Origin of the sequence: Salmonella sp. NW645, from assembly GCF_051703725.1 — a bacterium.
In the GTDB taxonomy this organism is placed as follows: Bacteria; Pseudomonadota; Gammaproteobacteria; order Enterobacterales; family Enterobacteriaceae; genus Salmonella; species Salmonella enterica.
Window position 1 is genome coordinate 205,240 of sequence record NZ_JAMMKR010000006.1, and the last position, 57,671, is coordinate 262,910.

Sequence of the window (57,671 nt, forward strand, 5' to 3'; positions counted from 1 at the left end):
CGAACCTCTTGCCCCCGGAGGTTCTCATCCTCGTCAGGCTTCAGATACAAAAAAACCCTGCTCATTGAGCAGGGTTTCTGAATTTGGTCGGTGATAGAGGATTCGAACCTCCGACCCCTTCGTCCCGAACGAAGTGCGCTACCAGGCTGCGCCAATCACCGAATGCGGGCGCATCTTACTGCTCAGGCGCACGCCCGTCAATCCCTTAGTCGCAAAATACAATTCAATCGGCGAGAAAGTCGGCAGACAACCTACTTCGCGGCGACTTTCTGCGCATCGGGAATATGGCACCAGTTGTTGTTCTGGTTAATGCCGCCATCCGGCGATGTATACCCCAGGCAGCCCATTATCGTATCGTACAGCTCCACATGACGACGCGGCACTTTGATCTCCGCCTGCTGTTTCAGGTGAGCGAACATCTGCGCATGTTGCGGACTGGCAAGATATTTATCCGACATCCATACCAGCATCGGAACACGGAATTGCTCCGGCGGCGCCATATTGCGCGGCGTACCGTGCAAATGTTCACGTTCGTTAATCGACTCGCCGTGGTCAGCCGCGTAGAACACAATCGCTTTTTTATCACGTAGCTGATCGAACACACTGGTAATAAAGTGATCCACATAGGTCACGGAGTTATCGTAAGAGTTGATCATCTGCGCTTTCGTGCAGCCGCTATCGACCCCAATACATTCGGGCTTCCACTGAGCGTAGCTGCGCGGATAACGTTGCGTATAGTTAAAATGCGACCCCTTAGTATGCAGGATAATCAGATGCTTACCCTCCGGGTTCTGGGCAAGCGAGTTCTGCATCTCATCAATCAACAGCATATCATCAACCGTTTTACCACGGTTACGCGGCTCGGCGCCGATCTGCTCGCGGTAGGAGATATTATCCGCCATGGTATTGCTATAGAACCACATCTCGCTCTGCATGGCGTACAGATCGGAACTGAATCCGAGCTGTTTGAGAACGGCAAACACATTCTGCTCTTTTAAGGTACGCTGCGGGTTATTATCCGCCCCGCCTTCCCGTACAAACATACAGCGTAAAGAAAGCTTCGTCGCGGTATCGCAAGAATAGCCGCGGAACGCCGCCAGATTTTTTTCCTGCGCCAGCTTCGGCGTGGTATTACGCTCGTAGCCGAAAATCCCCATGTGATCCCAACGGGTCGTCTCACCGATAATGAAAACGACGTAGGTGTCATCCCCATCCTTCGGCGCAACATAGGTAAATTTCCTGGCCGGGTTTATTAACGAATTATTGTCCGACGACTCATCTACCTGCGCCCAGGCATACAGCCCTAACGCAGATAACCAGTTTGAAGGCAGATAGGAGTTCGCCACCACGCCGCCATAGCTGGGTAAGTCGATACCTGTCGCCCGTTCAACCTTTTTTTGCTGTATATCCAGCAGGCGGATAGGCGCCCACACCATTACGCCTGCGAGTACCACTACAGCGGCGCTGCGAAAACGCTGCCCCGGCGTACGTAGCTGGCGCAACAACGTGTAGCGACAGTGGTTACTCCAGATAAAGATGAGCGGAAGCAGGCTCACGGCAATCAGCCACAATACGAAGTGCAGCCCCACCACCTCTTTCGAGAGATCGATATCGGTGGTCATAACAGACGCAATAATGCCGTAGCCAATCACCACGTTCAGGAAGGTCATGTAATAACTGGCGCCAGCGGAAAACAGCACCACCAGCGTGGCCAGCACACGCCAGACGCGTCGGCCAAACAGTGAAAGAAGACGAAGTAAGAAGAAAGTGACCAGCACCGTGGCGCCAAGTTCGACAACTGCGGAGAGGCCTTTCCAAATGGTAAATTCTTGCGCATAACTGCCGAAACGGCGGTAAAACACGGCGCAATTCATAAACAGACCGATATAGAGCGCAAGCAAGAAACTAAGTTTCTGCTGCGTCATCGATTTAATGTATCTCATGCAAACAAACCCTGGGAATCGGGATAAAAACGACCTGTACAACGATTCTTTAATCAAACAGGTAAATATGCGGCTAACGCAGATGTGAGAAAGTCTACAAGCGCGGCTAAGTAGACCACAGGAAGCGCAAAAAGTGTCTATAGAGAATGTGATTGACCTATATATTTTTGTAAATATATAGACAGGGTATTAGATGAACTTCTAATAAATCCAGGCGGCGGTTTATCTCGTTAAAAGCGAGCGCTCACCCCCAGGGTATACAAATAATCGCTATCCGTAGCGCTATTTTCCGCCTGGGAAAACGCCGCATACGCCGCCATGTGCGGGTTAAGTAACACGTCCGCGCCTACGGTGACATCCAGCCAATTTCCCGCCTGATTTCCTGCGGTCATACGACTCAACCCGGACTGCGCTTTCCAGATATTTTCCCCAAATTGTTGGTTATAGCTAATTTGCGCCCAGGGACGGACATCGCCGAACTGCGAGTTTACCCGCCAGCCTAACGTACTGACGCTGGCGTGCCATAACGGATCGGTAAGCGCTAATGTCGTCGCGCTATCGCCATATTCGTTATACATTGATGACGTCGAACCATCGTAATGCAGCGCCGCGACCGGCCCAGTGGTCACGCGTCGGGAAAGCGGAAAATTCCAGCCCATACTGATACCGCTGGTCGCATCAAGCGGGGTTTCATCCGCCAGGCTAAGCACCGGACCCACCGTATTTTGCGTAGACTGAATACGTTCGGCCAGTATGTCGTTGTAATTCGGTTGGTGATCGCTGTCCCAGGTATAGCGTTCCGTCGTATGCCCCGGAGCCGCTTCAGCGATATATTCTTGTTGCCAGGCATACGTGGTATTGATAAAAAACGAGCAGGCCATAAGGCCCGCCAGACAACGCAATGTCCGGCGACCACGGCGTTTTCTTACAATCATCAACGCGACTCCAGAGTAGAGCCGAATTCGGCGATATTATTGTCATTGAATGAAGGATGTCGGGCATCAGCCCTGTATTAACTATTGTCCTTTTAGCGGGCCCGTCAAGGCGGGTTGAAGGAAATTTTCGCGGTAACCACAATAACGAGGAAGTCTATGCAGCGTTGCGACTGGGTCAGCCAGGACCCCCTTTATATTGCCTATCATGATAACGAGTGGGGCGTACCGGAAACCGATAGCAGAAAGCTGTTTGAAATGATCTGTCTTGAAGGTCAACAGGCCGGTTTATCCTGGATCACCGTGCTTAAAAAGAGGGAGAGCTACCGCGCCTGTTTTCATCAATTTGACCCGATACACATCGCAGCTATGCAGGAGGAAGATGTTGAACGCCTGCTGCAGAACACGGGCATCATACGACATCGCGGTAAAATTCAGGCCATTATCAGTAACGCCCGCGCCTGGCTTGCGATGGAGCAAAACGGCGAGTCTTTCGCCGATTTTGTCTGGTCATTCGTTGATGGCCAGCCGCAGATCACCCAGGCGGCCAGCCTGGATGAGATCCCTACCTCAACACCTGCGTCCGATGCGCTTGCTAAGGCATTGAAAAAACGCGGCTTCAAGTTTGTCGGTACGACTATCTGTTACTCCTTTATGCAGGCGTGCGGACTGGTCAACGACCATATTACCGGCTGTTTTTGCCATCCGGGAGAAAAACATGATTCGCAAATCCCAGAGTGAAGACATGGCGTCTATTCTGGCGCTGTGGATGAAAAGTACCATTTATGCCCATCCCTTTATCGAAGAACGTTACTGGCACGAGAGCGAAGCAATTGTACGCGACGTCTATTTACCCGCCGCGCAAACCTGGGTATGGGAGGAAAATGGACAACTGAAAGGCTTCGTCAGCGTACTGGAAGCCCGTTTTGTCGGGGCGCTGTTTGTCGCCCCCGACGCGTTAAGACACGGCATTGGCAAAGCGCTTCTGGAATATGTCCAGCAACGTTTTCCTCTGCTGAGCCTTGAGGTTTACCAGAAAAATCAATCCGCCGTAAACTTCTACCATGCGCTTGGTTTTCGTATTGAAGATAGCGCCTGGCAGGAGGATACCGCCCACCCCACCTGGATTATGAGTTGGCAGGCGGATCAAACGCCGTAAGCGGTAGCGCCGGGCCGGTATATTTCTCAAACCAGACCAGCGCGGTGTTGCCCGCACAACCGTTCCCCAGCCGGGAACTGGGAAGATCTTTTGTCAGGACGTTTACCGCGCCGTTTTTGCATATGCCGCCTGCGGTAGGTTCAGGGTCCGGCCATGCGCCTTCGTGAATACAGATCACGCCAGGCCGAATTCCGTCGGTAACGACCGCGCCCGCCAGAACCTGCCCGCGATGATTCCAGACGCGTACCGTATCGCCATCGACGATTCCGCGCGTTGTCGCATCCTGCGGATGAATCGTCACCGGTTCGCGTCCGGCTACCGCATACCGCTCCCGTAACGAACTGTAGTTAAGCTGGCTATGCAGACGGTGCGCCGGATGCGCGGAAAGTAGCTGAACCTGCCCCGCATCAGCGTTCCCGTGCCACTCATCCGGCACCAGCCACATCGGATGGCCGGGACAATCCGCGTAACCATAGCTGGCAATGCGCGCAGAATAGATTTCGATTTTGCCGCTGGCCGTTTTTAGCGGATGGTTATCAGGATCGCGGCGAAAATCCGCGAAGCGCACAAACTGCGCGTTGGCGGGATTTTCCGGCATCTCCAGTAAACGGTTAGCCTGCCAGAATGCGGCAAACGGCGGCAGCGTCACCCCCTGGCTGGCGCCACGCTGGGCGGCAATATTGTAGAAAGTCTCCAGCCACGCCAGCTCGCTTTTTCCTTCGGTGAACCGAGCGTAACCGCCGACTTCCCACCGTTCGCTCAGTTCAGCAAAAACGTCAAAATCATTCCGCGCCTCCCACCGGGGCGACACGACCTGCTTCATCGGCGCCAAATGCTGATTGCTATAGTCGCCGGTCATGGTTAAATCGTTACGCTCATAGCTGGTGGTCGCAGGCAGAACAATATCCGCGTGTTTCGCGGCGGCCGTCCAGAAACATTCTGAGATAACGACCAGTTCCGGTTTTTGCCACGCGCGAATCAGACGGTTGGTATCCTGATGATGGGTAAAGTTCGCGCCGCCCGCCCACCAGATAAAACGAATATCCGGGAAGCGGCGATCCATCCCATTGTGTTGGTAAAACCCACCGGGGTTTTCCAGCGCCTCGACAATACGCGCCACCGGTATTTTATCTACCGCATCGACCCCGCCAGGGATGCTTCCCTGCATCGAGGCTAACACGGCGGCGCGGCGCGTCGGGTTTCCGCCGTTAGCAAAATGATAAGAAAAACCAAACCCGCCGCCAGGCGTACCAATTTGCCCCAGCATTGCGGCCAGCGTGACGATCATCCAGTGCTTTTGCTCGCCGAACTGCTGACGCTGCATTCCCCAACCGGCCATCAACATGGTGGTGTTATGATGAAATATTTCCGCCAGTTCGCGGATTTTCACCGCAGAAACGCCGCAAATTTCCGCCGCCCATTCCGCTGTTTTGGCCGTACCGTCGGTCGTGCCCAAAAGATAGTCGGCGAAGCGGTCATAACCCGTTGTGCAGCGGGCAAGGAACGCTTCATCCTGCCAACCGTTTTCCACCAGCGTATGGGCGATTCCCAACATTAACGCCACATCGGTGCCCATATGTGGGGCGATCCACTCCATCTTATCGCCAAAAAAGTCGACGCTTTCCGATCGCATCGGATCGATGCAGATCAGGCGTTTGCCGCTTTGTCGCAACGCCGCAAAATAGTCGAGCCCCTGTTCATCCGAGGCGTTCCAGGCAATTTTCAGAGTATTCAGCGGGTTCGCGCTCCAGAGCACCACCACCTCGCTGTGTTCCAGCACCACCGGCCAGCTAGTCTGCTGCTGGTAAACCTCGTTGCCACCCACTACATAAGGCATGATAGCCTGCGCCGCGCCGGTGGAATAATCGCCAAGATGGCCGGTATACCCTCCCGCCAGCGCCATGTAACGCTGCAATAGCGTAGCCGCTTTATGCAATACGCCGTTCGAACGCCAACCGTAGGAGCCAGCGAAGATGGACGATGGTCCATAATTTTCGCGAATACGTTTGTGCTGAGCGTGGATCAGATCCAGCGCGTCATCCCAACTTATGCGAACAAACTCATCCTGCCCGCGTATGCCTTGCGGCTTATCGGGAGAAGCCAGGAACCCTTTACGCACCATCGGGAAGCGAACCCGCGTTTTACTGTGAACCTGGTCATGCACAACGGTTTGCAGGGAGTTTTGGTGTGCCGTCGGGAGTTCGCCATACGAGGCAAAAATGCGTTCTCCGTCGGTTTCAACGCGGACTGGCCCCCAGTGTGCGGCGGTCAATACCGAATGACGCGATGGTGCGTGGGTCAAGGTTCGCTCCTGAATTATTGGGATTATTTATTTTGCCGATCAATGTTACTTACAAATTTCAGAGTTTTCCCTGGAATTTTCTTCATGTGCAGACGTCATAATCAACCGCCACGGTCGCTGTGGTAAAAATAAAAAAGTGATAAGGATTTAAGATGAAAAAACGTGTATTTGTGATTGCTGCCATCGTGAGCGGCACCCTGGCAGTATCTGGCTGCACAACAAACCCTTACACCGGCGAACGCGAAGCAGGTAAATCCGGCATTGGCGCGGGTATTGGATCGCTGGTCGGCGCAGGCATCGGCGCGCTCTCCTCCTCCAAAAAAGATCGCGGTAAAGGCGCGCTGATTGGCGCGGCGGCTGGCGCGGCGCTGGGCGGCGGCGTGGGTTACTACATGGACGTACAGGAAGCGAAACTGCGTGACAAAATGCGGGGCACAGGCGTTAGCGTGACACGAAGCGGTGATAATATCATTCTGAATATGCCGAATAATGTCACCTTCGACAGCAGCAGCGCGACGCTGAAACCGGCAGGCGCTAACACGCTGACCGGCGTGGCGATGGTGCTGAAAGAGTATCCCAAGACCGCCGTCAATGTGGTGGGCTACACCGACAGTACCGGTAGCCACGATCTGAATATGCGTCTGTCGCAGCAGCGTGCTGACTCCGTCGCCAGTTCGCTGATCACCCAGGGCGTCGACGCCAGCCGTATCCGTACCAGCGGAATGGGTCCGGCGAACCCGATCGCCAGCAACAGTACGGCAGAAGGTAAGGCGCAAAACCGCCGCGTCGAAATTACCTTGAGTCCATTGCAGTAAACTACCGTACCGGGTAAAGCGGTATGCTTTACCCGGCCTGCATTACTCCCTCGCCATTCCCTCGCCAAACCGGACACATCGCGCATTACTCGGTATTCATTCATTATTTACCACGACACGGCTGCCGACAGCGGGGAAATTGGCTGGTCGATGATGGCTAAACGGGTTAATAATAAGCCTGTTCCGGTTGGCGCATGCCGCGCTTACCTTTTGATTTACGGAGAGTCGCATGAAGCCGTCCATCATTCTCTACAAAACCCTGCCTGATGATTTGCTGCATCGCCTGGAGGCGCATTTTACCGTCACCCAGGTACCGAACCTGCATCCGGAAACGGTAGCGCGACACGCGCAGGCATTTGCCAGCGCGCAAGGCCTTCTGGGCGCCAGCGAAACCGTTAACCGCGCGCTGCTGGAAAAAATGCCGGCGCTACGCGCGGCGTCGACCATCTCGGTGGGATACGATAATGTCGAGGTGGACGCCCTTACTGCCCGCAAAATAGTCCTGATGCACACGCCTGCCGTTTTGACGGAAACCGTTGCCGATACGGTGATGGCGTTGATGCTGGCCACTGCCCGCCGCGTGGTGGACGTCGCAGAACGGGTTAAAGCGGGTGAATGGACAGAAAGCATTGGCCCGGCGTGGTTTGGCGTCGATGTCCATCACAAAACACTCGGTATCGTTGGGATGGGGCGTATCGGGATGGCGCTGGCGCAGCGAGCGCACTTTGGGTTTACCATGCCGGTTCTCTATCACGCCCGTCGGCGGCATCAGGAGGCGGAAGACCGGTTTAACGCCCGCTACTGCGATCTGGATACGTTGTTGCAGGAGGCTGATTTTGTCTGCGTGATCCTGCCGCTAACGGCAGAAACGCGACATCTGTTTGGCGCAACACAGTTTGCCAGAATGAAATCGTCCGCCATTTTTATTAATGCCGGACGCGGCCCGGTGGTCGATGAAAACGCGCTGATTGCCGCGCTGCAAAACGGTGAAATATATGCGGCAGGTCTGGATGTTTTTGAACAGGAACCGCTATCCGTGGATTCGCCCTTGCTGAACATGTCTAATGTCGTCGCGGTACCGCATATTGGCTCGGCAACGCATGAGACGCGCTATAACATGATGGCCTGTGCGGTGGATAATTTGATTGATGCGCTGCAGGGAAAAATAGAGAAGAACTGCGTCAATCCGCAGGCGGCGGGATAACGCTACAGGCCCGATAAGCGCTGGCTTGCGCTTATCGGGCAGACTGTCATTACTGGGTCGCGTTTACCGCCGCCGTCCAGGCCTGATTAAACGCCTGATGCTGCGAGGCCAACGGCCCAATCAGCGCATTATATTGGCTGGCCTGCTGTGAGGTCGGGAACTGAATGCCGTTCGCGACAAAGCTCACCTGCTCGCCCTGTTGCGCAATATAATCGCCCACTTGTACCAACTGCTGCGTAAAGATCTGCGCCGCCGGGATCAGCGGCTGCAAAGCATCTGCCGGCACGGTGACTACTTTTTTGTAGACCTGATCAAACACAGGTTTCAGGTCATCGGCCTGCTTTAACGCGCCATGCGCGGCATCAGCCTGCAGTTTTGCATTCTGCAACTGTTGCGCCAGCACGCCTAACGAACCATTTGCCTGCCGCAGCGGCTCACGTTGCGTCATATAATCCTGCGGAACGCGGATGGCGTTAACGCTATCGACCACCGGGCGCAGACCGGAATCCATCGCCTGGTTTACCTGCTGCGAGTAGCCATACAGTATCGCGTAATCAGACACGAACGGACCAAACTGTTTTTTCTGATCGGCCGTCAGCGTTGGTAAACGCTCTCCGCTACGCATTGCTGTATTCTGCAGGAAATCGACAAACGCTTTGCGCTGATCGCCTTCTTTATCAAAACACCCGCTCAGGCTAAACACCATTAATAACGCCACAACAGGCGCAAACCAGCGAGAGCAGGACTTACCTGTCGCCATTGTTAATACTCCTTTCACCCAAAAATGCGCACAACGACACCTGCGTGCCTGACGGCTTACAAGGATAGTCCAGGTCAGGCTTGCAGGATACCCTTTCCACGCGATCTTGTAGCGGAAAATTATGTTTATCTGCATCAATGCTTAATTTGTTATTTTATTGTTAATTTTTGACCTGACACTGCGATAAAAAACGCGGCAAGAAAGCTTTCCAGCGGGGGATGTAATATTTTTTTAATCTTTACAATTATTTTCTGAAAGACGGATATACCTTCCTGGATCAAATTGTTAGCGTCCTAAAAGTCGCGTAGCGTAAGGCATCGAAACGAATCGATAGCGCTTCCTGGCGGCGCGTCACCCCCCACCCGCAAGTTTCCCGACTATTCTTAAGAGGCTTCGATGCACTTCACGATCCCGCTGTGTGATTTACAGGAGTTCTCAATGGAATATAAAGATCCGATGTTTGAGCTGCTGAGCAGCCTGGAACAAATTGTTTTTAAAGATGAAACGCGAAAGATCACCCTGACGCAAAAACCCAATCCTTTTACCGAATTTGAACAGTTACGGAGAGGGACGGGACTAAAAACAGATGAATTCGCCAGAGCGCTGGGCGTAACGGTTGCCATGGTTCAGGAATGGGAATCGAAACGCGAAAAACCCACGCCAGCAGAGCTCAAATTGATGCGCCTGATACAGGCAAACCCACGCTTAAGTAAGCAATTGATGGAGTAATTTTTACCCCTTTCTGTTTTAACGGTCCTGCGCAAGGACCGTTTTCCCCGCTCGATTCCTGACCTGGAGAAATAAAGTAAAATAAAAGTTGCATCGCCCGGCATTACATGAGTTAATGTGCTCAACGGTTTGACGTACAGACCATTAAAGCAGTTTAGTAAGGCAAGTCCCTTCAAGAGTTATCCATTAGATACCCCTCGTAGTGCGCATTTCCTTAACGCTTAAAAAATCTGTAAAGCACGCCATAACGCCGAAAGGCACACTTATTTTTTAAAAGGTAATACACTATGTCCGGTAAAATGACTGGTATCGTAAAATGGTTCAACGCTGATAAAGGCTTCGGCTTTATTACTCCTGATGACGGTTCTAAAGACGTGTTCGTACACTTCTCCGCTATTCAGAACGATGGTTACAAATCTCTGGACGAAGGTCAGAAAGTTTCCTTCACCATCGAAAGCGGCGCTAAAGGCCCGGCAGCTGGTAACGTAACCAGCCTGTAAGCTTAAAAAGCTCAGAATTTTGAATCCCTGCCTGATGGCGGGGATTTTTTTTATTCCAATTCCCCCTCTCCCCCAGCATAACTTTGCATTACTTTACCCTGCGTTCCTTTGACCTTTCCCTTAGGGGAACCCCTATAGTAGGCAGGGAGATTGTTCACAAGGAATTGAAGTTATGTCGAAATCATCATGGTTATTACTTTTGGGTTTATGCGCCAGCGGCTCCGCGCTTGCGGCATCCGCAGAATCCGCTTTTCTGGCGCAACATGGGCTGGCGGGAAAAACGGTTGAGCAGATCGTGGATACGATTGATCAGACGCCGCAGAGCCGTCCTTTGCCTTACTCCGCGTCGATTACCAGTACCGAACTCAAATTATCTGACGGAGAGCAGATTTATACGCTGCCGTTAGGCGACAAATTCTATCTCTCTTTTGCGCCCTATGAATGGCGGACACACCCCTGTTTTAACCACAGCCTTTCCGGCTGTCAGGGAGAAATGCCGAATAAACCGTTCACTGTAAAAGTGACAGACAGTAAAGGCGCTGTCATCGTACAAAAAGAGATGCAAAGCTATCGAAACGGATTTATCGGTGTTTGGCTACCGCGCAATATGGAAGGGACGCTGGAAGTAAGCTACAACGGTAAAACGGCGTCACATGCCATTGCCACCAGAGATGACAGCCAGACCTGTCTGACGGAATTACCATTACGTTAAAAATAAAAAAACCTGCCCGAAAGCAGGTTTTTGTTTAATTAACTGAACGCTTATTGCAGTAACGAAATATCCGCAACCTGCAGGAACAGTTCGCGTAGTTTCGACAACAGCGTCAGGCGGTTGATACGGATATCTTTCTCTTCCGCGTTAACCATGACATTTTCGAAGAATTCATCCACCGGCGCGCGCAGAGCAGCCAGCTCAATCAACGCTTCCTGATAACGACCATCGGCAAAGTACGGCTGAAGCTTATCACGCAGCACAACCAGATGTCTGGCCAACTCAATTTCCGCCGCTTCTTTCAGTACGGAGGCGTGGACGATATCGTTCAGCGGCTCAGTGGCTTTCGCCAGGATGTTGGAGACGCGCTTGTTCGCCGCCGCCAGCGCAGAGGCTTCTTCCAGGGTGCGGAAGTGCGATACCGCTTTCATACGAGCATCGAAATCTGCCGGACGGGTCGGACGACGCGCCAGTACCGCCTGGATGGTGTCGACGGTGTAACCTTCGTCCTGATACCAGGCGCGGAAGCGACCCAGCATAAAATCGATCACATCATCGACTACGTTAGCATTGGTCAGCTTGTCGCCATACAGACGCGCCGCTTCTTCGGTCAGCGTTTGCAGATCAAGAGCGAGGTTCTTCTCAACGATGATGCGCAGCACGCCCAGCGCGGCACGACGCAGCGCAAACGGGTCTTTGTCGCCTTTCGGATGCTGACCGATACCGAAGATACCCGCCAGAGTATCCATCTTGTCAGCGATCGCCAACGCGCAGGCCACCGGGTTAGACGGCAGGTCATCACCGGCAAAGCGTGGCTGATACTGCTCGTTCAGCGCCACGGCCACATCTTCCGCTTCACCATCATGGCGCGCGTAGTGCATCCCCATCACGCCCTGGGTGTCGGTGAACTCGAAGACCATGTTGGTCATCAGGTCGCACTTGGAGAGCAGGCCCGCACGAGTGGCGTGGTTAACGTCAGCGCCAATCTGACCGGCAATCCAGCCTGCCAGTGCCTGAATACGGTCGGTCTTGTCGCGCAGCGTGCCCAGCTGTTGCTGGAACAGCACGGTTTGCAGACGCGGCAGATGATCTTCCAGACGTTTTTTACGGTCGGTATTGAAGAAGAATTCAGCATCCGCCAGACGCGGACGCACCACTTTCTCGTTACCGGAGATAATCTGGGTCGGATCTTTCGATTCGATATTCGCGACGAAGATAAAGTTCGGCAGCAGCTTGCCCGCGTTGTCATAAACCGGGAAATACTTCTGGTCGCCCTTCATGGTGTACACCAGCGCTTCGGCAGGCACGGCGAGGAATTTCTCTTCGAATTTCGCCGTCAATACCACCGGCCATTCCACCAGCGAGGCGACTTCTTCCAGCAGGCTTTCGCTCAGGTCGGCATTACCGCCAATCTTGCGTGCTGCTTCTTCAGCGTCCGCTTTGATTTTGGCTTTACGCGCTTCGTAGTCCGCAATGACTTTACCGCGCTCCAGCAGAATTTGCGGGTACTGGTCAGCATTGTCGATAGTGAACTCAGGCTGACCCATAAAGCGATGGCCGCGAATGACGCGGTCAGACTGAATACCCAGAATAGTCGCCGGAATCACTTTATCGCCCAGCAGCAGAGTCACAGTGTGTACCGGACGCACGAAGTGGACGTCAGACGCGCCCCAGCGCATCAGTTTCGGGATCGGTAGTTTCGCCAGCGAGGTGGCTACCATGTTCGGCACCAGCGCTTCGGTACTTTCTCCCTTCACGTGGGCGCGATACAGCAGCCATTCGCCTTTGTCGGTCTTCAGACGCTCGGCCTGATCAACGGTGATCCCGCAGCCGCGCGCCCAGCCTTCTGCCGCTTTGCTCGGTTTGCCTTCGGCGTCGAACGCCTGGGCAATCGCCGGACCACGTTTTTCGACTTCGCGATCGGGCTGCGATTCAGCAAGATTCGCCACTTTCAGCGCCAGACGGCGCGGGGCGGCAAACCATTCAACGTTACCGTGCGCGAGGCCGGCGTTATCCAGCTCCGCAGTGAAGTTCGCAGCAAAGGACTCAGCCAAACTGCGCAGTGCTTTTGGTGGCAGCTCTTCAGTGCCGATTTCCACCAGAAAAGTTTTCTCAGACATGGCCGCCTCTTACTTGTCTTTGTTGCACATCGGGAAGCCGAGGGCTTCACGGGAAGCATAATAAGCCTCTGCCACTGCTTTGGTCAGGGTGCGAATACGCAAAATGTAGCGCTGACGTTCGGTGACGGAGATAGCTTTACGCGCATCCAGCAGGTTGAAGCTATGGGCGGCTTTCAGAATACGCTCGTAGGCCGGCAGCGGCAGCGGGTTTTCCAGTGCCAGCAGCTGCTGGGCTTCTTTTTCATACTGCTCGAAGCAGGTGAATAAGAAATCCACATCGGCGTATTCAAAGTTATAGGTGGACTGCTCCACTTCGTTCTGATGGAACACGTCGCCGTAGGTGGTTTTACCCAGCGGGCCATCGCTCCAGACCAGGTCGTAAACGCTGTCCACGCCCTGGATATACATCGCCAGACGTTCCAGACCGTAGGTGATTTCACCGGTCACCGGCTTGCACTCCAGGCCGCCGACCTGCTGGAAGTAGGTGAACTGCGTCACTTCCATGCCATTCAGCCACACTTCCCAGCCGAGTCCCCAGGCGCCCAGCGTCGGGTTCTCCCAGTTATCTTCCACGAAACGAATATCGTGAATGGTCGGGTCCATACCCAGCTCTTTCAGAGAACCGAGATACAGCTCCTGAATATTCTCCGGAGATGGCTTAATCACCACCTGAAACTGATAGTAGTGCTGTAAGCGGTTCGGGTTTTCGCCGTAGCGGCCATCGGTCGGACGACGAGAAGGCTGCACATAGGCAGTCGCCATCGGCTCTGGCCCCAGCGCGCGCAGGCAGGTCATTGGATGAGAAGTTCCCGCGCCAACTTCCATGTCCAATGGTTGAACAATGGTGCAGCCCTGGCGAGCCCAGTAATCCTGTAAGGTCAGGATCAAGCCCTGGAAGGTCCTGGTATCAAACTTTTGCATATTATTTCGTGCTGGATACGTGTGGATTTAAAGGAAGGAGCCAGTATACCCGCTGGATGCGAGATATACAGTATGAAACCGGTTTGTTTAGCGAAAATTGCCGGATTTCGCGGCATCACACCTCACCAGGCGCGGCTTTTACCGCATAGAAAGATGTAAAAACTGCCCATCTGCATCAAAAGAGCAGACAAAACTCTCTTTACGGAAGGTATTACCACGCATCTCATAGCTCCCCTGAAACTGTTCGAAGCCGGTAACAGCAATTTTCTGTGCGCCAGTGTTGTAACGCTGCGCCGCCTGGGCTTTACACAATGCTTCCATATCCAGCGTGCGTGTTGGGCTCACTTTACTCTGCTGGGCTTTTTGCGTCGGTGGCGGTGTCGCTGTGCATCCCACCAGAGCGATGGCTATCATCACAGTACAGAAATACTTCATTATCATTTTTATTACCGTCTGGTTTGCTGGTCAGTCTTATTATTAAGGTTTGTGGGTAGCAGACACATTGTGCGAATCTCCTTACGCCATCACAAGATGTAGCGTAGAAAGTCAGATTTTTCCAGTGAGCCACCGCGCTGGAACTCTATTGAAACGGAAGCTGAGGAACTGATGCAGCCTAAAATTAACTGGATTGATAACCTGCGAGGGATCGCCTGTTTAATGGTAGTGATGATCCATACTACAACGTGGTACATCACCAACGCCCACAGCGTCAGCCCGCTAAACTGGGATATTGCGAATGTCCTGAATTCGGCTTCGCGCGTTAGCGTTCCCCTGTTTTTTATGATTTCAGGCTATCTTTTTTTTGGCGAGCGCTGCGCGCAACCGCGGCATTTTTTACGTATCGCCCTGTGCCTTATCTTTTACAGCGTTGTCGCCCTGGCTTACATTTCACTTTTTACTTCGATCAACGTCGAGCTTTCGCTAAAAAATGCGCTGCAAAAACCCGTGTTTTACCACCTGTGGTTTTTCTTTGCGATTGCGGTGATCTACCTGGTATCGCCATTAATCCAGGTAAAAAACGTGAGCGGCAAAATGCTCCTGACGCTGATGGTGGTCATTGGTATTATTGCCAACCCAAATACTGTGCCGCAAAAAATCGGCGGCGTTGAATGGTTGCCCATCAATCTGTATATCAGCGGCGACACGTTCTACTACATTCTCTACGGTATCCTGGGCCGCGCCATTGGAATGATGGAGACGCAAAAGTCATCGCTGACGCTTATCTGCACTGCCCTGTTCATCATCGCGGTATTTGTTATTTCTCGCGGCACATTGCATGAATTACGCTGGCGCGGAAATTTTGCCGATACCTGGTATCTGTATTGCGGTCCCATGGTGTTTATTTGCGCCGTCTCACTGTTCACGGTAGTTAAAAATAAGCTGAATGCGCGGACGTTACCTGGACTGGGGCTTATCTCCCGCCACTCGCTGGGTATTTATGGTTTCCACGCGCTGATTATCCATGCGCTACGTACTAATGGTCTGGAGTTAAAACGTTGGCCGCCGTTAGACATCGTGTGGGTTTTTGCCGCGACGGTGACAGGAAGCCTGCTACTTTCCATGCTGTTACAGCGTATTGATAAACGGAAATGGGTTAGCTAAACGACAATGATGGCTCCGGTCATCATTCATCATCACTGTAGGAAGCGTAAAGATCGGTTCCATATATACTGACCCCCAGCGCCACCAGACACAGTATTTTCAGCGCGCCCGCCAGCGCCAGGTTAAATACGCCGACCGCGACCATGCCGATGCCAAGCAACAGCAAAGATTTACAACGAGAAAGCAAGCGGTCATTCCCCGTGTGTTCCTGGCGAATTAAGACAGGAAAACCGCACATGACGATTGCCGCAAAAAAATATCCCTTTTCGCTTAATGTATGACAGCCTGGCCACAGTCCCACCAGGTATACCACTGCACCGACGACTAACATTCCCAGGCCGAATATCCGTTTCCTGCGCGCAACGTGATCGTCCATCTCACTCTCCTTGTGGTTGAGTGAGACACATTAAGCGAAGAAATAGCGATGAAAAAGGCGCCTGCTTAGCAATAACATAAAAATCAGAAAACACACATACTTACTTCGATATAATTCAATAGAATCAATATTTACGGGAAATGCCTTTCAGCCAAAACCGAAAGGCATTCTGACTTATGACATCAACGGCAACAGCTGCTGATAGAGTCGACGGAAGGTTTCACGACGTTGTTGATAAACCGCATGACGCTGCGCATCAGGATAATGCGCCTGCTCCAGCGGCAACTGCGGCAATACATCGGCGAGCGGAGTCTGTTTATTCACCGCAATTTGCGCCAAACGCGCCGCGCCCAGCGCTGGTCCCACATCGCCGCCAGTACGATAATCAAGCTGTAGCCCGCTAATATCAGATAGCATCTGACGCCAGTATTCGCTGCGCGCCCCGCCGCCGATAAGCGTCACGCTGGCGGGCTTGACGCCGCAGGCGTGAACCACATCCATGCCATCCGCCAGAGCATATCCCACGCCTTCCAGTACCGCCCGCGCCAGTTCCGCCGGGCCATGCTGATGGGTTAAACCAAAGAAAACGCCTTTTGCCTGCGGATTATTATGCGGCGTGCGCTCGCCGGACAGGTACGGCAAAAACCAGATCGAATCGGCATGCTCATCCGCCTGCTGTGCAGCGGCAATCAGCGCCGGGACGTTCTCCTGCCCGGTGAGTTTAGCCGCCCAGTCCAGACAAGAGGCGGCGCTCAACATCACAGACATTAAATGCCAGCGTTCCGGCAGCGCATGGCAAAAACTGTGTACTGCGCTCTCCGGTTTACTCAGAAAGCCGTCGCTGACGGCAAAATAGACGCCCGATGTTCCAAGTGAGAGCATCGCCTGTCCGGCATCGATCATTCCTACGCCGACCGCGCCAGCCGCATTGTCGCCGCCGCCCGCCACCACAGGTACTGCTGGCATTCCCCATGCGCTGGCTACCTCTGGCAGCAACGTTCCGGTAATGTCACTACCTTCAAATAACGCTGGCATCTGCTGTCGGGTTAAATGACAGGCGTTGAGCATAACGTCGCTCCAGTCGCGCTTTTTCACGTCCAGCCACATCGTTCCTGCCGCATCCGACATATCGCTGGCAAAGACGCCCGTCATTCGCAGCCGCAGAAAATCTTTCGGCAGCAGAACTTTGTCTATCTGGCGGAAAATATCCGGTTCGTGGCGCTGCACCCAGACTAATTTGGGCGCGGTAAAACCGGGCATCATCAGATTACCGGTTATCGCACGCGACTGCGGCACCTGTTTTTCCAGCCAGGCGCACTCTTCGCTACAGCGTCCGTCATTCCATAAAATCGCTGGTCGCAGAACCTGCTGACGGCTATCAAGCAATGTCGCGCCATGCATTTGTCCGGCGATGCCCAACGCCCGGACGCCACTTAACGACTGTTGCCGACCTAAACCTTTAACCGCACGATCCGTCGCCTGCCACCACTGCTCTGGTTCCTGTTCCGACCATAAGGGATGCGGACGCGATACGGTCAGTTTTTCAGTATGCGTAGCCAGCACATCGCCCTGCTCATTCAACAGGATAGCTTTTACACCCGATGTACCAAGATCGATCCCGATATACATAGTGTGGGTTCCTTTACTGAAAGCGCCCGGCAGCGCTACGCTTACCGGGCTAATCACGACTACAGGCCGGGCTAACGCGGAGTCGCCCGGTAGATAGGGTTATTTATCAAACAGATAACGGTTAACCAGATTTTCTAACAGCTCCTGATGACCGCTTTGATGTACTGGCGCCAGATTATGCTGCTCCGCATACTGCGCCAGTTCGCCTAAGGAGAGTTGTCCTTTCAGAATCTGCTGACCCAGCTCGCCATTCCAGCCGGCATAGCGCTTCGCCACGCGTTTATCCAGCTCGCCGTCTTCAACCATACGCGCGGCGATTTTCAGCGACAACGCCATCGTATCCATCGCGCCGATATGACCGTAGAACAGATCGTATTTATCGGTGCTCTGGCGACGAACTTTGGCGTCGAAGTTGAGACCGCCCGTCGTGAATCCGCCCGCTTTCAGGATTTCGTACATCACCAGCGCGTTCTCTTCAACGCTAATCGGGAACTGATCGGTATCCCAGCCCAGTTGCGCATCGCCGCGGTTGGCGTCAACGGAGCCAAAAATACCCAGCGCGATAGCGGTCGCGATTTCATGGTGGAACGAATGACCCGCCAGCGTCGCGTGGTTCGCCTCAATGTTCACTTTGATCTCTTTTTCCAGGCCGAACTGTTTGAGGAAGCCATAGACCGTTGCAACGTCATAATCATACTGATGTTTTGTCGGTTCCTGCGGTTTCGGTTCAATCAGCAGCGTGCCCTGGAAACCCATTTTATGTTTGTGCTCGACCACCATTTGCATAAAACGGCCAATCTGTTCGCGTTCCTGGCGCAGATCGGTATTCAGCAACGTTTCATAACCTTCGCGCCCGCCCCACAGGACGTAATTTTCGCCGCCCAGTTTATGCGTGGCGTTCATTGCCGTAACCACTTGCGTCGCTGCCCAGCTAAAGACTTCCGGATCCGGGTTAGTAGCGGCGCCTGCGCCATAGCGCGGGTTGGTAAAGCAGTTCGCCGTTCCCCACAGCAGTTTTACGCCGCTCTGCTCCTGTTTCGCCGCCAGCACATCCACCATCTGCGCGAAGTTGTTTTTATATTCTTTCAACGACGCGCCTTCCGGCGACACATCCACGTCATGGAAGCAATAAAAAGGCACATTCAGTTTGTGGAAAAATTCAAACGCCACCTCCGCTTTGCGTTTCGCCAGCTCCAGCGCTTCGCCCGGTTGCTGCCACGGACGATTAAACGCGCCTACACCAAACATATCCGCGCCGTTCCAGCAGAAGGTATGCCAGTAACAGGCCGCGAAACGCAGGTGATCTTCCATACGTTTACCTAAAACCAGCTCGTCGGGATTGTAATGACGAAATGCCAGCGGGTTAGTCGATTGAGGGCCTTCATAGCGAACACGATCGAGTTGGTCAAAATAAGCCTGCATAGTGAGCTCCATAATCAGATAAGACGGCAAGTAAACGACATAACGTCATACTGGAATTTCCTGATTTATTGCTCAATTACGTTATTTCACACCGCTATTAAGAGAATCCCCAAATGTGCTCTGGCTCTCAAAAAAACGCTGAAAACCACAGAAGAAAAAAGCGATCGCGATCGAATCCTGGCAAATAAACAAAAAACCGTAATATATAGATAAGAAATGACAATTGTCATCCGCCGTTTGCTGTGATGAATTTCGCATAACGTTTCAGGCGCAAAATAATTTGTCATCATTCGCCAGACCGTTATGTCAGCCGTTTTGATAGTATCCATGAGTCCAGGTTCACTTTTGCAGGATATATCCTCATGTTTGATAAACGTCACCGCATCACTCTGTTATTTAACGCGAATAAAGCCTATGACCGTCAGGTAGTGGAGGGGGTGGGTGAATATTTACAAGCCTCGCAATCCGAATGGGATATATTTATTGAGGAAGATTTCCGTGCCCGTATCGATAACATTAAAGAGTGGTTAGGCGACGGCGTTATTGCCGATTACGATGATGACGATATCGCTCAATTATTGGCCGATGTCGACGTACCCATTGTCGGGGTCGGCGGTTCTTACCATCTTGCTGAAAATTATCCCGCCGTTCATTACATCGCCACCGATAATCATGCGCTCGTTGAAAGCGCTTTCCTGCACTTAAAAGAAAAAGGCGTTAACCGCTTCGCGTTTTACGGTTTGCCCGACTCCAGCCGTAAACATTGGGCGGCGGAACGGGAATACGCCTTTCGCCAGCTGGTCGCCGAGGAAAAATACCGCGGCGTAGTCTATCAGGGGCTAGAAACCGCGCCGGAAAACTGGCAGCACGCGCAAAATCGCCTCGCCGACTGGCTTCAGACGCTGCCGCCGCAAACCGGCATCATTGCCGTAACGGATGCCCGCGCCCGCCACGTATTGCAGGCCTGTGAACACCTGCATATTCCGGTGCCGGAAAAACTTTGCGTTATCGGTATTGATAACGAAGAGTTAACCCGTTATCTGTCGCGCGTGGCGCTTTCCTCCGTCGCGCAGGGGGCGCGGCAAATGGGCTATCAGGCGGCGAAGCTGCTGCACCGTTTGCTGGCGCGCGAAGAGATGCCGTTACAGCGCATTCTGGTGCCGCCGGTGCGCGTCATTGCGCGCCGCTCGACAGACTATCGCTCCCTGACCGATCCGGCGGTTATCCAGGCGATGCACTTTATTCGTAACCATGCCTGTAAGGGCATTAAAGTCGAGCAGGTGCTGGATGCGGTTGGGATTTCACGTTCAAACCTGGAAAAACGTTTTAAGGAAGAAGTTGGCGAGACGATACATGCGCTGATCCACGCCGAAAAGCTGGAAAAAGCGCGTAGTTTGTTGATTTCTACCACGTTGGCGATAAACGAAATTTCGCAAATGTGCGGCTACCCGTCACTGCAATATTTCTATTCGGTGTTTAAAAAGGAGTACGTCACTACGCCTAAGGAGTATCGCGACCAGCATAGTGAAGCGTTGTTGTAGTTTATCCAGCCTACAGACGCCTTGTAAGCCGGATAGCGTAGCGCCATCCGGCACACAGAATTACATATGCGCGGCGATCAGACGCTGGTTGTCCTGGTACATCGCGAACAAGTAGTTGTTATAGCGCGACCCCTGGGTAGAGTAACCCTTCAGCTTATGAATCATCGCCGTGGCGGTGACTTCCTGATCCGCCTTACGCAGTTGGGCGCGCGACTTGCGGAAAGAGGAATAAGCCGGATGCGTGTTCAGGTTGGCGACATACGCGCTCACCGACTCCTCAACCGACGCGAATTGCGAGTAACCTTTCACCTTACCCGGCGTATTGGTACAACGCCCTTTCGTGCACTTCATGCCGAACAGGTTATTGTTACTACGCGCCAGTTTAGAGGTTCCCCAGCCGCTTTCCGCCGCCGCCATCGTCGCCACCATGCTGGTTGGGATAATGTCGACGCGCTCCAGCAACGTATTCCACGGAATACGACGCGTGTTGCCGGACCAGCTCACTTTATAGCGCTTCGCGATATCTTTCATACGCGCGCGCTCAGACGGCGACCAGCGGTTCTGGTACTGTTTTGAGATCAGCCAATTACGGTCCGCGGTAATCGCGGCATTTTGGCTGGTGATGTAAGGCATAACGGTCCGGAGAAACGCTTTTTTTCTGGGGGTTCCGGAAGGGTATTTTCGCAAATCAGGAAGTGAACTGCTCTTTGCACTATTGCGAGAATACTCTTGTTTACTGCTAACCTGTTTATAACTTTTCTCGGTTATGTGGGACTTTTGACTCGTTTGCGTTGCGTGCGTCTTTGCCAGCACCTCACCCGAAAATGCGATGGTGAGTAACATAAGAATCATTGCCCCATATCGTCGCATGGGAGTCAATATCATTAGGTCTCCTGGTCGGATTGATACATTCCAACACCTTTTATTTTTCACGAAGTTAAGGTTTGAACCCCAAATTCTAGCAAAAATAGGCTTAAAAAGCACCTCAGGGAATAGTCTTAATCCGAAACTATGTCAACTATTAACGATAACAGACAGCAATAATGCCAATAAAATGTGGCGCTTATCGCAAATAGAGGCGTTTTTTTGCGCCTCGTCGCTCACCCTCGCGCCTCCTCCTGCGCGACTCTCTGCGGGGGAGGAGTTCATTCGCCTAAAAACCAGGCAAGCTGATGAATATTGCCCACAAAGGATAGCGTGATGAAACTTGCCGCCTTCGCTCTGACGCTGATACCCGGTATCGCGATCGCCTCATCATGGACCTCGCCCGGTTTTCCGACGTTCTCGACGCAGGAAACCGGACGCTTTACCAGCCATGCTGCATTAACAAAAGGTACACGCGCGTTAACGCTCCATATTGACCAGCAGTGCTGGCAGCCCTCCGGCGCCATAAAACTCAACCAGATGTTGTCGTTAAAACCCTGCGAAGGCGCGCCACCGCAATGGCGTTTGTTTAAAGATGGCGACTATACAATAACGGTAGATACCCGCTCCGGTACGCCGACTCTGCTGTTATCGATAAAAACTGAACCTGAACGCACCGCGCAGCTCGCCTACCAGTGTCCCGTCTGGGATGGTTCGCCGCTCACGCTGGATGTTCGCCAAACCTTTCCGGAAGGGACGGTAGTGCGCGATTATTACAGTGGTCAAACCGATACCGTCCAAAACGGACAAATCACGCTGCGACCTGCCGACAGCCACGGGCTTTTATTGCTGGAACGCGCGGAAACCCATGCATCAGCGCCTTTTAACTGGCGCAACGCCACCGTTTATTTTGTGCTTACGGATCGCTTTCGCAATGGCGATCCAACCAACGACCACAGCTATGGTCGCCATAAGGATGGTATGCAAGAGATTGGCACTTTCCACGGCGGCGATTTACGCGGGTTGACGAGTAAACTGGACTATCTACAGCAATTAGGCGTGAACGCCTTGTGGATAAGCTCGCCGTTTGAACAGATCCACGGCTGGGTCGGCGGCGGAACAAAAGGTGATTTTCCTCATTACGCCTATCACGGCTATTACACTCAGGACTGGACGACGCTGGATGCCAATATGGGCAGCGAAGCCGATCTCCGCGCGCTGGTCGACGGCGCGCACCAGCGCGGCATCCGTATTTTATTTGACGTAGTAATGAATCATGCCGGTTACGCCACGCTGGCGGATATGCAGGAGTATCAGTTCGGCGCGCTCTATTTATCCGGCGCGGAACGGCAAAAAATTCTCGGCGATCGCTGGACAAACTGGCGACCCGCCGCCGGACAAAGCTGGCACAGCTTTAACGACTACATCAACTTCAGCGACAGCGCCGCCTGGGAAAAATGGTGGGGGAAAAAGTGGATTCGTACCGATATTGGCGACTACGACAGTCCGGGATTTGACGATTTAACCCTGTCGCTGGCCTTCCTGCCGGATATAAAAACGGAATCTACCACGCCTTCCGGCCTACCCGCGTTCTATGCCAACAAACCCGGTACTAAAGCAAAGTTCATTGAAGGCTATACGCCACGGGATTATCTGACTCACTGGTTAAGCCAGTGGGTGCATGATTACGGCATTGACGGGTTCCGGGTCGATACTGCCAAAAATGTTGAGCTTCCTGCCTGGCAACAGCTAAAAACCCAGGCCAGCGCGGCATTACGCGAATGGAAGCAGGCCAATCCGGACAAAGCGCTGGATGATAGCCCGTTCTGGATGACTGGCGAAGCGTGGGGCCACGGCGTCATGAAAAGTGACTATTATCGCTATGGTTTCGACGCGATGATCAATTTTGATTATCAGGAGCAGGCCGCGAAAGCGGTCGATTGCCTGGCGGAAATGGGGCCAGTCTGGCAGCAGATGGCGGATAAAATGCAGGATTTCAACGTATTAAGTTACCTCTCCTCGCATGATACGCGCCTTTTCCGTGAGAGCGGTGATAAGGCGGCGGAACTGCTGCTGCTTTCGCCGGGCGCGGTGCAGATCTTTTACGGCGATGAATCCGCTCGTCCCTTCGGCCCCACCGGCTCCGACCCCCTGCAAGGCACCCGTTCAGATATGAACTGGCAGGACGTGAGCGGAAAGTCAGCCGCAGCCGTCGCGCACTGGCAGCGTATTAGCCAGTTCCGCGCCAGACATCCCGCCATCGGCGCAGGCCAACAAACCACGCTGACGCTAAAACACGGGTACGGTTTTGTACGCCAGTACGGCGACGATACGGTGATGGTCGTCTGGGCAGGCCGCCGCTAATCATGGCGCTACCGGTCCCCTCGCGTACCGGTAGCCCCTTCAAAATAAAAAACTAACCTGATAAAAATTTGTAGCATAAAACATCAATACCACCGCCTAACCCCCATTTGCGCCCCGCCATTTGTAGCGTTATGGTTATCCACTTTGACAGACAGTTCGATAGATCACCCGTTATGACATTTTCACTTTTCGGCGATAAATTTACCTGCCATTCAGGCATTACCCGCCTGATGGAGGATCTCAACGACGGCTTACGCACGCCAGGCGCCATCATGCTTGGCGGCGGTAACCCGGCACACATCCCTGCAATGCAGGATTATTTCCAGACGCTACTGACAGAGATGGTAGAAAGCGGCAAAGCCGCTGATGCGCTTTGTAATTATGACGGTCCCCAGGGAAAAACGGCGCTACTGAATGCACTGGCCGTACTGCTACGTGAAACGCTGGGATGGGATATCGAACCACAGAATATTGCGCTGACAAATGGCAGTCAGAGCGCGTTTTTCTACTTATTTAATCTCTTCGCCGGACGTCGCGCCGACGGCAGTACGAAAAAGGTACTATTCCCGCTTGCGCCGGAATACATCGGCTATGCGGATTCCGGTCTGGAAGACGACCTCTTCGTTTCGGCGCGCCCGAATATTGAACTGCTGCCGGAAGGCCAGTTTAAGTATCACGTCGATTTTGAGCATCTGCACATCGGCGAAGAAACGGGGATGATTTGCGTCTCGCGCCCGACCAACCCAACCGGTAACGTTATCACCGACGAAGAGCTGATGAAGCTGGACAGACTGGCGAATCAGCACAACATCCCACTGGTGATTGATAACGCTTATGGCGTACCGTTTCCGGGCATTATCTTTAGCGAGGCGCGCCCGCTGTGGAACCCCAATATTATCCTATGCATGAGCCTCTCAAAGCTGGGGCTGCCCGGCTCCCGCTGCGGGATTATCATCGCCAATGATAAGACGATTACCGCCATTGCCAACATGAACGGCATCATCAGCCTTGCGCCCGGCGGCATGGGTCCGGCGATGATGTGCGAAATGATTAAGCGTAACGATCTGCTGCGGCTGTCGGAAACGGTTATCAAACCTTTCTACTATCAGCGCGTTCAACAGACGATCGCGATCATTCGTCGCTATTTATCCGAAGAACGCTGCCTGATTCATAAACCGGAAGGCGCAATATTTTTGTGGCTGTGGTTTAAAGATCTGCCGATTACCACCGAGCTACTCTATCAACGCTTGAAAGCGCGCGGCGTGCTGATGGTGCCGGGCCACTATTTCTTTCCCGGACTGGATAAACCCTGGCCGCACACACACCAATGTATGCGGATGAACTACGTGCCTGAACCGGATAAAATCGAGGCGGGCGTAAAAATTCTGGCAGAAGAGATTGAACGCGCCTGGCGTGAAGGCTGACGGTTATTCCGGCCATCATGCAGGCCGGAACGACGTTCAGAAAGGTTGAGAATAGAGGCGCTGGCGCTGCACGTGTGCTGCGTCAACGCACTGTAACGCACTGGTCGGGCAGGCTTCCACGCACGCCGGCCCCGCTTCCCGATGCCAGCAAAGATCGCATTTAATCGCCTGCGCGCCTGACGTGGACGCCACCACGGTCATCGCGCCAAACGGGCAAGCCAGCATACAGCTTTTACAACCAATGCAGCGCGATGGCGTCACGAAGATATGCCCCCGATCACGGCGAATCGCCCGTACCGGGCAGACATTCGCGCACGGCGCGTCCTCACACTGATGGCAGACCGTGGCCGTGGTGAAGCTATCTTCTTTTATCACCCGGATACGCGGCACAAAGTCCGCCGTCGTCACCGCCGCGCTATTCTGCTGTTTCTGGTGCGACACCACGCAGGCGACCTCGCAGGTACGACACCCGATACACGCCGACGCATCCGCCATAATAAACCGGTTCATTGTTCTCCCCCTGCGTTAAAACGCCAGAATGCCAGAGAGCCATTCCCCGCCGCTTTGATCCCACTACGCAAACGGACAAATTTTGTCAGATGCCTGATAAAACCTGGCGAGCTGTCTTATTCGCGAACGGTAAATCCCAGCTCATTAGAGATAGCCTGTGCGGTTTCACGCAACGGTTTGAGCAGATTTTTCTCGCCGATCTGTTTTAGCCGTGACGTCGACAGTGAAATAGAAATGGCGTAAGGCACTCGATGGTGAATATCAAACACAGGCACAGCAATACAGGAAACGCCCAGTTCATTTTCTTCGCGATCCATTGCCATGCTGGTTTCACGAATTTGCGCCAGCTCATCGTACATTGCTGGTAAATCGGTAATGGTGTTGCGAGTCAGCGGCTGGATCTGATCTTTATGGCTTTCCCAGTAAGACGCCACATAATCCGGCTGCCCAAACGCCATATAAATTTTCCCCATCGCCGAGCAGTACAGCGGCATATGCTGGCCAATGTAGGCACGCGTGCGCAGCATACCGGTGGTCGGTTCCAGCTTATAAATCAGGATAGCGTGGTCATCTTCACGGCTGGAAAAATTCACCGTCTCGCCGGTGGCCAGGTTGAGCGCCTCAAGGTGCGGTGCCGCAACGTGGATGATATTCAGCGATGACAGGGCTTTTTGGCCGACGGCAATAAACTTTGTCGTCAGACGGTAGCTCCCGGCCGCCGGCGCTGGCGTCACGTATCCGCAGGATTGAAGCCCCTGCAACAAACGATGGACGGTGCTCTTGTTCAACCCCGCCAGCTCCGACAGGTGCGCCAGTGGGCAACCGTTCGGGTAGTTACTCAAAATTTCTATCAACATCAGGCCACGAAACAGGCTCTGACTCCCCGCAGGCTTCTCTTTATCGTTGTTCTGGCTCATCAGAAAACTCTCTCCTTTCTTGGGCGATCAGATGGTAGCTCAAAGTGTGTTGCAGTTCACGATATCAGCATAAAAAACATAACCCGATGATTTTAATCGTTTTTAAAAACCTTCTCTGGCGTTGCCATGTCAATTTTTGATCTATATATTTGGAACTACATTTCGTATTATGAAATTTATCGACAAAAAAACATACTAAAATTTCTAACAATCGACCAGGAGAACAGGGATGAAAGTAACTTTCGAAGAGTTAAAAGGGGCCTTCTACCGCGTCTTGCGGTCGCGGAATATTGCGGAAGATACCGCCGACGCCTGCGCGGAAATGTTCGCTCGCACCACCGAGTCCGGTGTCTATTCCCACGGCGTGAACCGCTTTCCCCGCTTCATTCAGCAACTAGATAACGGCGACATTATTCCTGATGCTAAACCGCAGCGGGTTACCAGCCTCGGCGCCATCGAACAGTGGGATGCTCAGCGCGCTATCGGCAACCTGACGGCGAAAAAGATGATGGACCGGGCCATCGAGCTGGCTTCCGATCATGGTATTGGCCTGGTGGCGTTACGTAATGCTAACCACTGGATGCGCGGCGGCAGCTACGGCTGGCAGGCGGCGGAAAAAGGCTATATCGGCATTTGCTGGACCAACTCCATCGCCGTCATGCCGCCGTGGGGCGCGAAAGAGTGCCGTATCGGTACCAATCCGTTGATCGTCGCCATCCCGTCTACGCCGATCACTATGGTAGATATGTCGATGTCGATGTTCTCTTACGGCATGCTGGAGGTTAACCGCCTGGCCGGCCGCGAGCTTCCTGTTGACGGTGGATTTGACGATGAAGGTAATTTGACCAAAGAACCGGGCGTTATCGAGAAAAATCGCCGCATTTTACCAATGGGTTACTGGAAAGGCTCTGGTCTGTCGATTGTGCTGGACATGATTGCCACCCTGCTTTCCAACGGTTCTTCCGTTGCCGAAGTGACCCAGGAAAACAGCGATGAGTATGGCGTTTCGCAGATCTTCATCGCCATAGAAGTGGATAAGCTGATCGATGGCGCAACCCGCGATGCCAAACTGCAGCGGATTATGGATTTCATCACCACTGCTGAACGTGCCGACGACAACGTCGCGATTCGGCTGCCTGGCCACGAATTTACCAAACTGCTGGATGACAACCGCCGTCACGGTATCACCATTGACGACAGCGTCTGGGCCAAAATTCAGGCGCTGTAAGGAGCCACATCATGATTTTTGGACATATCGCGCAGCCAAATCCGTGCCGGTTACCGTCGGCCATAGAGCAGGCGCTCGATTTCCTGCGCAATACGGACTTTCGCACGCTGGAACCCGGCGTAGTGGAAATCGACGGCCAAAATATCTTCGCGCAGATAATCGATATGACCACCCGCGATGCTGCTGAAAATCGTCCGGAGGTTCATCGCCGCTATCTGGATATTCAGTTTCTGGCATGGGGTGAAGAGAAAATTGGGGTTGCCATTGATACCGGTAATAATCAAATCAGCGAGTCATTATTAGAACAGCGCGATATTATTTTTTATCACGACAGTGAACATGAATCATTCATTGAAATGATACCGGGAAGTTATGCCCTGTTTTTCCCGCAGGATGTTCATCGTCCAGGTTGTAATAAAAACATTGCTACGCCGATACGGAAAATAGTCGTAAAAGTCGCCATAGACGTTTTATAAAATAGAGTTTACTGGAGCACAAAATGAAAAATAATACCGGTTATATTATCGGTGCGTACCCTTGTGCACCCTCATTTCACCAGAAGAGTGAAGAGGAAGAGACGGAATTCTGGCGGCAACTCTCTGGTACTCCGGATATCCGGGGGCTGGAGCAGCCTTGTCTTGAACATCTTCACCCGCTCGGCGACGAGTGGTTATTGCGCCATACACCGGGAAACTGGCAAATCGTGGTCACCGCGATAATGGAAACCATGCGCCGCCGTAGCGAAAACGGTGGTTTTGGATTAGCGTCCAGTGACGAGGAGCAGCGTAAAGCCTGCGTGGAATACTACCGTCATCTTTATCAGAAGATAAATAAACTCAATGCGAAAACCCCCGGCAAAGTCATAGCCCTTGAGCTTCATGCCGCCCCACTGGCGGGCAATCCGAACGTGGCGCAGGCAACCGACGCCTTTGCGCGCTCATTAAAAGAGATTGCCAACTGGGACTGGTCCTGCGACCTGGTGCTTGAACACTGCGACGCGATGACCGGCCCCGCACCGCGCAAAGGATTCTTACCGTTAGTAAACGTACTGGAAACTATTGCCGACTATGACATAAGCGTCTGCATTAACTGGGCGCGCTCGGCTATTGAAGGGCGGGATACCTCTCTACCGCTGATCCACACGCAGCAGGCCAAACAGGCTGGAAAACTCGGGGCGCTGATGTTCTCCGGTACAACGCTGGATGGAGAATACGGCGAATGGCAGGACCTCCATGCTCCGTTTGTACCTTTCTGTCCACAAAGCCTGATGACGGAGAAACATGTTAAAGAACTCATTACCGCCGCCGCTCCCGAACGGTTGCAGTTTACCGGCATTAAATTGTTGGAAATCAATGCCAGCGCCGATATTAATCACCGCATAAATATATTACGCGATGGTATTAATATGATGAAAAAGGCCACACGCAGCTAACCTGAATTAAACATAATCACCTTAATTCTCGGCCTGCAACTCAACGTTGCGCCGACCTAATATAAACCAAACATAAGAAATTAAGTTCCACTATTCAGCATCGAAAGAAATAAGTTTCTATAACCTGATGGAGTCGTTATGAAGCGGGTACTTGAGGGCATACTTGCGGTATTAATTGCCGTACTTTCCTGCATTGTATTTATTAACGTTATTTTACGTTACGGTTTTGAGAGCAGTATTTTGTCGGTAGATGAACTATCACGTTATCTATTTGTATGGCTGACGTTTATTGGCGCCATCGTTGCATTTATGGATAACGCTCACGTTCAGGTCACTTTTGTGGTGGAAAAACTTTCGCCAGCGAATCAGCGTCGTCTCTCGCTGCTGACGCATTCACTGATTTTATTGTTATGCATCGCATTAGGCTGGGGCAGCCTACAAAAAGCACTGCAGGACTGGAGCGATCACTCGCCAATCCTCGGTTTACCGATCGGCCTGATGTATATCGCCTGTCTGCCCACAAGCGTTGCCATCGCGTTAATCGAGCTGCGTCGGCTTTATCACTTAATAACGCGTAACGATTCCTTTCAACAACCACAGCAAGGAGCCTAATCATGGCCGTGGTGATATTTCTCTGCTGCCTGCTCGGCGGGATCGCGATAGGTTTACCCATCGCCTGGTCGCTGCTGCTTTGCGGCGCTGCTCTGATGGCATACCTGGATATGTTTGACGTGCAGATTATGGCGCAAACTTTGGTTAACGGCGCGGACAGCTTCTCCCTGCTGGCCATTCCCTTTTTTGTTTTGGCCGGTGAAATCATGAACGCGGGCGGCCTGTCAAAGCGAATCGTCGACCTGCCGATGAAGCTGGTCGGCCATAAGCCCGGCGGCCTGGGCTACGTGGGCGTTATTGCGGCAATGATTATGGCCAGCCTTTCCGGCTCTGCGGTAGCAGATACCGCTGCGGTCGCCGCGCTGCTGGTGCCGATGATGCGCTCCGCAAACTATCCGATCAACCGCTCCGTTGGGTTAATCGCTTCCGGCGGGATCATTGCGCCAATTATTCCGCCCTCGATTCCTTTTATTATCTTCGGCGTTTCCAGCGGCTTGTCGATCAGCAAGCTGTTTATGGCCGGGATCGCACCGGGCATCATGATGGGCGCGGCGCTTATGCTCACCTGGTGGTGGCAGGCCGGGCGATTAAATCTCCCTTCTCAGCCTAAAGCAACACCGCGTGAAATCTGGCAATCATTGGTTTCAGGTATCTGGGCGCTGTTTTTACCGGTGATTATTATCGGCGGCTTCCGTTCCGGACTTTTCACGCCAACGGAAGCAGGAGCGGTTGCCGCGTTTTACGCCCTCTTTGTCGCCGTGGTTATCTATCGGGAATTAACGTTTTCCAGTCTCTACCACGTGCTGGTCAATGCCGCCAAAACGACGTCAGTCGTCATGTTTCTGGTGGCCGCAGCTCAGGTATCCGCCTGGCTGATTACGATCGCGGAATTACCCATGATGGTGTCAGATTTGCTGCAGCCGCTGGTCGACTCTCCGCGACTCTTATTTATCGTCATTATGATCTCAATTATGGTCGTCGGTATGGTGATGGACTTAACGCCAACGGTGTTAATTCTTACCCCTGTATTATTGCCATTAGTTAAAGAAGCCAATATTGATCCGATTTATTTCGGCGTCATGTTCATTATTAACTGCTCTATTGGATTAATCACACCGCCCGTTGGCAACGTCCTCAACGTTATTTCCGGGGTAGCAAAATTGAAATTTGATGACGCGGTAAGAGGCGTATTCCCTTACGTTGTCGTACTGATGTCGTTGCTGGTTTTATTTATTTTTATTCCCGAGCTAATTATCACACCGCTTAAATGGATTAATTAAAGGATAATATTATGAAATTACACGTTATTGCTCGTTCATTATTGATAGCTGGTCTGACGGTTTTCAGCGTGTCGTCTCTGGCGGCGCAATCTTTACGTTTTGGTTATGAAACACCGCAAACTGACTCCCAACATATTGCCGCGAAAAAATTTAACGAATTATTAAAAGAAAAAACCAACGGCGAATTAACGCTAAAACTCTTTCCTGACAGCACATTAGGTAACGCCCAGGCAATGATCAGCGGGGTGCGCGGCGGAACCATTGATATGGAAATGTCCGGTTCGAACAATTTCACCGGCCTGGCCCCTGTATTCAACTTACTTGATGTCCCCTTCCTGTTTCGCGATACCGCGCATGCGCATAAAACGCTCGACGGTAAAGTCGGCGATGAACTGAAAAAATCACTCGATTCAAAAGGGTTAAAAGTCCTCGCCTACTGGGAAAACGGCTGGCGCGACGTCACCAACTCCCGCGCGCCGGTAAAAACGCCGGGCGATTTGAAAGGCTTAAAAATCCGCACTAACAACAGCCCAATGAATATCGCGGCCTTTAAAATCTTCGGTGCCAACCCTATTCCGATGCCGTTCTCCGAAGTCTATACCGGCCTCGAAACCCGTACGATTGATGCCCAGGAACACCCTATCAACGTCGTGTGGTCAGCGAAATTCTATGAGGTACAGAAATACCTCTCCCTCACTCATCACGCCTATTCGCCTCTGCTGCTGGTGATCAATAAAGCCAAATTCGACGCTTTAAGCCCGCAGTTCCAGGAGGCACTGCTGAGTTCCGCCAAAGAAGCGGGTGACTATCAGCGCAAACTGGTCGCCGAAGATCAGCAAAAAATTATCGATGGCATGAAAGAAGCCGGAGTTGAAGTCCTGACCGACATCGACCGTAAAGCCTTCAGCGATGCGCTGGGCAGCCAGGTACGCGATATGTTCCTGAAAGACAACCCACAGGGCGCCGACCTCCTGAAAGCCGTGGATGAGGTGCAATAAGCCATGAGCAATTACTGGCTGGGGTTAGATTGTGGTGGGAGTTGGCTAAAAGCCGGATTGTACGATGGCGCAGGCCGGGAAGTAGCGGTGCAACGCCTGCCGCTGCACGCTTTAAGCCCGCAGCCAGGCTGGGTTGAACGCGATATGACCGAACTGTGGCAACAGTGCGGCTCGGTCATCAGCAAACTGCTGGCGCACACCGGGGTGAGCGGCTCACAAATCCGCGGTCTGGGTATTTCCGCTCAGGGTAAGGGCCTGTTCCTGTTAGATAAAAGCGATCGGCCATTAGGTAAAGCGATACTCTCTTCCGACCGTCGTGCCATGGAAATTGTCCAGCGCTGGCAAAAAGAAGCGGTTCCGCAAAAACTCTACCCGCTGACCCGACAAACTCTATGGACCGGGCATCCGGTCTCCCTTTTACGCTGGGTAAAAGAGAATGAGCCGCAGCGTTACGCGCAGATAGGCTGCGTCATGATGACGCATGACTATCTGCGCTGGTGCTTAACCGGCGTGAAGGGCTGCGAAGAGAGCAACATCTCCGAGTCCAACCTCTACAACATGGCGACGGGCCAGTACGACCCGCGTCTGACCGAGTGGCTGGGCATCAGTGAAATCGACAGCGCGCTGCCCCCCGTGGTGGGTTCAGCCGAAATATGCGGGGAAATCACCGCTCAGGCGGCCGCCATCACCGGTCTGGCAGTGGGCACCCCCGTCGTCGGCGGCCTGTTTGACGTGGTTTCCACCGCCCTTTGCGCCGGTATTGAGGATGAATCAACGCTCAATGCGGTGATGGGTACCTGGGCCGTCACCAGCGGCATCGCTCACGGTCTGCGCGACCATGAGGCCCATCCTTACGTCTATGGCCGCTACGTCAATGACGGGCAGTATATCGTTCACGAAGCCAGCCCGACCTCTTCCGGCAACCTTGAATGGTTCACCGCCCAGTGGGGCGACCTCTCTTTTGATGAGATCAACCAAGCGGTTGCCAGCCTGCCGAAAGCCGGTAGCGACCTTTTTTTTCTGCCGTTTCTCTACGGCAGCAATGCCGGACTGGAGATGACCTGCGGTTTTTACGGGATGCAGGCGCTGCACACCCGCGCGCACCTGCTGCAGGCGATTTATGAAGGCGTGGTCTTCAGCCATATGACCCACCTCAACCGCATGCGTGAACGTTTTACCGACGTTTGCGCCCTGCGCGTTACCGGCGGACCGGCCCACTCCGACGTCTGGATGCAGATGCTGGCGGACGTCAGCGGCCTGCGCATTGAGCTGCCGCAGGTGGAGGAGACCGGCTGCTTCGGCGCGGCGCTGGCTGCCCGCGTCGGAACAGGCGTATATCGCAATTTCCGCGAGGCCCAACGCGACCTCCGGCACCCGGTGCGCACGCTGCTGCCGGACATGGCCGCGCACGCCCTCTATCAGCGTAAATACCGCCAATACCAGCATTTGATTGAAGCACTACAGGGCTATCACGCCCGTATTAAGGAGCACGCATTATGAGCCGACCACTACTGCAACTAGCGCTCGACCACACCAATCTGGAAGCAGCCCAGCGCGATGTCGCCCTGCTACAGGATCATGTCGATATCGTTGAGGCTGGCACCATCCTCTGTTTAACCGAAGGCCTTAGCGCGGTGAAAGCCCTGCGAGCGCAGTGCCCGGAAAAAATCATCGTCGCCGACTGGAAAGTGGCCGATGCCGGTGAAACCCTGGCGCAGCAGGCTTTTAGCGCTGGCGCCAACTGGATGACTATCATCTGCGCTGCGCCGCTCGCAACCGTCGAGAAAGGCCATGCCGTTGCCCAGTCCTGCGGCGGTGAAATTCAAATGGAACTGTTCGGCAACTGGACGCTGGACGACGCCCGAGACTGGTATCGCGTCGGGGTTCGCCAGGCGATTTACCACCGCGGACGCGATGCGCAGGCCAGCGGGCAGCAGTGGGGAGAAGCGGATCTGGCGCGCATGAAGGCGCTGTCCGACATTGGCCTTGAACTGTCAATTACCGGTGGCATTACCCCGGCCGATCTGCCGCTGTTCCGCGACATTAACGTTAAGGCATTTATCGCCGGACGTGCGCTGGCAGGTGCCGCCCATCCGGCGCAGGTCGCCGCCGAATTCCACGCCCAAATTGACGCCATCTGGGGATAACAACATGCGTAATCATCCATTAGGTATTTACGAGAAAGCACTGGCGAAAGATCTCAGTTGGCCGGAGCGGCTGGTGCTGGCAAAAAGCTGCGGTTTTGATTTTGTCGAGATGTCGGTGGACGAAACGGATGAACGCCTTTCTCGCCTGGAGTGGACGCCAGCCCAACGCGCATCGCTGGTGAACGCGATGCTGGAAAGCGGCGTCGCTATCCCGTCAATGTGTCTCTCCGCCCATCGCCGTTTCCCTTTTGGCAGCCGCGACGAAGCGGTACGCCAGCGGGCGCGTGAAATCATGACCAAAGCCATTCGCCTGGCGCGCGATCTGGGGATCCGCACCATCCAGTTAGCGGGTTACGACGTCTATTACGAAGAGCACGACGAAGGCACCCGGCAACGTTTCGCCGAAGGGCTGGCGTGGGCGGTAGAACAGGCTGCGGCTGCGCAGGTGATGCTGGCGGTGGAGATCATGGATACCGCGTTTATGAACTCCATCAGCAAGTGGAAAAAGTGGGACGAGATGCTTTCGTCACCGTGGTTCACCGTTTATCCAGACGTCGGCAACCTCAGCGCCTGGGGGAACGACGTGACCGCCGAACTGAAGCTGGGGATTGACCGTATCGCCGCTATCCACCTGAAAGACACGCTGCCGGTGACCGGTGACAGCCCCGGCCAGTTCCGCGACGTGCCGTTTGGCGAAGGATGCGTTGATTTTGTTGGCATCTTCAAAACGCTGCATGAGCTGAACTATCGCGGTTCATTTCTGATTGAGATGTGGACAGAGAAAGCCAGCGAGCCGGTGCTGGAAATTATCCAGGCCCGACGCTGGATTGAATCACGGATGCAGGAAGGAGGTTTCACATGTTAGAGCAACTGAAAGCCGAGGTGCTGGCGGCAAACCTGGCCCTCCCGGCGCACGGGCTGGTCACCTTTACCTGGGGCAACGTCAGCGCGGTCGATGAGACGCGCAAACTGATGGTCATCAAGCCTTCCGGCGTTGAATATGAGGTGATGACCGCCGACGATATGGTGGTGGTAGAGATCGCCAGCGGTAAGGTCGTTGAAGGCCATAAAAAACCGTCGTCCGATACCGCGACCCATCTGGCGCTCTATCGCCGCTATCCGCAGATCGGCGGGATCGTGCATACCCATTCCCGCCATGCGACGATCTGGTCGCAGGCCGGGCTCGATCTGCCCGCCTGGGGCACCACCCACGCCGACTATTTCTATGGCGCGATCCCCTGTACCCGACTGATGACCGTTGAGGAAATTAACGGCGAGTACGAGTATCAGACCGGCGAGGTGATTATTAAAACCTTTGAAGAGCGCGGTCTGGATCCGGCGCAAATCCCGGCGGTATTGGTTCATTCACACGGCCCGTTTGCCTGGGGTAAAAACGCCGCCGATGCCGTCCACAACGCCGTGGTGCTTGAGGAGTGTGCCTATATGGGGCTGTTCTCGCGCCAGCTGGCCCCGCAGCTACCGGATATGCAGCCTGAACTGCTCAATAAACACTATCTGCGTAAACACGGCGCGAATGCCTATTACGGGCAGTAATGCCGGCAGCCACAGCCTGTGTCAGATGGCGACTGCGCCTTATCCGACCTACAAGATTTGCAATATCAATACGTTGTGATGAACTCTTGTAGGCCCGATAAGCAAAGCGCCATCGGGCATTCAGTTTGCAACCGTTTTGTCAGAGGGCCAAAGATTATACTCAAGAATTAACGTGTTCCTTACTGTAGCGCCGCTTCCAGGCGGTAGGCGTCAGGCCGCTGTGCTTGCGGAAGATCTGGCGAAAGTAACCAACATCATTAAAACCGCACCGCTCCGCCACCTCTTTTAACGAACGCGCGTCGCTAATCAGCAACTTTTCCGCCTCGCGCACCCGCTGGCGGTGGATGGCTTCCGTTAGCGTAAGGTGAAATACCCGCCGATAAACGCGTCCCAGATAATCCACATTGCAATGCAGTTCTTTCGCCAGAACTGAGCTGGAAAGCGGCAGGTGATAGTGCGTTCGAATCAGCTGCTGTACTTTCCAGGCCAGCGACACGCCAGCGGCCTCGGCGTTTTCATTCTGCCGGGCGTCAACGGTGAGCTGCTGCAAAATCAGCAGCACGATGAACTCCAGCGCCGGGCTGCGCTGGTGCTTTTCCTGCTCGTTCATAAACTGGCGAAAAAGCGCAATCAGCGCCTGCGGATCGGCAACCTGGGTATGCTGCGGCACGGAAAGATGCGTCAGCCAGCGCGGATCGCTGTCCGGCGCTTTGACCTCAAAATGGAGCCAGTAAAATTTAAGATCGGCGGGAAACTCCTCAACGCCAATATGGCGGCGATGCGGCCAAAGCAACAGGCTTTCCCCGGCTTCGACACAGAAAACACATTCTTCTTCCTGAATTTTCAGGCAGCCTTTTTCCACAAATATAATTTCCCACGATTGCAGACGCCTGGCAGGATGACGCCCAATGCCGCGAGAAATAAATAATCCGCCGTTTTGGACTTTAATCGGTAATGTTATGGATAATTCGAGCATTAATATGTCATTTCCCGCTCATTCAGCACCGTATTTCATATTAGCCTTTGATTATTAACTAAAAATAGTCATTTCACTCGATCCATCTCACATTTTTAAATACGGGTCGGAATCGTCATCTTTTTTTACTCTTTTATCGCCTTGTCGCTCACCGCTATCTGGGCAAAATGAATCAGGTCATAACGCGAAAATAAAAATTACTGCCATAAAATACCCCGTCAGCGAGGAATATCTATGACCTCTACAGCCTTAAGGAGCACGAAATGAACGTACTGGAAGTCGATCTGCATAAACTGACGGTCAGCGATCCGTTCCTCGGACAGTATCAACAACTGGTTCGCGATGTGGTTATTCCTTACCAGTGGGATGCGTTAAACGATCGTATTCCAGAGGCTGAACCCAGCCATGCCATTGAAAATTTCCGCATTGCCGCAGGACAGCAGACGGGCGACTTTTACGGCATGGTCTTTCAGGACAGCGACGTGGCGAAATGGCTGGAAGCGGTTGCCTGGTCACTGTGCCAGAAGCCCGATCCCGCGCTTGAGAAAACCGCCGATGAGGTGATTGAACTGGTGGCCGCCGCACAGTGTGACGATGGCTATCTCAATACGTACTTTACGGCAAAAGCCCCGCAAGAACGCTGGAGCAACCTGGCGGAGTGCCACGAGCTTTATTGCGCCGGGCACCTGATTGAAGCGGGCGTCGCCTTCTTTCAGGCCACCGGCAAGCGTCGGCTGCTAGACGTCGTTTGTCGACTGGCCGATCATATCGACAGCACTTTCGGCCCTGGCGAAAATCAGCTGCACGGCTATCCGGGCCACCCGGAAATTGAGCTGGCGCTGATGCGTCTGTATGAGGTAACAGAGCAGCCGCGCTATATGACGCTGGCAAGCTACTTTATCGGGCAGCGCGGTGCCCAACCGCACTTCTACGACGAAGAGTACGAAAAACGCGGCCAAACCTCTTACTGGCATACCTACGGCCCGGCGTGGATGGTCAAAGACAAAGCCTACAGCCAGGCGCATCTGCCAATTTCGCAGCAGCAGACGGCCATTGGCCACGCGGTACGTTTTGTCTATCTGATGACTGGCGTGGCGCATCTCGCTCGCCTGAGCAACGATGAAGGCAAACGCCAGGACTGCCTGCGCCTGTGGAAAAATATGGCGCAACGTCAGCTGTATATCACCGGAGGCATCGGTTCACAGAGCAGTGGCGAAGCCTTTAGCTGCGATTACGATTTACCGAATGATTCGGTCTATGCGGAAAGCTGCGCTTCAATCGGCCTGATGATGTTCGCCCGCCGGATGCTGGAAATGGAAGCCGATAGCCAGTACGCCGACGTGATGGAGCGCGCGCTGTACAACACCGTCCTCGGTGGTATGGCGCTGGATGGCAAGCATTTCTTCTACGTCAACCCGCTGGAAGTGCATCCAAAATCGTTAAAATTCAACCATATTTACGATCACGTTAAGCCCATCCGCCAGCGCTGGTTTGGCTGCGCCTGCTGCCCGCCGAACATCGCCCGCGTGCTCACCTCCCTTGGTCACTACATCTACACGCCGCGTGCGGATGCGCTGTACATCAATATGTACGTGGGTAACAGCATGGAAATACCGGTTGAAAATGGCGCGCTCAAACTGCGAATCAGCGGGAACTACCCGTGGCATGAGCAGGTGAAGATTGCCATCGACTCTGTGCAGCCGGTACGTCACACGCTGGCGCTACGTCTGCCGGACTGGTGCCCTGAGGCAAAAGTGACGCTCAACGGGCTGGAAGTGGAGCAGGATATTCGCAAAGGTTATCTGCATATCCGTCGAACCTGGCAGGAGGGCGATACGATAACCCTGACGCTGCCGATGCCGGTTCGCCGCGTGTATGGCAATCCGCTGGCGCGTCACGTCGCCGGTAAGGTCGCCATTCAGCGCGGGCCGCTGGTCTATTGCCTTGAGCAGGCCGATAACGGCGAAGAACTGCATAATCTGTGGCTACCGAAAGAGAGTGAATTCCGGGTCTTTGAGGGCAAAGGGCTTTTTGCGCATAAGATGCTGATTCAGGCTGAAGGCGAGAAGCAAAGCGCCGCGGATGCGCAGCATCAGGCGTTGTGGCACTACGATAACGCGCCGTCATCGCGCCAGCCGCAGACGCTAACGTTCATTCCGTGGTTTAGCTGGGCCAACCGCGGCGAGGGCGAAATGCGGATTTGGGTTAACGAGCGGTAATACTGTGCCGGATGGCGGCTGCGCCTTATCCGGCCTACAAGATTTGCAATATCAGTACATTGCGATGAATTTTTGTAGGCCTGATAAGCGAAGCGCCATCAGACATTACCACCAGGCTGATATCAATGCGGTAGGCCCGATAAGCGAAGTGCCATCGGGCATTACCACCAAGCTAATATCAACGCGGTAGGCCCGATAAGCGAAGCGCCATCAGACATTACCACCAGGCTGATATCAATGCGGTAGGCCCGATAAGCGCAGCGCCATCGGGCATTACCTCTTGCGTCAGAACAGCCCCAGAGGCTTATCGGAATAGCTCACCAGCAGGCACTTGGTTTGCTGGTAGTGTTCCAGCATCATCTTATGCGTTTCGCGCCCGATGCCAGACTGCTTATAGCCGCCAAACGCCGCGTGTGCCGGATAGGCGTGATAGCAGTTGGTCCATACGCGCCCGGCCTGAATGCCGCGACCCATCTTATAAGCCAGATTGCCGTTGCGGCTCCAGACGCCTGCGCCGAGGCCATACTGCGTATCGTTAGCGATTTCCAGCGCCTCCTCCATGGTTTTAAAGGTGGTTACCGCCAGCACCGGGCCAAAGATCTCCTCCTGAAAGACGCGCATATTATTCTTACCAAACAGGATAGTGGGCTCAAGGTAATAGCCCTCTTTAAGTTCGCCATCCAGCTCCTTGCGTCGCCCACCGGTCAGAATATCGGCCCCCTCTTTTTTACCGATATCGATATAATTGAGGATAGTCTCAAGCTGGCCGTGGGAGACCTGCGCCCCCATTTGCGTACCGCTATCTAGCGGGTTCCCGCTGCGAATGCTCTCTACCCGGCGAATAGCGCGCTCCATAAAGCGCTCATAGATGGACTCCTGGACCAGCGCACGGCTTGGACAGGTACACACCTCGCCCTGGTTAAAGGCAAACAGGGCAAAACCCTCCAGCGCTTTATCAAAGAACGCATCTTCTTCATCCATCACGTCAGCAAAGAAGATATTTGGCGATTTACCGCCTAACTCCAGCGTCACCGGAATAATATTCTGCGTGGCGTACTGCATGATCTGTTGACCCACTTCCGTCGAACCGGTAAACGCCACCTTCGCGATACGTTTCGAGGTCGCCAGATATTCACCGATCTCGCCGCCCGCGCCGTTCACGACGTTGACGACGCCCGGTGGTAACAGATCGCCAATGACTTCCATCAACAGCAGAACGGAAAGCGGCGTCAGGCGTGCCGGTTTAAGCACTACGCAGTTACCCGCCGCCAGCGCTGGCGCCATTTTCCAGCTTGCCATCAACAACGGAAAGTTCCACGGGATTATCTGCCCCACGACACCAAGCGGTTCGTGAAAATGGTAGGCCACGGTTTCGCTATCAACTTCGCTGATCCCGCCCTCCTGCGCACGTATACAGGAGGCGAAATAGCGGAAATGATCAATCGCCAGCGGTACGTCGGCGGCGCTGGTTTCACGAATCGGTTTACCGTTATCCCAGGTTTCCGCTGTCGCCAACAGTTCGAGGTTTTGTTCCATCCGATCGGCGATCTTAAACAAGATAGCGGCACGGTCTTGTACTGACGTATGCGCCCACTTATCTTTCGCCTTATGCGCGGCGTCGAGCGCTAAATCGATATCTTTTTTACCGGAGGAAGCGACTTCACATAGCGGCTGGCCGGTCACTGGCGTCAGGTTTTGATAATATTCGCCGTCGGCGGGCGCAACCCAGTCACCGCCAATAAAATTGTCATAGCGGGCTTTTAATTTCAGTGGGTACCCGTATTCACCTGGCTGAATACGTGTTGAAGGGGGATTGTTCGTCATGACCAACTCCTTATTGTAAAGGTACTCCACAAGGGTAGACGGTACTGGTGAATTTTTCGCCAATGGTTTCCCGCTTTACGACAGCAATCACGAATTACTTTCCTTTACGTTTCTCCGTCTGGTTTTAGCCATACTAAACAGGTGCCTGTTTAACGTACGGAGAACACTATGCAGCAATATATCGGCATTGATGTGGGAGGAACTCACGTCAAATATGGCGTGATTAACAGTGACGGCGAAGAATTAACCCATCATCAATTCGATACGCCAGAGGACGCCTCCACGTTTACCCGCAAATGGCAGGATGTGGTGGCGCGTTGCCAACAGGACTATGACATTGCGGCAATCGGGGTCAGTTTCCCCGGCCATATTAATCCCCATAACGGTCATGCGGCAAAAGCGGGCGCGCTGGCTTACCTGGATGACGTCAACCTGATGGAGTTGTTCAGCGGGCTGACCGATCTGCCGCTGGTCGTGGAGAACGACGCGAACTGCGCGGCGCTGGGCGAAATGTGGCGAGGCGCCGGGCAGCATTATGACAATCTGGTCTGTATCACCATTGGAACCGGCATTGGCGGCGGTATTATCGTCGGACGAGAGCTGTATCGCGGCGCACATTTCCATGCCGGTGAATTCGGCGTCATGCCGGTCGGGAACAATGGCGAAAGTATGCATAAAATCGCGTCAACCAGCGGATTAATGGCGTCGTGCCGCCAGGCGCTGGCGCTGCCTGCCGAAGAGATGCCGCCTGCGGATGTGATCTTCGAACGAATGGCGACCGATGTTCATCTGCGTGAGGCGGTCAATGACTGGGCGCGTTATCTGTCACGCGGCGTTTACAGCGTGATCTCTATGTTTGATCCGGGCGTGGTGCTGATCGGCGGAGGAATAAGCGAACAGGAAAAACTCTACCCGCTCCTGACGCGGCATCTTGAAACGTTTGAAATGTGGGAGGCGCTCCAGGTGCCGATTCAGCCCTGCCAACTGGGAAATCAGGCGGGCAGGCTGGGCGCCGTCTGGCTGGCGCAGCAAAAGCTCGACCGAAGCTAACGTATTACGCCTTATCCGGCCTGCATCGTCTACGCAGGCCCGGTAAGCGTCCGCGCCACCGGGCAAAGGCGTTACATCGCCGCGCGATAAATTTCCACAATCTCATCGTGAGTCGCCTGACTAAGGCGCAAAAAATATGGGCAAAACTATTCTGATAACAGGCTCACGATGGCTATTTTAAGAAGTCAGAAAAATAAAAAGCACATCAGGTTCGTTTGCTGATGTGCTTTTATAAATCAACTCAATAATTGTATTGATTCATTTCTGATTTAATTTAACCATTTCATTCTTTTTGCGGAAATAATAACGCATCACGTAATAAATGATCATTCCCACGACGCCGTGTAAATCCAATCCGGTCAAAATATTCAAGGATCTGAATAGCCAGTTTCCGCCCTACATTCAGCCTGTCGCGAAAATCCGCCGCACACGTTGATCCTCTCTCTTGATCCAGCTCGCGGATCATATTGGCGAAAGCGACAATCCGATCGTTACGATAGTACCGATCTTTTACGATCGCGGTAATGATGCCTTGCTGTGCCGCCTGCCGCAGCACCAGCCGCATCAATTGTTCTTCCGTTCCGGTCTCTTTCGCCAGATCGCGTACCCACCAGGGCTCATCGCCAAATAGCGGTTCGACTTTTTGCCAGACGGCCTGCTGCTCATCGCTAAATCCTGCTTTATGATCCGGCAGATGCAACCAACCGTGATGGCTATGAATCAGGCCGTCGTCGCGCATCCGCTCGATCAGCATCAGGACCAGCGCTTCATCTTCCATTGGCAGGGCCATGCGGCGTAAACGCTCGCGTCCCGGCCCCGGTTCATCGCGGTGCTGTTCGTGGTAGGTCGCCAGCGTATCGAGAATCTTACGCTGCCAGCGGGCGGCGACGGGCGCGCTTAGCAGATTGTCTCCGGCCTGGATAAAACCATGTTGCTCAATAAGCTGACGCATACCGAGAGGATTAAGCTGACGCGCCCAACCGAAATCCGGCAGGTTGACGGCGCCGCGTTCCAGATGAATGGCCAACGCCGCGCTATCGTCCTGCGCGGCGGCAAGCGTTGAAAGCCAGTGCAAATAATCTGGCTTACGTTTACCGCGACGCGGCGCCTTAAGCGTCACCACGCGTGCGCCGGCAAGGGTGGCGCGTGCGGAAATATCACGCAGCACCAGTCTGTCATTATCGGCCAGCCACAACGGCGTATCGAAGATCAGCTCGGCCAGCCCGCCTTCCAGCAAAGAGACGCGACCGGTCACATGGCTGGCGGCATGGTGAATATGTAGCGGCTGCCATTGGGAAAGCGGCGCATGAAGTGCCAGAGAAACGATCACCCGGGAAAAAGCTTCCCCCACCGGCGCATCGGAAAGCAGCCAGTCGCCGCGGTTAAGCTGTTCCTTCTCCGCATCGCCCGCAATATTGAGCGCAATACGTTGCCCGGCGTGCGCATGGTCGGTAGGCTGATTTTGTGCGTGCAGGCTACGCACCCGCATCGGTTTATTTACTCCGGTTAACCACAGCGTATCACCTACCTTCACCTCTCCGCTCAACGCCGTTCCGGTCACCACCAGTCCCGCCCCTTTCACCGTAAACGCACGGTCGATAGCCAGACGGAAACGATGCTGCGCGGCGTGCAAACGTGCAGGAAGCTGCTGTAAATGAGCGCGAAGTTCTGTAATACCGCGTCCTTCATTGGCGGCGGTGACAAATAAAACGGTATCGGCGAAGCCATAGTTGTCGAGCGCCGCCAGTACCTCTTCACGTACTTCACCGATACGCGCCTCGTCCACGCGATCGGCTTTGGTCAGCGCGACGGTGAGCTGGAGATTGCCCGTCAGTTGCAGGATCTGTAAATGCTCGCGCGTTTGCGCCATGACGCCGTCATCACAGGCGACCACCAGCAAAGCGTGATCGATACCGCCTACGCCCGCCAGCATGTTAGAGAGGAATTTTTCATGCCCAGGCACATCGATAAAGCCCAGCACACGGCCATCCGGCTGCGGCCAATAGGCGTAACCCAGATCGATAGTCATCCCGCGTTTTTTCTCTTCCGGCAGACGGTCGGCATTGACCCCGGTAATCGCCTGGAGCAACGTTGTTTTACCGTGGTCTACGTGTCCGGCAGTTGCAATAATCATTTCAGCATCATCTCCATAAACCGGCTTTCGTCTTCAAGACAGCGCATATCCAGCCATAAACGGCCATCATAAATTCGGCCAATGACCGGTACAGGCAGCGTGCGCCAGCGAGCCGCCAGCGCCTCCAGCCGACTACCGCGCCCGTCGTGCGGGGTAAAGGTCATGGCGGCGCTGGGAAGGCGGTCTACCGGTAATGAACCGCTGCCGATTTGCGACAGGCAGGGTTTAACCTCCAGCGCAAATTCATCGCCGTAACGTGCCGCCAGCCGCGCCTGTAACCGCTGCGCTTGTTCGCGAATCGACGCTTCACTGCGGGTTAACAGACGCAGGGTGGGTAATTTCTCCGCCAACGCTTCCGGGTGCAGATACAGACGTAACGTGGCCTCCAGCGCCGCCAGCGTCATTTTATCCGCGCGCAGAGCGCGTTTCAGCGGATGGCTTTGCAGTTGGGCAATCATCGCTTTTTTGCCGACGATGATCCCGGCCTGCGGCCCGCCCAGCAACTTATCGCCGGAGAAGCTTACCAGGCTGACGCCTGCGGCAATGAGCTGCTGCGGCATCGGCTCTTTGGGTAAGCCATATTGACTTAAATCCACCAGCGAACCGCTGCCCAGATCCGCCACCACCGGAATATCCAGCTCTCGCCCGATTTCCGCCAGTTCCGCTTCCTCTACCGTTTTGGTAAAGCCCTCAATGCTGTAATTACTGGTATGCACCTTCATCAACAACCCGGTATTTTCATTTACCGCCTGACGGTAATCTTTCACGTGCGTCCGGTTGGTGGTGCCCACTTCATGCAGCGTACAGCCCGCCTGGCGCATAACATCCGGAATACGAAACGCGCCGCCGATTTCGACCAGCTCGCCACGCGAAACCACTACCTCTTTGCCGCTGGCGGTCGCCGCCAGCATCAGCAATACCGCCGCCGCATTGTTATTGACGATACAGGCGTCCTCCGCCCCGGTGATACGGCATAATAGCGTCGCCAGCGCCCGGTCGCGATGCCCCCGCCCGGCGCCATCCAAATCGTATTCCAGCGTCACCGGCGCGCGCATCGCCTGCGTTACTGCCTCAATCGCTTCTTGCGCCTGCAATGCGCGGCCAAGATTGGTGTGCAGCACCGTCCCCGTCAGGTTAATCACCGGGCGCAGCGCGCTTTGCGCCGCATTTTCCAGCCGGAGTTTCGCCTCTTGCGCCCAGTCTGCGTACCAGTCGGGAAGCGTTTGCGTATTCCGTATGACGTCGCGCGCGTCGTCAAGCATCCGCCTAAGCAGATCAACCACCTGGGTATGGCCATACCGATCGCGCAGAGAAAGAAAAGCGCTATCGTGCAATAAGCGATCGATAGCAGGAAGCTGGCTGTAGAGTGTACGCGTTTCGCTTGTCATGAAAATGCCTGGCTGTTGGTGGCCCTCTCCTGGCGGGAGAGGGATATCGACATAAGGGGGATTGTAACGTGAGTTTGCTCAGGCGGACATAATGCGCGTCAAGCCTTTGGCGCTTCGGTGCGGGCAAAGCTTTCGCGTTGAAAAAGCGTTTCGACCAGTTTAACCAGGTGGGGGCGGCTAACGCACCAGCCAGGCGCGACCCGGCGGAAGTTGAGATAGCCTACCGCACAGGCAATCGCGATAGTCGCCAGATTGACCGTATCCGTTTTTAGTGTCCCGTCGCTCAGATAACTTTCGAGCATATCCAGGCTGCGGTTGATTTTTTCCCGCTGGCGCAACAGTTCCGTTTCCGATTGTTGCGCCGCCGGGCGCGCCTGTTCGCGTACAGAAACCAACGCTGCATCCATAATGCCGTCAGCCAACGCTTCAAGCTGGCGAACTTTAAGCGCTGCCATTGGGTCACGCGGGAGCATCGCTGGCGCGATATCCAGCAGTTCAATATATTCCGCGATGATCGGCGAATCGAACCAGTACTCCCCTTTCTCCGTCACCAGCGCTGGCACCTTACCCAGAGGGTTGTATTGCGCCACGCCGTTATCCGCCTCGTAGGGTAGTTCATTAATAAATTCGAAGGTGATGCCTTTTTCGAGCAGCAGAACAGAGATTTTGCGCACAAAAGGGCTGGTGTAGCTACCGATGAGTTTCATGCCGTGTCCTTTTTGCCAACCAGTAAAAATCATAGTATGGCTCAAATAAGACGAAAAGAGACACAAAAGGAGGTTGCTGAATGACATAACGTGAGAGGGCTCGCGACAAAATGTTTGCCGGATCGTATTGACGTTACCCGGGCTTAAAATTTCTTGTGAAGAAGATCACAAAAATTCAACAAAGCACCAAAATAAAAATGTGAAATATCTCACATAAAATTGCCTTTTAAGAGCTAAAAATTAGATTCGTTGTTTTTTTACACAGCCACTTTGTGATCAATATCACATCAATTACCTCTCTACCCCCTATATTTATGTGACACAAATCACATAAATTGTCCCTGTCTGGACAGTTGAACGATTCAGTGCCAGATTGCGCAGTATCTACACTACAGGGTCCGGCTACCTCTGCCGCTACATTAACAAACCTCGGGCTTTCAGCCTGCGCGACAGCAACATAAGAAGGGGTGTTTTTATGTCATCCGATATTAAGATCAAAGTGCAAAGCTTTGGTCGATTCCTCAGCAATATGGTGATGCCTAATATCGGCGCGTTTATCGCGTGGGGTATTATCACCGCATTATTTATTCCAACAGGGTGGTTGCCTAACGAAACGCTGGCGAAACTGGTTGGTCCGATGATCACCTACCTGCTGCCGCTGCTCATCGGTTATACCGGCGGTCGTCTGGTTGGCGGCGAACGCGGCGGCGTAGTGGGCGCTATCACTACCATGGGCGTTATTGTCGGCGCGGATATGCCGATGTTCCTCGGCTCGATGATCGCCGGTCCATTAGGCGGCTACTGCATTAAGAAATTCGACAGTTGGGTAGACGGTAAGATCAAATCCGGTTTTGAGATGTTGGTGAACAACTTCTCCGCTGGCATCATCGGTATGATCCTCGCCATCCTGGCGTTCCTCGGTATTGGTCCGGCGGTTGAAGTCCTGTCCAAAATTCTGGCGGCGGGCGTTAACTTCATGGTGGCGCACGATATGCTGCCGCTGGCGTCCATTTTTGTTGAACCGGCGAAAATCCTGTTCCTCAATAACGCGATTAACCACGGCATCTTCTCACCGCTGGGTATCCAGCAGTCCCATGAGATGGGTAAATCCATCTTCTTCCTGATTGAAGCTAACCCGGGTCCGGGGATGGGCGTCCTGCTGGCGTACATGTTCTTCGGTCGTGGCAGCGCTAAACAGTCTGCGGGCGGCGCGGCAATTATCCACTTCCTGGGCGGTATCCATGAGATCTACTTCCCGTACGTGCTGATGAACCCACGCCTGATTCTGGCGGTGATTCTCGGCGGTATGACCGGCGTATTCACCCTGACCATCCTGAACGGCGGTCTGGTCTCTCCGGCATCTCCGGGTTCCATTCTGGCGGTACTGGCGATGACGCCAAAAGGCGCTTACTTCGCTAACATCGCTGCCATCGTGGCGGCAATGGCGGTGTCCTTCGTGGTGTCTGCAATTCTGCTGAAAACCAGCAAAGTGAAAGAAGAAGATGACATTGAAGCGGCCACCCGTCGTATGCAGGACATGAAAGCGGAATCTAAAGGCGCCTCTCCGCTGGCGGCTGGCGACGTGACCAACGACCTGAGCCATGTGCGTAAAATCATCGTGGCTTGCGATGCCGGTATGGGTTCCAGCGCGATGGGCGCAGGGGTACTGCGTAAGAAAGTACAGGATGCGGGCCTGAGCCAGATCTCCGTCACCAACAGCGCCATTAACAATCTGCCGCCGGATGTGGATCTGGTCATTACTCACCGTGACCTTACCGAGCGCGCGATGCGTCAGGTACCGCAGGCGCAGCATATTTCGCTGACCAACTTCCTGGATAGCGGCCTGTACACCAGCCTGACCGAACGTCTGGTTGCCGCACAGCGCCACAATACTAATGAAGAGAAAGTACGCGACCATCTGAAAGACAGCTTTGAGGAGGGTGATAACAACCTGTTCAAGCTGGGCGCGGAGAATATCTTCCTGGGCCGTAAAGCCGCTAACAAAGAAGAGGCGATTCGCTTTGCCGGTGAACAACTGGTGAAAGGCGGCTATGTTGAGCCGGAATACGTCGAGGCGATGCTGGACCGCGAAAAGCTGACGCCGACTTACCTCGGTGAATCCATCGCAGTACCGCACGGCACGGTAGAAGCGAAAGACCGCGTGCTGAAAACCGGCGTGGTGTTCTGCCAGTATCCGGAAGGCGTACGCTTCGGTGAAGAAGAAGACGATATTGCCCGTCTGGTCATTGGTATCGCCGCACGTAACAATGAGCACATCCAGGTCATCACTAGTCTGACCAACGCGCTGGATGATGAATCCGTGATCGAACGTCTGGCGCACACCACCAGCGTGGATGAAGTGCTGGAACTGCTGGCAGGTAAAAAAGCTTAACAGTTAAGTATCCCCAAAATAGTTCGAGCTGCAGGAAGGCGGCAACGCAGTGAATCCCCAGGAGCGTACATAAGTACGTGACTGGGGTGAGCGAGGAGAGCCAACGCATCTGCAGTTCGAAATATGAAGGCGATATCCTCTCCCTTGTGGAGAGGGTTAGGTTGAGGGAAAAGCCTCACCCCAGCCCTCTCGGGTAAAAACATTAATGAAGGTTAATACTATGAAAGCATTACATTTTGGCGCAGGTAATATCGGTCGTGGCTTTATCGGCAAATTGCTGGCTGACGCGGGGATACAACTGACGTTTGCGGATGTAAACCAGGTCGTACTCGATGCCCTGAATGCCCGTCATAGCTATCAGGTTCATGTTGTGGGTGAAAATGAGCAGGTGGATACCGTTTCCGGCGTCAACGCTGTCAGCAGCATCGGCGATGATGTTGTCGACCTGATTGCCCACGTTGATTTAATCACTACTGCCGTGGGTCCGGTTGTGCTTGAGCGTATCGCTCCGGCCATCGCTAAAGGGCTGGTAAAACGTAAGGCGCAGGGCGTGGATGCCCCGCTGAATATCATCGCCTGTGAAAATATGGTGCGCGGCACCACACAGCTGAAAGGCCATGTAATGAACGCGCTGGCGGATGGCGATAAAGCCTGGGTTGAACAGCACGTCGGTTTTGTCGATTCCGCCGTTGACCGTATTGTGCCGCCATCTGCTTCCGCCACCCATGACCCGCTGGAAGTGACGGTAGAAACCTTCAGCGAGTGGATCGTCGATAAAACCCAGTTTAAAGGCGCGTTGCCGACCATTCCGGGGATGGAGTTAACGGATAACCTGATGGCATTTGTCGAACGTAAACTCTTCACGCTGAACACAGGTCATGCTATAACCGCGTACCTCGGCAAATTAGCCGGTCATCAAACCATTCGCGACGCCATTCTCGATGAGAGTATTCGCGCGGTGGTTAAAGGCGCGATGGAAGAAAGCGGCGCGGTGCTGATCAAACGCTACGGTTTTGACGCCGACAAACATGCGGCATACATTCAGAAAATCCTCGGTCGTTTTGAAAACCCGTATCTGAAAGATGATGTTGAGCGCGTTGGACGTCAGCCGCTACGCAAACTCAGCGCGGGCGACCGTCTGATCAAACCGCTGCTTGGCACCCTGGAATATGGTCTGCCGCATGTGAATCTGGTCAAAGGGATCGCGGCGGCGATGCATTTCCGTAGTGAAGAAGATCCGCAGGCACAGGAACTGGCCGCGCTGATTGACGAAAAAGGTCCACAGGCCGCTCTGGCGCAAATTTCCGGGCTGGATGCCAATAGCGATGTGGTGGCGGAGGCGGTTAACGCTTATAACGCGACCAAATGACGCAGAACCCGGCGCAGGTTAGCCTGCGCCCAAATAACAGATTGTCAGATATGCAGGCAATAATGGAACAAACCCAGGCCTTTGAAAATCGTGTGCTTGAGCGTCTGAATGCTGGCAAAACCGTACGGAGCTTCCTGATTACTGCCGTCGAGTTATTGACCGAGGCGGTGAATATTCTGGTGCTCCAGGTGTTTCGCAAAGACGACTATGCGGTGAAATACGCTGTGGAACCGTTGCTGGACGGCGACGGACCGCTGGGCGATCTTTCGGTACGTCTGAAACTTATCTATGGCCTGGGCGTACTCAGCCGCACCGAATATGAAGATGCGGAGCTGTTAATGGCGCTGCGCGAAGAGCTGAATCACGACGGCAATGAGTACGCCTTTACCGACGATGAAATCCTCGGGCCGTTTGGCGAACTGCACTGCGTCATGGCGCTGCCGCCGCCGCCGCATTTTGATACGTCCGACGCGGCGCTCTACGCCATGCAAATTCAGCGCTACCAGCAGGCGGTGCGTTCGACGATGGTTCTCTCCCTGACCGAGCTGATTTCTAAAATCAGCTTAAAAAAGGCCTTTCAAAAGTAAATCCCGCCGTTAACCTCTTTCTTCTTCTTTTGGTCGGTACAGCCGCCGGTAATATTCCAGACGCTGCAAATAAATGGGCGCGCTCTCCGACGGCACCTCGGAAGGAACATAATCACGCGGCGGTGTTTTATTCAGGTATTCACGGAACGCCTGGCTGGACGCCATAAAATCGACGGCTTTATCAATAAGAAGTGGTACGTTCTCACCTATTTTTGCCATGATAGATCCTCCATGTGTGACCCGCGTCTGACTCCCGCGGTCGCTTATTTGAGTTTAGGATCAATTTAGCGTTGTCATTGAGGAAAATGTGCTTAATCGCTTTTCTTGCCGGCAAAAAAGCGCTTCATCTTTTCTTTCGAAAAAAAGATTTTATTCTCAAAGAGATAACTAAATAATTAGCGGTGTAATACTTGCCATAGTTGATTATCTTTACGTCATGAGTTGTGAAGAATCACTCACTGCGCGCATACTATAGGGTATCTATCCCATTTCTATCAGAAGCTATCCCATGAAAGAAGTTGAAAAAAACGAAATTAAACGCCTGAGCGATCGTCTTGACGCTATTCGCCACCAGCAGGCAGGTCTCTCTCTGGTTGAATCCGCCGATAAATACGCGGAGCTGGAAAAAGAAAAAGAGACGCTGGAAGCAGAAATTATCCGTCTGCGCGAAGTACACAGCCAGAAACTGAGTAAAGAAGCGCAGAAGCTGATGAACCTGCCGTTTCGCCGCGCGATCACTAAAAAAGAGCAGGCCGATATGGGCAAACTCAAAAAAAGCGTACGCGGCCTGATCGTGGTGCACCCGATGACGGCGCTGGGCCGGGAAATGGGGCTCAAAGAGATGACAGGGTTCGCGAAGAGCGAGTTCTAAACCTTCCGCATCCCAGGCTCTCAGGACACCCGTGTACGGAGGATGTCTTGAGAGCATCGGGCTATATTCCGAATTTTTATCCAGACGTATTTACACCGCTTATATACAAGTTCATTTTTAACGGTAATCCCCGCTTTTTCGGGATGAAAAATTCCACTATCATGCCTATTTGTATTTATGCAATGAATTTTTTCATCCCCTTTTCTCATATCCCGCAGAATATGATTGACCCGCAAAATTAAATAACATTATCATCCATGAAAAAAAATGCTCATACATAAACATTATAATTATATTTTTATAAAGTATTGCTATGAGTAATTGATAAACAACGTCGGGTATTTGCACATTCCTATAGAAACAATGAATGTTTTAATTATAACCATATATTAATGGCTATTGGCAATGCTCGCAAAATGATGAGTTAGCTGTATAAATAACAGGTTAACTATTTATATTATATAAATTATTAACAAGGATATTTTATATGCACAAAAATGGAAAATTTATCCCCCTGCTTGCGTTGGGATTCACATTCTTTTTATCTGGTTGTGATTACTTTGCAGATAAACACCTTGTTGAAGAACTGAAAAAACAACAAAAAGAACAAGAAACAAAGATAAATCTGTTAGAAAAACAACAAAAAGAACAAGAAGCAAAGATAAATCTGTTAGAAAAACAACAAACTACGATTATCAACACGACCCAAAAGGTCGCCGAAGTCGTTGGCCGCGTTGAACGCAAACAACGGCTATTCGACTACACAGAACTGGATCCATCACAAACGCGCTATTTTATTATTAACAACGGCAATATCGGATTAGCCGGGCGTATTCTATCTATTGAGCCAATAGATGATGGAAGTGTTATTCATCTTGATTTAGTTAACTTACTCAGCATTCCCGTATCAAACCTTGCGTTTAATATGACATGGGGTACGAAAAAACCTTCCGAGGCAAAAGATCTGCCTCGCTGGAAACAACTCCTGCTTAACACGAAAATGGATTCGACAATCGAACTTTTACCGGGAACATGGACAAACGTCACGCTAACATTAAAAGGCGTATCGCCCAATAATCTTAAGTATCTAAAAATAGGTATTAACATGGAGAATGTCATATTCGACAGCATACAACCTATTAATGATACGAAAAAGAAGCCAAAAAAATAATAGCCATTGATACAACTATTTTAGAAAAGGAAAGCACTTATCCATGAACAGAATATTTAAAGTCCTCTGGAATGCCGCTACGGGAACATTTGTTGTCACCAGCGAAACCGCAAAAAGCCGCGGCAAAAAAAGCGGCCGCAGAAAGCTGGCGGTTTCCGCACTCATCAGTCTTAGCAGTATTATGGTCTCTGCGGATGTATTGGCCAATGCAGGTAAAGATACTGGCAGCGGTGTTACTCCATCCGACTCCACTGCAGGAACAGGGTGGATTGCAATTGGTACCGATGCCACAGCCAATACTTACACCAACGTTGATGGCGCAAGCGCCGCAATGGGTTATCACGCCTCCGCGATGGGGAAATGGAGTACCGCCATTGGTTCATACAGCCAGTCCACCGGCAACTCTTCGCTAGCGCTTGGCGTAAAATCCGTTTCAGCCGGTGACCGGGCTATTGCGATGGGGGCCTCATCCTCAGCTGGCGGGAGTTATTCGATGGCAATGGGCGTGTATGCCGATTCGAGCGGCGCAAACTCGGTTGCATTAGGTTATAAATCTGTCGCAAGCGGAGCAACTTCCGCTGCATTAGGTTATCAAGCCACTGCGAGCGGCGACGACAGCGCTGCATTTGGTAATGGCGCACAAGCGATAGGCACCAACTCAGTCGCCCTTGGCGCGGGCTCTACCGCTCTGGAAGACAATTCGGTCGCCGTGGGTAACAGCACCACTCAGCGACAGATCACCTACGTTGCTAAAGGCGACATCAATGCCAACAGTACCGATGCCGTTACAGGTGCGCAAATTTATTCTTTAAGTCAATCCGTCGCCGATCGACTAGGCGGAGGGGCTTCCGTTAATTCTGATGGTACAGTGAATGCGCCCCTCTACAAGGTGGGCACAGGCATCTACAATAACGTAGGCAGTGCGTTAAGCGCACTTAACACTTCTATCACGAATACAGAGGCCTCTGTCGCAGGATTAGCCGAAGACGCGCTGTTGTGGGATGGCAACACAAGCGCATTCAGCGCTAACCACAGCGGAAGCGACAGCAAGATTACCAATCTGGCGGCAGGTACCCTGGCCGCAGACAGCACTGATGCGGTTAACGGCTCCCAGTTGTTTGATACAAATGAGAAAGTGGATCAGAACACCGCTGATATCACTACCAATACCGACAGCATTAACCAGAACACAACCGATATCGCCGCCAATACGGCCAGCATTAATCAGAACACCACTGATATCGCCACCAACACCACCAGTATCAACAGTCTGAGCAACTCCGTTACCACGCTCACCGACGATGCCCTGTTGTGGGATGGCAGCGCAAGCGCATTCAGCGCCAACCACAGTGGAAGCGACAGCAAAATCACCAATCTGGCGGCAGGCACCCTGGCCGCAGACAGCACCGATGCCGTTAACGGCTCCCAGCTGTTTGCCACCAACGAAAATGTGTCGCAGAACACCACGGATATCGCTGCCAATACCGACAGTATTAACCAGAACACTACCGATATCGCCGCCAATACCACCAGCATCAATCAGAACACCACTGATATTGCCACCAATACGGCCAGCATTAACCAGAACACCACTGATATCGCCACCAACACCACCAGTATCAACAGTCTGAGCGACTCCGTCACCACGCTCACCGACGATGCCCTGTTGTGGGATGCAGCCTCTGGCGCATTCAGCGCTAAGCACAACGGAAGCGACAGCAAGATCACCAATCTGGCGGCGGGCACCCTGGCCGCGGACAGCACCGATGCTGTTAACGGCTCACAGTTGTTTGCCACCAACGAAAATGTGTCGCAGAACACCACGGATATCGCTGCCAATACAACCAGCATCAACCAGAACACCACTGATATCGCCACCAACACCACCAGTATCAACAACCTGAGCAACTCCGTCACCACGCTCACTGACGATGCCCTGTTGTGGGATGCAGCCTCTGGCGCATTCAACGCTAACCGCAACGGAAACGCCAGCAAAATCATTAATGTCGCCGCCGGGGACCTTTCTGAAGACAGTACAGACGCGGTGAACGGCTCCCAGTTGTATGAAACCAACCAGAAGGTGGATCAAAACACCTCTGCTATCGCAGATATTAATACGTCCATCACTAACCTTAGCTCTGACAACCTGAGCTGGAATGAGACAACGAGTTCGTTCTCTGCCAGCCACGGAAGTAGTACAACAAACAAAATCACCAACGTTGCCGCCGGGGAGCTGTCTGAAGGAAGTACCGACGCCGTTAACGGATCGCAGCTGTTCGAAACCAATGAAAAAGTGGATCAGAACACGACCGATATCGCCGCCAATACCACCAACATCACTCAGAACAGCACCGCGATTGAGAACCTGAATACTTCTGTCTCCGACATTAATACGTCCATTACCGGCCTCACTGATAACGCTCTGTTATGGGACGAAGACATCGGCGCTTTCAGCGCAAACCACGGTGGAAGCATCAGTAAAATAACCAATGTCGCCGCCGGGGCGCTTTCTGAGGACAGTACAGACGCGGTAAACGGCTCACAGTTGTATGAAACCAACCAGAAGGTAGATCAAAACACCTCTGCTATCGCGGATATCAATACGTCCATCACCAATCTTGGTACCGATGCACTGAGCTGGGATGACGAAGAGGGTGCGTTCAGCGCCAGCCACGGTACCAGCGGTACCAATAAGATAACCAACGTAGCAGCAGGTGAAATCGCCAGTGACAGTACTGACGCTGTTAATGGCTCTCAGCTTTATGAAACTAACTTGCTGATTTCTCAGTATAATGAATCTATTAGCCAACTAGCCGGCGATACCAGCGAAACCTATATCACGGAAAATGGTACCGGCGTGAAATACATCCGTACGAATGATAACGGGCTTGAAGGCCAGGATGCATACGCAACGGGTAACGGCGCAACGGCAGTGGGTTACAACGCCGTCGCATCCGGTGCTTCGAGTCTGGCGCTTGGAGAGAACAGCAGCAGCAGCATTGATGGCAGCATCGCTTTGGGCAGTGGCTCCACCTCTAACCGCGCTATTTCATCAGGTATACGAGCAACGAGCGTAACAAGCGATGGCGTCGTCATTGGCTACAATACAACAGACAGAGAGTTGCTGGGCGCGTTGTCATTGGGGACGGATGGAGTAAGCTATCGTCAAATTACCAACGTTGCGGACGGCTCTGAAGCGCAAGATGCGGTAACAGTTCGTCAGTTACAAAATGCCATTGGTGCGGTCGCCACTACACCGACCAAGTACTACCACGCAAACTCAACGGAAGAAGATTCACTGGCTGTCGGGACTGACTCACTGGCAATGGGTGCGAAAACCATCGTCAATGCTGATGCAGGTATTGGTATTGGTCTGAATACACTGGTGATGGCTGATGCCATCAACGGTATTGCTATCGGTTCTAACGCACGCGCCAACCATGCAAATAGTATTGCAATGGGTAATGGTTCTCAGACCACTCGCGGCGCACAGACTGACTACACCGCCTACAACATGGACGCACCGCAGAACTCTGTCGGTGAGTTCTCTGTCGGCAGTGAAGACGGTCAACGTCAGATCACTAACGTCGCGGCGGGTTCGGCAGATACCGATGCCGTTAACGTTAGTCAATTGAAAGTCACCGACAGCCGTGTTGCCGCAAATACCGAAAGTATCAATAACCTGAACACGCAGGTGAGTAGTCTTGATACCCGCGTCACCAATATCGAAAACTCTGTCGGCGATATTGTCACTACCGGTAGCACCAAGTACTTCAAGACCAACACCGATGGCGTAGATGCTAATGCGCAGGGTAAAGACAGTGTTGCGATTGGCTCTGGCTCTATTGCTGCCGCTGAAAACAGCGTAGCGTTAGGCACAAATTCAGTCGCAGATGAAGCTAATACTGTGTCTGTCGGCTCTTCTACCCAACAACGCCGTATTACCAACGTTGCCGCAGGGGTGAACAACACTGACGCGGTTAATGTGGCGCAACTGAAAGCTTCAGAAGCAGGCTCCGTTCGTTATGAAACCAATGCAGATGGCTCGGTTAACTATAGCGTGCTCAACCTGGGAGACGGGAGTGGCGGTACTACTCGGATCGGCAATGTTTCAGCGGCGGTGAACGATACGGATGCGGTTAACTATGCGCAATTGAAACGCAGCGTCGAAGAAGCAAACACCTATACCGACCAGAAAATGGGTGAAATGAACAGCAAAATCAAAGGCGTAGAAAACAAGATGAGCGGCGGTATCGCCTCAGCGATGGCCATGGCCGGTCTGCCACAAGCCTACGCTCCAGGCGCCAACATGACCTCGATTGCTGGCGGTACATTTAATGGTGAAAGTGCCGTCGCTATTGGTGTCTCCATGGTAAGTGAAAGCGGGGGCTGGGTGTATAAATTGCAAGGAACCAGTAACAGCCAGGGCGATTACTCTGCAGCTATTGGCGCTGGCTTCCAGTGGTAATGGAGTAACAATACTCCCGACATCAAAGGCAATGGCATAATGCCATTGCCTTTTCACTTCCCTTTGTTGTACTCACCCCTTAATTGGCCCTACCAATTCCCGCTAAATCCGGCCACATGTTCACATTTCATTAAATTACCCCTACAATACCGTTGCCAATAAATAACATCTAGTTAACTATTTGTTGTCATTATCCATACACAACAATATTGGCAGGACCACTTTTACACATAATGTGACCCCAACGAGATGAGCAAAGATTCATCCCATTATGCGTGTGGTTCTCAGGAGACCTGCAATGAACCTCTGGCAACAAAACTATGACCCGGCGGGTAATATCTGGCTTTCCAGCCTGATCGCATCGCTCCCAATCCTGTTCTTCTTTTTCGCCCTGATTAAACTCAAGCTGAAAGGCTACGTTGCCGCTTCGTGGACGGTGGTTATCGCGCTCGCCGTCGCGCTGCTGTTCTATAAAATGCCGGTCGATCACGCACTGGCATCGGTCGTGTATGGCTTCT

Annotated in this window: 49 protein-coding genes and 1 tRNA gene (1 of these 50 running past the window's edge); 30 read left to right on the forward strand and 20 right to left on the reverse strand. The window is 53.1% G+C overall.

All coding sequences use genetic code 11. The annotated features are described in order from the left end of the window. Positions 1–84: 84 nt before the first annotated feature. From NA389_RS14680 to NA389_RS14690, 3 genes are all read right to left on the reverse strand, one after another. Positions 85–161, reverse strand: a tRNA-Pro gene (locus NA389_RS14680). Between the two features lie 90 nt (positions 162–251). After that, entirely contained in the window at positions 252–1,943 is a 1,692-nt protein-coding gene (gene eptB, locus NA389_RS14685; RefSeq protein WP_001269247.1) for a kdo(2)-lipid A phosphoethanolamine 7''-transferase, read from the reverse strand. 230 nt (positions 1,944–2,173) lie between these two features. After that, positions 2,174–2,878 (reverse strand): autotransporter outer membrane beta-barrel domain-containing protein, encoded by a 705-nt coding sequence (locus tag NA389_RS14690; protein ID WP_000637073.1) that lies wholly within the window; start codon positions 2,876–2,878, stop codon positions 2,174–2,176. 156 nt (positions 2,879–3,034) lie between these two features. Between NA389_RS14690 and tag the strand changes: the two genes are divergently transcribed. Both tag and NA389_RS14700 read left to right on the forward strand, forming a co-directional pair. Further along, positions 3,035–3,616, forward strand: a complete 582-nt coding sequence (gene tag / locus NA389_RS14695; RefSeq protein WP_001188425.1) for a DNA-3-methyladenine glycosylase I — start codon at positions 3,035–3,037, stop codon at positions 3,614–3,616. Next, positions 3,594–4,034 (forward strand): N-acetyltransferase, encoded by a 441-nt coding sequence (locus NA389_RS14700; RefSeq protein WP_000619902.1) that lies wholly within the window; start codon positions 3,594–3,596, stop codon positions 4,032–4,034. The genes tag and NA389_RS14700 overlap by 23 nt, the downstream gene beginning before the upstream one ends. On the opposite strand, the gene NA389_RS14705 is transcribed toward NA389_RS14700, so the two are convergent. Next, positions 4,003–6,336 (reverse strand): molybdopterin guanine dinucleotide-containing S/N-oxide reductase, encoded by a 2,334-nt coding sequence (locus NA389_RS14705; protein ID WP_000148442.1) that lies wholly within the window; start codon positions 6,334–6,336, stop codon positions 4,003–4,005. The two genes, NA389_RS14700 and NA389_RS14705, sit on opposite strands and share 32 nt — an antisense overlap. Positions 6,337–6,488: 152 nt before the next feature. Here NA389_RS14705 and NA389_RS14710 point away from each other — a divergent pair, with 152 nt between their 5' ends. Together NA389_RS14710 and ghrB are read left to right on the forward strand one after the other, a co-directional pair. Beyond that, a complete protein-coding gene (locus tag NA389_RS14710) occupies positions 6,489–7,151 on the forward strand; it encodes an OmpA family lipoprotein (RefSeq protein ID WP_000747551.1) in 663 nt (220 codons plus the stop codon). Between the two features lie 229 nt (positions 7,152–7,380). Continuing rightward, a complete protein-coding gene (gene ghrB / locus NA389_RS14715) occupies positions 7,381–8,355 on the forward strand; it encodes a glyoxylate/hydroxypyruvate reductase GhrB (RefSeq protein ID WP_000804678.1) in 975 nt (324 codons plus the stop codon). Between the two features lie 49 nt (positions 8,356–8,404). Here the strand turns inward: ghrB and NA389_RS14720 are convergent, their stop codons facing one another. Then, positions 8,405–9,115: a DUF3053 domain-containing protein gene (locus tag NA389_RS14720; protein WP_000190524.1), complete on the reverse strand. Its 711-nt coding sequence runs from the start codon at positions 9,113–9,115 to the stop codon at positions 8,405–8,407. Between the two features lie 438 nt (positions 9,116–9,553). Here NA389_RS14720 and NA389_RS14725 point away from each other — a divergent pair, with 438 nt between their 5' ends. From NA389_RS14725 to cueP, 3 genes are all read left to right on the forward strand, one after another. Continuing rightward, positions 9,554–9,844 (forward strand): HTH-type transcriptional regulator, encoded by a 291-nt coding sequence (locus NA389_RS14725; RefSeq protein WP_000455790.1) that lies wholly within the window; start codon positions 9,554–9,556, stop codon positions 9,842–9,844. 287 nt (positions 9,845–10,131) lie between these two features. Further along, positions 10,132–10,344 (forward strand): transcription antiterminator/RNA stability regulator CspE, encoded by a 213-nt coding sequence (gene cspE, locus NA389_RS14730; protein WP_000014594.1) that lies wholly within the window; start codon positions 10,132–10,134, stop codon positions 10,342–10,344. Positions 10,345–10,516: 172 nt separating this feature from the next. Then, on the forward strand, positions 10,517–11,056 hold the full coding sequence (gene cueP / locus NA389_RS14735) for a copper-binding periplasmic metallochaperone CueP (protein WP_000047140.1): 540 nt from the start codon (positions 10,517–10,519) through the stop codon (positions 11,054–11,056). 50 nt (positions 11,057–11,106) lie between these two features. On the opposite strand, the gene glyS is transcribed toward cueP, so the two are convergent. The 3 genes from glyS to NA389_RS14750 all read right to left on the reverse strand — a co-directional run bounded on the left by glyS (position 11,107) and on the right by NA389_RS14750 (position 14,538). After that, a complete protein-coding gene (gene glyS, locus NA389_RS14740; RefSeq protein WP_001291744.1) occupies positions 11,107–13,176 on the reverse strand; it encodes a glycine--tRNA ligase subunit beta in 2,070 nt (689 codons plus the stop codon). A 9-nt stretch (positions 13,177–13,185) separates the two neighbouring features. After that, entirely contained in the window at positions 13,186–14,097 is a 912-nt protein-coding gene (gene glyQ / locus NA389_RS14745; protein WP_001168556.1) for a glycine--tRNA ligase subunit alpha, read from the reverse strand. A gap of 138 nt (positions 14,098–14,235) precedes the next feature. Next, a complete protein-coding gene (locus NA389_RS14750; protein WP_000605592.1) occupies positions 14,236–14,538 on the reverse strand; it encodes a YsaB family lipoprotein in 303 nt (100 codons plus the stop codon). 165 nt (positions 14,539–14,703) lie between these two features. On the opposite strand from NA389_RS14750, the gene NA389_RS14755 reads away from it, so the two are divergent. Beyond that, positions 14,704–15,699, forward strand: coding sequence for an acyltransferase (locus tag NA389_RS14755; protein WP_001182575.1), 996 nt, complete (start codon positions 14,704–14,706; stop codon positions 15,697–15,699). Positions 15,700–15,721: 22 nt separating this feature from the next. On the opposite strand, the gene NA389_RS14760 is transcribed toward NA389_RS14755, so the two are convergent. From NA389_RS14760 to xylA, 3 genes are all read right to left on the reverse strand, one after another. Next, complete coding sequence (locus NA389_RS14760; protein WP_000340932.1) at positions 15,722–16,075, reverse strand: YiaA/YiaB family protein; 354 nt, start codon at positions 16,073–16,075, stop codon at positions 15,722–15,724. A 174-nt stretch (positions 16,076–16,249) separates the two neighbouring features. After that, positions 16,250–17,704 (reverse strand): xylulokinase, encoded by a 1,455-nt coding sequence (gene xylB, locus NA389_RS14765; RefSeq protein WP_000275320.1) that lies wholly within the window; start codon positions 17,702–17,704, stop codon positions 16,250–16,252. A gap of 99 nt (positions 17,705–17,803) precedes the next feature. Next, complete coding sequence (gene xylA, locus NA389_RS14770; protein WP_001149570.1) at positions 17,804–19,126, reverse strand: xylose isomerase; 1,323 nt, start codon at positions 19,124–19,126, stop codon at positions 17,804–17,806. Between the two features lie 362 nt (positions 19,127–19,488). Here xylA and xylR point away from each other — a divergent pair, with 362 nt between their 5' ends. Beyond that, positions 19,489–20,667, forward strand: a complete 1,179-nt coding sequence (xylR, locus tag NA389_RS14775; RefSeq protein WP_000459824.1) for a D-xylose utilization transcriptional activator XylR — start codon at positions 19,489–19,491, stop codon at positions 20,665–20,667. 60 nt (positions 20,668–20,727) lie between these two features. Here xylR and NA389_RS14780 read toward each other — a convergent pair whose 3' ends face one another. Then, positions 20,728–21,552: a protein bax gene (locus tag NA389_RS14780; protein WP_001562170.1), complete on the reverse strand. Its 825-nt coding sequence runs from the start codon at positions 21,550–21,552 to the stop codon at positions 20,728–20,730. Between the two features lie 315 nt (positions 21,553–21,867). Here NA389_RS14780 and NA389_RS14785 point away from each other — a divergent pair, with 315 nt between their 5' ends. Beyond that, positions 21,868–23,895, forward strand: coding sequence for an alpha-amylase (locus tag NA389_RS14785; protein ID WP_000761317.1), 2,028 nt, complete (start codon positions 21,868–21,870; stop codon positions 23,893–23,895). Positions 23,896–24,068: 173 nt separating this feature from the next. Then, complete coding sequence (avtA, locus tag NA389_RS14790) at positions 24,069–25,319, forward strand: valine--pyruvate transaminase (protein WP_000144324.1); 1,251 nt, start codon at positions 24,069–24,071, stop codon at positions 25,317–25,319. 36 nt (positions 25,320–25,355) lie between these two features. On the opposite strand, the gene NA389_RS14795 is transcribed toward avtA, so the two are convergent. Together NA389_RS14795 and yiaJ are read right to left on the reverse strand one after the other, a co-directional pair. Further along, the gene (locus NA389_RS14795; RefSeq protein WP_001078825.1) at positions 25,356–25,829 is read right to left on the reverse strand and encodes a 4Fe-4S dicluster domain-containing protein; all 474 of its coding nucleotides are present in this window, start codon (positions 25,827–25,829) and stop codon (positions 25,356–25,358) included. Positions 25,830–25,945: 116 nt separating this feature from the next. Next, positions 25,946–26,746, reverse strand: a complete 801-nt coding sequence (gene yiaJ, locus NA389_RS14800) for an IclR family transcriptional regulator YiaJ (protein WP_000081338.1) — start codon at positions 26,744–26,746, stop codon at positions 25,946–25,948. A 229-nt stretch (positions 26,747–26,975) separates the two neighbouring features. Here yiaJ and yiaK point away from each other — a divergent pair, with 229 nt between their 5' ends. The 10 genes from yiaK (at position 26,976) to araD (ending at position 35,997) form a co-directional block, all read left to right on the forward strand. Next, complete coding sequence (gene yiaK, locus NA389_RS14805; RefSeq protein WP_000869005.1) at positions 26,976–27,974, forward strand: 3-dehydro-L-gulonate 2-dehydrogenase; 999 nt, start codon at positions 26,976–26,978, stop codon at positions 27,972–27,974. 11 nt (positions 27,975–27,985) lie between these two features. After that, positions 27,986–28,450, forward strand: coding sequence for a YhcH/YjgK/YiaL family protein (locus tag NA389_RS14810; protein WP_000576104.1), 465 nt, complete (start codon positions 27,986–27,988; stop codon positions 28,448–28,450). 23 nt (positions 28,451–28,473) lie between these two features. Then, entirely contained in the window at positions 28,474–29,406 is a 933-nt protein-coding gene (locus NA389_RS14815) for a DUF4862 family protein (protein WP_000794995.1), read from the forward strand. A gap of 138 nt (positions 29,407–29,544) precedes the next feature. Next, on the forward strand, positions 29,545–30,018 hold the full coding sequence (yiaM, locus tag NA389_RS14820) for a 2,3-diketo-L-gulonate TRAP transporter small permease YiaM (protein ID WP_000832313.1): 474 nt from the start codon (positions 29,545–29,547) through the stop codon (positions 30,016–30,018). A gap of 2 nt (positions 30,019–30,020) precedes the next feature. After that, entirely contained in the window at positions 30,021–31,298 is a 1,278-nt protein-coding gene (yiaN, locus tag NA389_RS14825; protein ID WP_000301822.1) for a 2,3-diketo-L-gulonate TRAP transporter large permease YiaN, read from the forward strand. An 11-nt stretch (positions 31,299–31,309) separates the two neighbouring features. Next, positions 31,310–32,296 carry a 2,3-diketo-L-gulonate TRAP transporter substrate-binding protein YiaO gene (yiaO, locus tag NA389_RS14830; protein WP_000766337.1) on the forward strand — a complete coding sequence of 329 codons (987 nt, stop codon included), beginning with the start codon at positions 31,310–31,312 and terminating at the stop codon, positions 32,294–32,296. A 3-nt stretch (positions 32,297–32,299) separates the two neighbouring features. Beyond that, positions 32,300–33,796, forward strand: coding sequence for an FGGY-family carbohydrate kinase (locus NA389_RS14835; RefSeq protein WP_000074083.1), 1,497 nt, complete (start codon positions 32,300–32,302; stop codon positions 33,794–33,796). Next, positions 33,793–34,443 (forward strand): 3-keto-L-gulonate-6-phosphate decarboxylase UlaD, encoded by a 651-nt coding sequence (gene ulaD / locus NA389_RS14840; protein ID WP_000089519.1) that lies wholly within the window; start codon positions 33,793–33,795, stop codon positions 34,441–34,443. The genes NA389_RS14835 and ulaD overlap by 4 nt, the downstream gene beginning before the upstream one ends. A 4-nt stretch (positions 34,444–34,447) precedes the next feature. Further along, entirely contained in the window at positions 34,448–35,308 is an 861-nt protein-coding gene (locus NA389_RS14845) for an L-ribulose-5-phosphate 3-epimerase (protein ID WP_001244032.1), read from the forward strand. Further along, a complete protein-coding gene (gene araD, locus NA389_RS14850) occupies positions 35,302–35,997 on the forward strand; it encodes an L-ribulose-5-phosphate 4-epimerase (protein ID WP_000893170.1) in 696 nt (231 codons plus the stop codon). Before NA389_RS14845 ends, araD begins: the two co-directional genes overlap by 7 nt. Positions 35,998–36,157: 160 nt before the next feature. On the opposite strand, the gene NA389_RS14855 is transcribed toward araD, so the two are convergent. After that, positions 36,158–36,973, reverse strand: a complete 816-nt coding sequence (locus NA389_RS14855; RefSeq protein WP_000891806.1) for an AraC family transcriptional regulator — start codon at positions 36,971–36,973, stop codon at positions 36,158–36,160. Positions 36,974–37,236: 263 nt separating this feature from the next. Here NA389_RS14855 and NA389_RS14860 point away from each other — a divergent pair, with 263 nt between their 5' ends. Continuing rightward, positions 37,237–39,192 carry a glycoside hydrolase family 127 protein gene (locus NA389_RS14860; protein ID WP_001101508.1) on the forward strand — a complete coding sequence of 652 codons (1,956 nt, stop codon included), beginning with the start codon at positions 37,237–37,239 and terminating at the stop codon, positions 39,190–39,192. Between the two features lie 285 nt (positions 39,193–39,477). Here the strand turns inward: NA389_RS14860 and aldB are convergent, their stop codons facing one another. Beyond that, positions 39,478–41,016 carry an aldehyde dehydrogenase AldB gene (gene aldB, locus NA389_RS14865; protein ID WP_000183988.1) on the reverse strand — a complete coding sequence of 513 codons (1,539 nt, stop codon included), beginning with the start codon at positions 41,014–41,016 and terminating at the stop codon, positions 39,478–39,480. Between the two features lie 168 nt (positions 41,017–41,184). Here aldB and NA389_RS14870 point away from each other — a divergent pair, with 168 nt between their 5' ends. Beyond that, positions 41,185–42,066: an ROK family protein gene (locus NA389_RS14870; protein WP_001188271.1), complete on the forward strand. Its 882-nt coding sequence runs from the start codon at positions 41,185–41,187 to the stop codon at positions 42,064–42,066. A 283-nt stretch (positions 42,067–42,349) separates the two neighbouring features. On the opposite strand, the gene selB is transcribed toward NA389_RS14870, so the two are convergent. The 3 genes from selB to NA389_RS14885 form a co-directional block, all read right to left on the reverse strand. Beyond that, the gene (gene selB / locus NA389_RS14875; protein ID WP_000582396.1) at positions 42,350–44,200 is read right to left on the reverse strand and encodes a selenocysteine-specific translation elongation factor; all 1,851 of its coding nucleotides are present in this window, start codon (positions 44,198–44,200) and stop codon (positions 42,350–42,352) included. Further along, positions 44,197–45,588, reverse strand: coding sequence for an L-seryl-tRNA(Sec) selenium transferase (gene selA / locus NA389_RS14880; protein WP_000200192.1), 1,392 nt, complete (start codon positions 45,586–45,588; stop codon positions 44,197–44,199). Before selA ends, selB begins: the two co-directional genes overlap by 4 nt. Positions 45,589–45,686: 98 nt before the next feature. Beyond that, positions 45,687–46,295, reverse strand: a complete 609-nt coding sequence (locus NA389_RS14885) for a glutathione S-transferase (RefSeq protein WP_000766681.1) — start codon at positions 46,293–46,295, stop codon at positions 45,687–45,689. Positions 46,296–46,770: 475 nt separating this feature from the next. Here NA389_RS14885 and mtlA point away from each other — a divergent pair, with 475 nt between their 5' ends. The 3 genes from mtlA to mtlR all read left to right on the forward strand — a co-directional run bounded on the left by mtlA (position 46,771) and on the right by mtlR (position 50,643). Beyond that, a complete protein-coding gene (mtlA, locus tag NA389_RS14890) occupies positions 46,771–48,687 on the forward strand; it encodes a PTS mannitol transporter subunit IICBA (RefSeq protein WP_000093290.1) in 1,917 nt (638 codons plus the stop codon). Between the two features lie 220 nt (positions 48,688–48,907). Further along, positions 48,908–50,056 (forward strand): mannitol-1-phosphate 5-dehydrogenase, encoded by a 1,149-nt coding sequence (gene mtlD / locus NA389_RS14895; protein WP_000645385.1) that lies wholly within the window; start codon positions 48,908–48,910, stop codon positions 50,054–50,056. Further along, on the forward strand, positions 50,053–50,643 hold the full coding sequence (gene mtlR / locus NA389_RS14900) for a mannitol operon repressor MtlR (protein WP_000193201.1): 591 nt from the start codon (positions 50,053–50,055) through the stop codon (positions 50,641–50,643). Before mtlD ends, mtlR begins: the two co-directional genes overlap by 4 nt. A gap of 9 nt (positions 50,644–50,652) precedes the next feature. On the opposite strand, the gene NA389_RS14905 is transcribed toward mtlR, so the two are convergent. Further along, the gene (locus tag NA389_RS14905; protein ID WP_001062558.1) at positions 50,653–50,862 is read right to left on the reverse strand and encodes a hypothetical protein; all 210 of its coding nucleotides are present in this window, start codon (positions 50,860–50,862) and stop codon (positions 50,653–50,655) included. A gap of 289 nt (positions 50,863–51,151) precedes the next feature. Here NA389_RS14905 and NA389_RS14910 point away from each other — a divergent pair, with 289 nt between their 5' ends. The 4 genes from NA389_RS14910 to lldP form a co-directional block, all read left to right on the forward strand. Then, positions 51,152–51,514 (forward strand): YibL family ribosome-associated protein, encoded by a 363-nt coding sequence (locus tag NA389_RS14910; RefSeq protein WP_000665687.1) that lies wholly within the window; start codon positions 51,152–51,154, stop codon positions 51,512–51,514. A gap of 487 nt (positions 51,515–52,001) precedes the next feature. Further along, the gene (locus NA389_RS14915; protein WP_000549447.1) at positions 52,002–52,685 is read left to right on the forward strand and encodes a DUF3251 domain-containing protein; all 684 of its coding nucleotides are present in this window, start codon (positions 52,002–52,004) and stop codon (positions 52,683–52,685) included. Positions 52,686–52,728: 43 nt separating this feature from the next. After that, a complete protein-coding gene (sadA, locus tag NA389_RS14920) occupies positions 52,729–57,153 on the forward strand; it encodes a trimeric autotransporter adhesin SadA (RefSeq protein WP_061379035.1) in 4,425 nt (1,474 codons plus the stop codon). A gap of 298 nt (positions 57,154–57,451) precedes the next feature. Next, positions 57,452–57,671, forward strand: partial view of an L-lactate permease gene (lldP, locus tag NA389_RS14925; protein ID WP_001055308.1) — the 5' portion only. Its footprint extends 1,436 nt past the window's final position; only the first 220 of its 1,656 coding nucleotides appear in the window; it begins with the start codon at positions 57,452–57,454; the stop codon falls past the right edge of the window.

Excerpts from the sequence above, each read along its gene's own strand:
- eptB (WP_001269247.1), bottom strand. The coding sequence starts at position 1,943 with ATGAGATACATTAAATCGATGACGCAGCAGAAACTTAGTTTCTTGCTT.
- NA389_RS14690 (WP_000637073.1), bottom strand. The coding sequence starts at position 2,878 with ATGATTGTAAGAAAACGCCGTGGTCGCCGGACATTGCGTTGTCTGGCG.
- tag (WP_001188425.1), top strand. The coding sequence starts at position 3,035 with ATGCAGCGTTGCGACTGGGTCAGCCAGGACCCCCTTTATATTGCCTAT.
- NA389_RS14700 (WP_000619902.1), top strand. The coding sequence starts at position 3,594 with ATGATTCGCAAATCCCAGAGTGAAGACATGGCGTCTATTCTGGCGCTG.
- NA389_RS14710 (WP_000747551.1), top strand. The coding sequence starts at position 6,489 with ATGAAAAAACGTGTATTTGTGATTGCTGCCATCGTGAGCGGCACCCTG.
- ghrB (WP_000804678.1), top strand. The coding sequence starts at position 7,381 with ATGAAGCCGTCCATCATTCTCTACAAAACCCTGCCTGATGATTTGCTG.
- NA389_RS14720 (WP_000190524.1), bottom strand. The coding sequence starts at position 9,115 with ATGGCGACAGGTAAGTCCTGCTCTCGCTGGTTTGCGCCTGTTGTGGCG.
- NA389_RS14725 (WP_000455790.1), top strand. The coding sequence starts at position 9,554 with ATGGAATATAAAGATCCGATGTTTGAGCTGCTGAGCAGCCTGGAACAA.
- cspE (WP_000014594.1), top strand. The coding sequence starts at position 10,132 with ATGTCCGGTAAAATGACTGGTATCGTAAAATGGTTCAACGCTGATAAA.
- cueP (WP_000047140.1), top strand. The coding sequence starts at position 10,517 with ATGTCGAAATCATCATGGTTATTACTTTTGGGTTTATGCGCCAGCGGC.
- glyS (WP_001291744.1), bottom strand. The coding sequence starts at position 13,176 with ATGTCTGAGAAAACTTTTCTGGTGGAAATCGGCACTGAAGAGCTGCCA.
- glyQ (WP_001168556.1), bottom strand. The coding sequence starts at position 14,097 with ATGCAAAAGTTTGATACCAGGACCTTCCAGGGCTTGATCCTGACCTTA.
- NA389_RS14750 (WP_000605592.1), bottom strand. The coding sequence starts at position 14,538 with ATGATAATGAAGTATTTCTGTACTGTGATGATAGCCATCGCTCTGGTG.
- NA389_RS14755 (WP_001182575.1), top strand. The coding sequence starts at position 14,704 with ATGCAGCCTAAAATTAACTGGATTGATAACCTGCGAGGGATCGCCTGT.
- NA389_RS14760 (WP_000340932.1), bottom strand. The coding sequence starts at position 16,075 with ATGGACGATCACGTTGCGCGCAGGAAACGGATATTCGGCCTGGGAATG.
- xylB (WP_000275320.1), bottom strand. The coding sequence starts at position 17,704 with ATGTATATCGGGATCGATCTTGGTACATCGGGTGTAAAAGCTATCCTG.
- xylA (WP_001149570.1), bottom strand. The coding sequence starts at position 19,126 with ATGCAGGCTTATTTTGACCAACTCGATCGTGTTCGCTATGAAGGCCCT.
- xylR (WP_000459824.1), top strand. The coding sequence starts at position 19,489 with ATGTTTGATAAACGTCACCGCATCACTCTGTTATTTAACGCGAATAAA.
- NA389_RS14780 (WP_001562170.1), bottom strand. The coding sequence starts at position 21,552 with ATGATATTGACTCCCATGCGACGATATGGGGCAATGATTCTTATGTTA.
- NA389_RS14785 (WP_000761317.1), top strand. The coding sequence starts at position 21,868 with ATGAAACTTGCCGCCTTCGCTCTGACGCTGATACCCGGTATCGCGATC.
- avtA (WP_000144324.1), top strand. The coding sequence starts at position 24,069 with ATGACATTTTCACTTTTCGGCGATAAATTTACCTGCCATTCAGGCATT.
- NA389_RS14795 (WP_001078825.1), bottom strand. The coding sequence starts at position 25,829 with ATGAACCGGTTTATTATGGCGGATGCGTCGGCGTGTATCGGGTGTCGT.
- yiaJ (WP_000081338.1), bottom strand. The coding sequence starts at position 26,746 with ATGAGCCAGAACAACGATAAAGAGAAGCCTGCGGGGAGTCAGAGCCTG.
- yiaK (WP_000869005.1), top strand. The coding sequence starts at position 26,976 with ATGAAAGTAACTTTCGAAGAGTTAAAAGGGGCCTTCTACCGCGTCTTG.
- NA389_RS14810 (WP_000576104.1), top strand. The coding sequence starts at position 27,986 with ATGATTTTTGGACATATCGCGCAGCCAAATCCGTGCCGGTTACCGTCG.
- NA389_RS14815 (WP_000794995.1), top strand. The coding sequence starts at position 28,474 with ATGAAAAATAATACCGGTTATATTATCGGTGCGTACCCTTGTGCACCC.
- yiaM (WP_000832313.1), top strand. The coding sequence starts at position 29,545 with ATGAAGCGGGTACTTGAGGGCATACTTGCGGTATTAATTGCCGTACTT.
- yiaN (WP_000301822.1), top strand. The coding sequence starts at position 30,021 with ATGGCCGTGGTGATATTTCTCTGCTGCCTGCTCGGCGGGATCGCGATA.
- yiaO (WP_000766337.1), top strand. The coding sequence starts at position 31,310 with ATGAAATTACACGTTATTGCTCGTTCATTATTGATAGCTGGTCTGACG.
- NA389_RS14835 (WP_000074083.1), top strand. The coding sequence starts at position 32,300 with ATGAGCAATTACTGGCTGGGGTTAGATTGTGGTGGGAGTTGGCTAAAA.
- ulaD (WP_000089519.1), top strand. The coding sequence starts at position 33,793 with ATGAGCCGACCACTACTGCAACTAGCGCTCGACCACACCAATCTGGAA.
- NA389_RS14845 (WP_001244032.1), top strand. The coding sequence starts at position 34,448 with ATGCGTAATCATCCATTAGGTATTTACGAGAAAGCACTGGCGAAAGAT.
- araD (WP_000893170.1), top strand. The coding sequence starts at position 35,302 with ATGTTAGAGCAACTGAAAGCCGAGGTGCTGGCGGCAAACCTGGCCCTC.
- NA389_RS14855 (WP_000891806.1), bottom strand. The coding sequence starts at position 36,973 with ATGCTCGAATTATCCATAACATTACCGATTAAAGTCCAAAACGGCGGA.
- NA389_RS14860 (WP_001101508.1), top strand. The coding sequence starts at position 37,237 with ATGAACGTACTGGAAGTCGATCTGCATAAACTGACGGTCAGCGATCCG.
- aldB (WP_000183988.1), bottom strand. The coding sequence starts at position 41,016 with ATGACGAACAATCCCCCTTCAACACGTATTCAGCCAGGTGAATACGGG.
- NA389_RS14870 (WP_001188271.1), top strand. The coding sequence starts at position 41,185 with ATGCAGCAATATATCGGCATTGATGTGGGAGGAACTCACGTCAAATAT.
- selB (WP_000582396.1), bottom strand. The coding sequence starts at position 44,200 with ATGATTATTGCAACTGCCGGACACGTAGACCACGGTAAAACAACGTTG.
- selA (WP_000200192.1), bottom strand. The coding sequence starts at position 45,588 with ATGACAAGCGAAACGCGTACACTCTACAGCCAGCTTCCTGCTATCGAT.
- NA389_RS14885 (WP_000766681.1), bottom strand. The coding sequence starts at position 46,295 with ATGAAACTCATCGGTAGCTACACCAGCCCTTTTGTGCGCAAAATCTCT.
- mtlA (WP_000093290.1), top strand. The coding sequence starts at position 46,771 with ATGTCATCCGATATTAAGATCAAAGTGCAAAGCTTTGGTCGATTCCTC.
- mtlD (WP_000645385.1), top strand. The coding sequence starts at position 48,908 with ATGAAAGCATTACATTTTGGCGCAGGTAATATCGGTCGTGGCTTTATC.
- mtlR (WP_000193201.1), top strand. The coding sequence starts at position 50,053 with ATGACGCAGAACCCGGCGCAGGTTAGCCTGCGCCCAAATAACAGATTG.
- NA389_RS14905 (WP_001062558.1), bottom strand. The coding sequence starts at position 50,862 with ATGGCAAAAATAGGTGAGAACGTACCACTTCTTATTGATAAAGCCGTC.
- NA389_RS14910 (WP_000665687.1), top strand. The coding sequence starts at position 51,152 with ATGAAAGAAGTTGAAAAAAACGAAATTAAACGCCTGAGCGATCGTCTT.
- NA389_RS14915 (WP_000549447.1), top strand. The coding sequence starts at position 52,002 with ATGCACAAAAATGGAAAATTTATCCCCCTGCTTGCGTTGGGATTCACA.
- sadA (WP_061379035.1), top strand. The coding sequence starts at position 52,729 with ATGAACAGAATATTTAAAGTCCTCTGGAATGCCGCTACGGGAACATTT.